This window comes from Streptomyces sp. NPDC005423 (assembly GCF_040606415.1).
Classification (GTDB): Bacteria; Actinomycetota; Actinomycetes; order Streptomycetales; family Streptomycetaceae; genus Streptomyces.
Genome location: NZ_JBEXET010000054.1, coordinates 1 through 45,034, shown reverse-complemented (window position 1 = coordinate 45,034; position 45,034 = coordinate 1). Strand labels below are relative to the sequence as shown.

At 72.1% G+C, this 45,034-nt stretch carries 34 protein-coding genes; 24 read left to right on the top strand and 10 right to left on the bottom strand.

All coding sequences use genetic code 11. From position 1 onward, the window contains the following. Positions 1 to 214 precede the first annotated feature (214 nt). The 3 genes from ABZT12_RS34735 (at position 215) to ABZT12_RS34725 (ending at position 4,303) form a co-directional block, all read left to right on the top strand. A complete protein-coding gene (locus tag ABZT12_RS34735; protein WP_356392318.1) occupies positions 215 to 400 on the top strand; it encodes a hypothetical protein in 186 nt (61 codons plus the stop codon). Between the two features lie 368 nt (positions 401 to 768). After that, complete coding sequence (locus tag ABZT12_RS34730) at positions 769 to 3,861, top strand: AAA family ATPase (protein WP_356392315.1); 3,093 nt, start codon at positions 769 to 771, stop codon at positions 3,859 to 3,861. A gap of 46 nt (positions 3,862 to 3,907) precedes the next feature. After that, positions 3,908 to 4,303, top strand: a complete 396-nt coding sequence (locus ABZT12_RS34725; protein WP_356392323.1) for a DUF6191 domain-containing protein — start codon at positions 3,908 to 3,910, stop codon at positions 4,301 to 4,303. Here the strand turns inward: ABZT12_RS34725 and ABZT12_RS34720 are convergent. Further along, positions 4,260 to 5,468, bottom strand: coding sequence for a PQQ-dependent sugar dehydrogenase (locus tag ABZT12_RS34720; RefSeq protein WP_356392312.1), 1,209 nt, complete (start codon positions 5,466 to 5,468; stop codon positions 4,260 to 4,262). The two genes, ABZT12_RS34725 and ABZT12_RS34720, sit on opposite strands and share 44 nt — an antisense overlap. 57 nt (positions 5,469 to 5,525) lie before the next feature. Then, the gene (locus tag ABZT12_RS34715) at positions 5,526 to 6,524 is read right to left on the bottom strand and encodes an aldo/keto reductase (RefSeq protein ID WP_356392309.1); all 999 of its coding nucleotides are present in this window, start codon (positions 6,522 to 6,524) and stop codon (positions 5,526 to 5,528) included. A gap of 75 nt (positions 6,525 to 6,599) precedes the next feature. Here ABZT12_RS34715 and ABZT12_RS34710 point away from each other — a divergent pair, with 75 nt between their 5' ends. The 6 genes from ABZT12_RS34710 to serA all read left to right on the top strand — a co-directional run bounded on the left by ABZT12_RS34710 (position 6,600) and on the right by serA (position 16,614). Beyond that, positions 6,600 to 7,550: a 2-hydroxyacid dehydrogenase gene (locus tag ABZT12_RS34710; protein ID WP_356392306.1), complete on the top strand. Its 951-nt coding sequence runs from the start codon at positions 6,600 to 6,602 to the stop codon at positions 7,548 to 7,550. A 440-nt stretch (positions 7,551 to 7,990) separates the two neighbouring features. Next, positions 7,991 to 11,029 (top strand): EAL domain-containing protein, encoded by a 3,039-nt coding sequence (locus ABZT12_RS34705; protein ID WP_356392303.1) that lies wholly within the window; start codon positions 7,991 to 7,993, stop codon positions 11,027 to 11,029. Positions 11,030 to 11,272: 243 nt separating this feature from the next. Further along, positions 11,273 to 13,120, top strand: coding sequence for an acetolactate synthase large subunit (locus tag ABZT12_RS34700; RefSeq protein WP_356392300.1), 1,848 nt, complete (start codon positions 11,273 to 11,275; stop codon positions 13,118 to 13,120). A gap of 20 nt (positions 13,121 to 13,140) precedes the next feature. Further along, positions 13,141 to 13,668, top strand: coding sequence for an acetolactate synthase small subunit (gene ilvN / locus ABZT12_RS34695; RefSeq protein ID WP_356392296.1), 528 nt, complete (start codon positions 13,141 to 13,143; stop codon positions 13,666 to 13,668). Positions 13,669 to 13,756: 88 nt separating this feature from the next. Beyond that, positions 13,757 to 14,755: a ketol-acid reductoisomerase gene (gene ilvC / locus ABZT12_RS34690; protein WP_356392293.1), complete on the top strand. Its 999-nt coding sequence runs from the start codon at positions 13,757 to 13,759 to the stop codon at positions 14,753 to 14,755. A gap of 269 nt (positions 14,756 to 15,024) precedes the next feature. Further along, on the top strand, positions 15,025 to 16,614 hold the full coding sequence (serA, locus tag ABZT12_RS34685; RefSeq protein ID WP_356392290.1) for a phosphoglycerate dehydrogenase: 1,590 nt from the start codon (positions 15,025 to 15,027) through the stop codon (positions 16,612 to 16,614). A 122-nt stretch (positions 16,615 to 16,736) separates the two neighbouring features. Here the strand turns inward: serA and ABZT12_RS34680 are convergent, their stop codons facing one another. Beyond that, on the bottom strand, positions 16,737 to 18,302 hold the full coding sequence (locus ABZT12_RS34680; protein WP_356392287.1) for an MFS transporter: 1,566 nt from the start codon (positions 18,300 to 18,302) through the stop codon (positions 16,737 to 16,739). Positions 18,303 to 18,437: 135 nt separating this feature from the next. Here ABZT12_RS34680 and ABZT12_RS34675 point away from each other — a divergent pair, with 135 nt between their 5' ends. Further along, on the top strand, positions 18,438 to 19,055 hold the full coding sequence (locus tag ABZT12_RS34675; protein ID WP_356392284.1) for a TetR/AcrR family transcriptional regulator: 618 nt from the start codon (positions 18,438 to 18,440) through the stop codon (positions 19,053 to 19,055). Positions 19,056 to 19,088: 33 nt separating this feature from the next. On the opposite strand, the gene ABZT12_RS34670 is transcribed toward ABZT12_RS34675, so the two are convergent. Then, a complete protein-coding gene (locus ABZT12_RS34670; protein ID WP_356392280.1) occupies positions 19,089 to 20,285 on the bottom strand; it encodes a helix-turn-helix domain-containing protein in 1,197 nt (398 codons plus the stop codon). A 154-nt stretch (positions 20,286 to 20,439) separates the two neighbouring features. On the opposite strand from ABZT12_RS34670, the gene ABZT12_RS34665 reads away from it, so the two are divergent. The 4 genes from ABZT12_RS34665 (at position 20,440) to ABZT12_RS34650 (ending at position 24,138) form a co-directional block, all read left to right on the top strand. Beyond that, the gene (locus ABZT12_RS34665; protein ID WP_356392277.1) at positions 20,440 to 21,366 is read left to right on the top strand and encodes a proline dehydrogenase family protein; all 927 of its coding nucleotides are present in this window, start codon (positions 20,440 to 20,442) and stop codon (positions 21,364 to 21,366) included. Positions 21,367 to 21,397: 31 nt separating this feature from the next. Next, positions 21,398 to 23,038: an L-glutamate gamma-semialdehyde dehydrogenase gene (gene pruA / locus ABZT12_RS34660; protein WP_356392274.1), complete on the top strand. Its 1,641-nt coding sequence runs from the start codon at positions 21,398 to 21,400 to the stop codon at positions 23,036 to 23,038. 120 nt (positions 23,039 to 23,158) lie between these two features. Continuing rightward, positions 23,159 to 23,698 (top strand): GNAT family N-acetyltransferase, encoded by a 540-nt coding sequence (locus tag ABZT12_RS34655; RefSeq protein ID WP_356392272.1) that lies wholly within the window; start codon positions 23,159 to 23,161, stop codon positions 23,696 to 23,698. A gap of 308 nt (positions 23,699 to 24,006) precedes the next feature. After that, the gene (locus ABZT12_RS34650; RefSeq protein ID WP_356392269.1) at positions 24,007 to 24,138 is read left to right on the top strand and encodes a hypothetical protein; all 132 of its coding nucleotides are present in this window, start codon (positions 24,007 to 24,009) and stop codon (positions 24,136 to 24,138) included. Between the two features lie 52 nt (positions 24,139 to 24,190). Here ABZT12_RS34650 and ABZT12_RS34645 read toward each other — a convergent pair whose 3' ends face one another. Then, a complete protein-coding gene (locus ABZT12_RS34645; RefSeq protein ID WP_356392266.1) occupies positions 24,191 to 25,759 on the bottom strand; it encodes a metallophosphoesterase family protein in 1,569 nt (522 codons plus the stop codon). A 142-nt stretch (positions 25,760 to 25,901) separates the two neighbouring features. On the opposite strand from ABZT12_RS34645, the gene ABZT12_RS34640 reads away from it, so the two are divergent. The 3 genes from ABZT12_RS34640 (at position 25,902) to cimA (ending at position 30,340) form a co-directional block, all read left to right on the top strand. Beyond that, positions 25,902 to 26,945 (top strand): 3-isopropylmalate dehydrogenase, encoded by a 1,044-nt coding sequence (locus tag ABZT12_RS34640; protein ID WP_356392263.1) that lies wholly within the window; start codon positions 25,902 to 25,904, stop codon positions 26,943 to 26,945. 252 nt (positions 26,946 to 27,197) lie between these two features. Beyond that, on the top strand, positions 27,198 to 28,286 hold the full coding sequence (locus ABZT12_RS34635; protein WP_356392260.1) for a branched-chain amino acid aminotransferase: 1,089 nt from the start codon (positions 27,198 to 27,200) through the stop codon (positions 28,284 to 28,286). A gap of 449 nt (positions 28,287 to 28,735) precedes the next feature. Beyond that, on the top strand, positions 28,736 to 30,340 hold the full coding sequence (cimA, locus tag ABZT12_RS34630; protein ID WP_356392257.1) for a citramalate synthase: 1,605 nt from the start codon (positions 28,736 to 28,738) through the stop codon (positions 30,338 to 30,340). A gap of 73 nt (positions 30,341 to 30,413) precedes the next feature. Here the strand turns inward: cimA and ABZT12_RS34625 are convergent, their stop codons facing one another. Next, positions 30,414 to 32,279, bottom strand: a complete 1,866-nt coding sequence (locus ABZT12_RS34625) for a ricin-type beta-trefoil lectin domain protein (RefSeq protein ID WP_356392255.1) — start codon at positions 32,277 to 32,279, stop codon at positions 30,414 to 30,416. 126 nt (positions 32,280 to 32,405) lie between these two features. On the opposite strand from ABZT12_RS34625, the gene ABZT12_RS34620 reads away from it, so the two are divergent. Continuing rightward, positions 32,406 to 35,417: a glycoside hydrolase family 3 N-terminal domain-containing protein gene (locus ABZT12_RS34620; RefSeq protein ID WP_356392252.1), complete on the top strand. Its 3,012-nt coding sequence runs from the start codon at positions 32,406 to 32,408 to the stop codon at positions 35,415 to 35,417. Between the two features lie 49 nt (positions 35,418 to 35,466). On the opposite strand, the gene ABZT12_RS34615 is transcribed toward ABZT12_RS34620, so the two are convergent. Continuing rightward, positions 35,467 to 36,213 (bottom strand): DUF1838 family protein, encoded by a 747-nt coding sequence (locus ABZT12_RS34615; RefSeq protein ID WP_356392250.1) that lies wholly within the window; start codon positions 36,211 to 36,213, stop codon positions 35,467 to 35,469. A 141-nt stretch (positions 36,214 to 36,354) separates the two neighbouring features. Here ABZT12_RS34615 and ABZT12_RS34610 point away from each other — a divergent pair, with 141 nt between their 5' ends. Beyond that, positions 36,355 to 37,749, top strand: a complete 1,395-nt coding sequence (locus ABZT12_RS34610) for a hypothetical protein (RefSeq protein WP_356392248.1) — start codon at positions 36,355 to 36,357, stop codon at positions 37,747 to 37,749. Positions 37,750 to 37,830: 81 nt separating this feature from the next. Continuing rightward, entirely contained in the window at positions 37,831 to 38,331 is a 501-nt protein-coding gene (locus ABZT12_RS34605; protein WP_356392245.1) for an FUSC family protein, read from the top strand. Here the strand turns inward: ABZT12_RS34605 and ABZT12_RS34600 are convergent. Next, positions 38,295 to 38,960: a response regulator transcription factor gene (locus tag ABZT12_RS34600; RefSeq protein ID WP_356392242.1), complete on the bottom strand. Its 666-nt coding sequence runs from the start codon at positions 38,958 to 38,960 to the stop codon at positions 38,295 to 38,297. The two genes, ABZT12_RS34605 and ABZT12_RS34600, sit on opposite strands and share 37 nt — an antisense overlap. Continuing rightward, positions 38,957 to 40,015, bottom strand: a complete 1,059-nt coding sequence (locus ABZT12_RS34595) for a sensor histidine kinase (RefSeq protein ID WP_356392321.1) — start codon at positions 40,013 to 40,015, stop codon at positions 38,957 to 38,959. Before ABZT12_RS34595 ends, ABZT12_RS34600 begins: the two co-directional genes overlap by 4 nt. A gap of 221 nt (positions 40,016 to 40,236) precedes the next feature. Between ABZT12_RS34595 and ABZT12_RS34590 the strand changes: the two genes are divergently transcribed. Genes ABZT12_RS34590 through ABZT12_RS34580 form a run of 3 tightly spaced genes read left to right on the top strand, consistent with a single transcriptional unit; the run spans position 40,237 to position 43,501 of the window. Further along, positions 40,237 to 41,178 carry an ATP-binding cassette domain-containing protein gene (locus ABZT12_RS34590; protein WP_356392239.1) on the top strand — a complete coding sequence of 314 codons (942 nt, stop codon included), beginning with the start codon at positions 40,237 to 40,239 and terminating at the stop codon, positions 41,176 to 41,178. Next, the gene (locus ABZT12_RS34585; protein WP_356392236.1) at positions 41,175 to 42,716 is read left to right on the top strand and encodes an ABC transporter permease subunit; all 1,542 of its coding nucleotides are present in this window, start codon (positions 41,175 to 41,177) and stop codon (positions 42,714 to 42,716) included. The genes ABZT12_RS34590 and ABZT12_RS34585 overlap by 4 nt, the downstream gene beginning before the upstream one ends. Beyond that, a complete protein-coding gene (locus ABZT12_RS34580; protein ID WP_356392233.1) occupies positions 42,713 to 43,501 on the top strand; it encodes an ABC transporter permease in 789 nt (262 codons plus the stop codon). Before ABZT12_RS34585 ends, ABZT12_RS34580 begins: the two co-directional genes overlap by 4 nt. 106 nt (positions 43,502 to 43,607) lie before the next feature. Here ABZT12_RS34580 and ABZT12_RS34575 read toward each other — a convergent pair whose 3' ends face one another. Next, entirely contained in the window at positions 43,608 to 44,228 is a 621-nt protein-coding gene (locus ABZT12_RS34575) for a YceI family protein (RefSeq protein ID WP_356392231.1), read from the bottom strand. A gap of 387 nt (positions 44,229 to 44,615) precedes the next feature. On the opposite strand from ABZT12_RS34575, the gene ABZT12_RS34570 reads away from it, so the two are divergent. Continuing rightward, the coding region (locus tag ABZT12_RS34570) for a carboxyl transferase domain-containing protein (RefSeq protein ID WP_356392228.1) at positions 44,616 to 45,034 on the top strand (419 nt) is incomplete at its 3' end.

Genomic DNA, 45,034 nt, shown 5'->3' with positions numbered 1-45,034 from the left:
GGTCCCCGCGTCCGCCCCCGCGCCCCGCGCAGCACACCCCGCCGCTCCGTAAGCATGCTTACGGAGCGGCCCGGGACCCCTTACGCACGTCTGAGGCCCGTCCGGTCCCGCAAGATGCGGAACTCTCCCGATGTGGCGGACCCCCCTGGGAGACGAAGGTCGTGGCATCGCACCGAGCGAGGCCAGAAACCGCACTCCGCCGAGGGACTCCGTCATGTACGAGTACGAACTCCACCAGATCCGTTCCGCCGAACTGCGCCGTCGGGCCGCCGACGAGCGGCTGGCCCGCGAGGCCGTCCAAGGCCGCCGCGCCGCCCGCCGCGACGAGGCCCTACGAGCCGCCGAGGAGGACCCGCACACCGACCGCCCCCGCCGCCCCAGGTTCGCCCGCGCGTGGTGAACGCCGGGGGGCGACGAGACGCCCGTGACGTGCCCGCCCCGACGACTCCCGCCCTGACGACACCCGGCCCGGCTGCCTCCGGCCCGCGACCGTCGGACCGAGGGGCGCCCGGCCCGCAACCGTCCGGCCGAGGGGCGCCCGGCCCGCGAGCGTCGGACCGGGCGGTGCCCGCCCGCGAGGCCCCCGGCCCGGGATCCGCGGCCTCGGAAGTGCTGCCCCGAGGGCCGGCCGAGCGCCGAACTCCCGGCTGCGCCAAAACAGTTGGAGGTCGGCCGAGGATGATGTCCGTGGCCGGTAAGTCTGCCGGGCGGGGTCGTGCGCAGGGCGGGGCGGCGAAAACCGGTGCCGGATTGTCAGACCCGCGTGCGATGCTCGCACCCGTGGAAACCCGGTCCGTCAGTCCCGTCTTCGTCGGCCGCGCCGACGAACTGGACACACTGAACGACGCGCTCGCCCGCGCTGCCGCGGGCGAGCCGCAGGCGTTGCTGCTCGGCGGTGAGGCCGGCGTCGGCAAGACCCGGCTCGTGGAGGAGTTCGCCACCGCCGCCTGCCGTCAGGGCGCCGTCGTCGCCCTCGGCGGCTGTGTCGAGATCGGCGCCGACGGACTGCCGTTCGCGCCGTTCTCCACCGCCCTGCGCGCCCTGCGCCGCCAACTCCCCGCCGAACTGGCCGCCGCCGCGTCGGGACAGGAGGAGGAGCTGGCCCGGCTGCTGCCCGAGCTCGGCGAGGCGCCCGCCGCCCGGGGCCACGGCCGGCCCGACGAGGAGGGCCTGGCCCGCCTCTTCGAGCTCACCGCCCGTCTCCTGGAGCGCGCCGCCGCCCACCGCACGGTGGTCGTCGCCCTGGAGGACCTGCACTGGGCGGACGCCTCCACCCGCCACCTCCTCACCTACCTCTTCCGTACGCTGCGCACCGGCCGCCTCCTCGTCCTGGCCACCTACCGCGCCGACGACATCCACCGCCGCCACCCCCTGCGGCCGTTGCTCGCCGAGCTGGACCGGCTGCGCACCGTCCGCCGGATCGAGCTGGCCCGTTTCAACCGGGACGAGGTGAGCCGCCAGATCGCCGGCATCCTCGCCGCCGAACCGCCCGCCGCCCAGGTGGACCAGATCTTCGAACGCTCCGACGGCAACGCCTTCTTCGTCGAGGAACTCGCCGTCGCCGCCCACGAGGGCTGCCGCACCGGCCTCACCGACTCGCTGCGCGATCTGCTCCTGGTCCGCGTGGAGTCACTGCCCGAGAGCGCCCAGCGGGTCACCCGGATCGTCGCCGAGGGCGGCTCCACCGTCGAGCACCCGCTGCTCGCCGCCGTGGCCCGGCTCTCCGAGGACGACCTCATCGAGGCGCTGCGGGCCGCCGTGGGCGCCAACATCCTGATGCCCGCGCCCGGGGGCGACGGCTACCGCTTCCGCCACTCCCTGGTCCGCGAGGCCGTCAGCGACGACCTGCTGCCCGGCGAGCGCTCCCGCCTCAACCGCCGTTACGCCGAAGCCCTGGAGGCCGACCCCACGCTCGTCCCCGCCGGCGAACGCGTCATGCGGCTGGCCACCTACTGGTACCACGCCCACGACCCCGCCAAGGCGCTGCCCGCCGTCCTCGACGCCTCCGTCGCGGCCCGCCGCCGGCACGCCCACTCGGAGCAACTCCGGTTCCTGGAGCGGGCGATGGAGCTGTGGGACGCGGCCCCCGAGACCGTACGCGGCCAACTGCGGCCCGCCGACTGCGTCGAGGCCTACCCGCCGCCGCTCTCCGAACGGCGCGGCGGGACCGCCGCCGGCTGCGAGCCCGAGGCCGCGCCGCTGCGCTACCTCGACCTGATGGCCGAGGCCGCCGTCGCGGGCCGGCTCTGCGGGGAGCGCGAGCGCGCCCTGAAGATCATCAAGCGGGCCCTGCGGCTCCTGGAGGACGAGGGCGATCCGCTGCGCGCCGCCTGGTTCTGGGTCCAGCGCTCCCGTCTGGTCCGGGCCCAGGCCCGCGGCGACGGCTGGCCCGAACTGGCCACCGCCCAGGAGCTCGTACGCGGTCTGCCGCCCTCCGAGGTGCACGCCGAGGTGCTGGTCAGCGTCGCCAACTGGTCCATGGTCCATGTGCCGGGACCGGAGGCCTACACGGCCGCCGAGCGCGCGGTCGAGTACGCGCGGATGGTGGGCGCCCACGAGATCGAGATGGACGGCCGCCTCACCCTGGGCGGCCTGATGATCGAGTCCGGTGACGTCGAGGCCGGACTCGCCGAGATGGTCGAGATCAACAAGCGGACGGTCCACGACGGCCTCTCCTCCGTCGCCAGCCGCAGCTACGTCAACCTGCCGTCCGCGCTCGAATCGATCGGCCGCTCCCGCGAGGCGGTACCGGTCCTGGAGGCGGGCATCGCCTTCACCCGCCGGTACGGGCTCCTCGACAAGGAGGCCTGGATCTGGGGCAACCTCGCCGAGTCCCTTTACACGCTGGGCCGTTGGGACGAGGCGGCCGAGGCCGCGACCCAGGCCGAGCGGGTCGGCCTGAGCGCCCAGCCCCGCGGCTTCCACGCCCGCCTCCGCGCCGAACTCGCCCTCGCCCGAGGCAATCTGCCCGAAGCGGCACGCCAACTCGCGGCGGCGCGGAAGCACTTCGGCACCCATGACGACAGCCCCCAGCATCTGCTGCCCCTCGTGGGCATCGCGATCGGCATCGCAGGCGCCGAGGGCCGCCTGGACGATGCCCGCGCCGAACTCGAAGGCGTCCTGCGCGCCGGCCTCCCGCCGGGCGCCCAGCGCGACGCCTGGCCCCTGCTGCGCACCGCCGCCGAGGTGGAGGCCCGTGCCCCCGGAGTGCCCGCCGCCGCGCCGGGCCGGCCGGAGGCGCTCCGACGCCTCCGCGAGGCCGCCGGCCGCCTGGCCGCCAACGTCCCCGTCTGGCGCGCCCACGAACGCTGGGTCCGCGCCGAACTCCGGCACGCCGAGGGGTGCGCCCGCCCGGAGGACTGGTCCGAGGTGGTCACCGCCTTCGAACCCCTCGACCGCCCCTACGACCTCGCCCGCGTCCGGCACCGCCTCGCCGAGGCCCTCCTCGCCGACCCCGACGGCGGCGACGACGAACGCGACCGCGCCACCGACCTGCTCCGGCTGGCCGGTGCCGTCGCCGGCCACCTCGGCGCCCGCCCGCTCACCGCGTCCGTCGCGCGGCTCGCCCAGCGCGCCCGACTGGCCCTCGCCCGGGTTCCCGCGCGGGCACCGGCGGCCACCGACCCGGTGGCGGCCCTCGGCCTCACCAGCAGGGAACGGGACGTGCTGCGCCTGGTCTCGGCCGGCCGCACCAACCGGCAGATCGCGGAGGAACTCTTCATCTCCCCGAAGACGGCCAGCGTCCACGTCTCGAACATCCTGGGCAAGCTCGGCGTCTCGGGACGAGGGGAGGCCGCGGCCGTCGCGCACCGGCTGGGGCTCTTCCCGCCCGACCCGCTCATCGCCCGTCCGGCGGGATGAGACGTACGGTGGAGGGAACGGGCAACGGGGAGGCACCGTGTTCAACATGTTCGAGGAGCTGTTCGCGCCGGGCCGCAAGCACACCCAGGACGAGGCGAACCGGCTCGCGCTGACCCGGGTCGACGTCGGGGACGGTGATTCCGGCCGCGGACCGATAGACCTGGAGTCCGGCCGGGTCGTCGTACGCCTGGAGGACGGGGCCGGCCATCCGAACGACCCGGACCACGCGGACCACGCGGACGACGCAGACGGCTCGGACCAAGCGAACGGCTCGGACCAAGCGGACGAACCGGGTCAAGCGGGCGGCTCAAGCCACCCGGGCGGCCCGGACGGTCGTCCCGGCCGCCCTGACGGTGATCCGGAGGACCCGGCCGCCCACGACGACAACCCCTCCGCCGCTACGACACCTCCAGCTCCAGAATCCGGTCGTCCCCCGGCTTAGGCGTGCCCCGCCCGTCCGTGTTGCTGGTGGTGACCCACAGCCTGTCGTCGCCCGCCGGGACGACCGCGCGCAGCCGGCCGTACGTTCCCTTGAGGAAGGACTGCGGGGCCGCCGCCGCCTCCGTGCCCTTCAGCGGGACACGCCACAGCCGTGTCCCCTTCAGCCCCGCCATCCACAGCGAACCCCGCACGTAGGCGAGACCGCTGGGGGAGGCGTCGTCCGTGTGCCACTGGGCGATCGGGTTCTGGTACTTCGGATCGCCGGACCTGCCCTCGACCACCGGCCAGCCGTAGTCGGCGCCCGGCTTGATCGCGTTCAGTTCGTCCCAGGTGTCCTGTCCGAACTCCGAGGCGTAGAGCCGCTGTTGCGGGTCCCAGGCGAGACCCTGCACATTGCGGTGGCCGTAGCTGTACACCGGTGAGCCCGGGAAGGGATTGCCCGGGGCCGGGTCGCCCTCCGGGGTCAGCCGCAGGATCTTGCCGCCCAGCGACTTCCTGTCCTGCGCGAGCCCTCGCTGTCCGCTCTCACCGGTGCCCGCGTACAGCATCCCGTCCGGGCCGAACGCGATCCGCCCGCCGTTGTGGATGAAGCCCTTGGGGATGCCCTTGAAGACGGTGTCCGGGGCGCCGAGCTGCTCACCGGCGGGCTTCTTCGCGTCGTAGAGCAGTCGCACGATGCGGTTGTCGGAGGCTGAGGTGAAGTACGCGTAGATCATGTGGTCCGAGGCGTACCCCGGGGAGAGCGCGATGCCCAGCAGGCCGCCCTCGCCGGCCGGGGAGACCCCGGAGACCGTGCCGAGCACCGTCTTCCCGCCGGTCTTCCCGGCCACCCGGGTGATCGTCCCGTCGTCGCGGGAGGAGACGAGCAGGTCGCCCCCGGGCAGCGGGGCGAGCGCCCAGGGGGTCTTCAGGCCCTCGGCGAGCGTGCGCACCACCTTCACCGTGCCCTTGGCCGGCGGGGCCTGTTCGGTCGCCCGAGTGGAGGGGGCCGCAGCCGTCGCCGTACCACCGGACGACGGGACGGACGAAGGGGCCGCGCCCGGTCCGCCTCCGCCGCCGGCGGAGCAGGCGGCCGTCAGCAGGAGGGCAGAGGCGGCCAGTACGGCCGGCACGGCTCGATGTCGCACGATCGGGGTCCCTTCGACGCGGCGGCTTCTTCCTGTCATACACCGCCCGCGCCGCCCGGGTTCCCGGTCACCGCACTCCGACGCACGATCGAGCCGTCAGTCCCACGACCCCAGCGCCGCCGGCAGCTCCGCGATCTCCGCGAGATCCTCCGGCGTCAGCCGCAGCGCCGCCGCCCCCGCGTTCTCGGCCACCCACCGCTCGTGCTTGGCGCCCGGCACCGCCACCACCTGCCGCCCCTGCGCCAGCACCCATGCCAGCGCCACCTGGGCGGCCGTCACCCGCTCGCCGTGCCGCTCGGCCACCCGGCGCAGCCCGACCACGATCGGTTGGTTCGCCGCCATCATCTCGGCCGTGAAACGGGGATGCCGGGCCCGTACGTCGTCCGGTTCGAACCCCTCGCCGGGAGTCAGCGTGCCGGTCAGGAAACCGTTGCCGAGCGGCATCGCCGCGAGGAACCCCACCCCGCGCGCCGCACACCACGGCAGCAGCGCCTCCAGCGCCTCCGGTGACCACACCGACAGCTCGGCCTCCACCGCGCTCACCGGGAACACCTGCTGTACGCGCGCCAGTTGGCGGATCGTTCCGTCATGGAGCCGCGCTCCCGGCCGCCGTCCGGAGCGAGCACCCACCGCGCAGAGCCCCAACGCCCTTACCTTTCCCGCCCGTACGAGATCGGCCATGGCGCCCCAGGTCTCCTCGACCGGGACCTCGGGGTCGGCGCGGTGCAACTGGTAGAGGTCGATCACATCCGTCTGGAGCCGGCGCAGCGAGGCGTCGCACGCTCTTCTCACGTACCCGGGGCGGCCGTTGGCCACGATGTGCTGCTCGCCCACGAGCAGGCCGACCTTGGTCGACACGAACGCGTCCCGCCGCCGCTCCCTCAACACCCGCCCCAACAGCAGCTCGTTGGTGAACGGGCCGTACATGTCGGCGGTGTCCAGAAGCGTCGGCCCCTGGTCGAGTGCCCGGTGCACGGCTCTCAGCGACTCGTCGCCCCGCTGCCGGGAGCCGCTGTAGGCCCAGTTCATCGGCATACAGCCGAGTCCGACGGCCCCCATCGCGAGTGCCCCCGCGCCGATCGTCCTGCACTCCACCTGCTCGCGACCCTTCCTCTCCCGGCACCCAACCTAACCTCTGCGCGCGCATCGCCCTGACATAGCCTCCTGACCATGACTTCTGACGTGTGGCTGCCCATCCCGCCGGACCAGATCGAGGGGCTCCCCGAGGGGCCCGCCTACCGGTTCTGGGACGGGGGCGAGGAGTTCCCGGCGGATCCGGCCGAGTGCGCGCTCTACGTCGTGCCGTACATGAAGTCCGGTGAGACCGGCCTGCGGCCCCTGCCCGGGATGCGCGCGGTCCAGGTCGTACAGACGCTGTCGGCCGGCGTCGACCACGTGCAGCCGGGCCTCAAGTACCTGCGTCCCGGGGTGCGGTTGTGCAATGCGCGCGGGGTGCACGAGGCGAGCACCGGCGAACTCGCCCTGACGCTGGTCCTGGCCTCACTGCGCGGTGTCCCCGACTTCGTGCGGGCGCAGGACAGGCAGGAGTGGCTCGGCGGTTTCCGGCCCGCCCTCGCCGACCGTTCCGTCCTGATCGTCGGCTACGGAGCCATCGGCTCCGCCATCGAGGACCGGCTCACCGGGTTCGAGGTCGCGCGGGTGGCGCGCGTCGCGCGCTCCGCGCGCACCACGGAGCGCGGCCCCGTGCACCCGCTCGCCGACCTCCCGGCGCTTCTCCCGGAGGCGGACGTCGTCATCCTCTCCACGCCCCTCACCGAGACCACCCGGCATCTGGTCGACGCCGCGTTCCTGGCCCGCATGAAGGACGGCGCGCTGCTGGTCAACGTGGCCCGCGGGCCGGTCGTCGACACCGAGGCGCTCCTCGCCGAGGTGGGGAGCGGCCGGATCACCGCCGCCCTGGACGTCACCGACCCCGAACCGCTGCCCCCGGGCCACCCGTTGTGGCAGGCGCCGGGCGTGCTCATCTCTCCGCACGTCGGAGGGCCCACTTCGGCTTTCCTGCCGCGCGCCAAACGTCTGATCGTCGACCAGTTGGACCGTTTCGTGAACCGGAGGCCGTTGCGCAACGTGATCCTTACTACGGGCGAGACGGTGAGGTAGTCCGCGAGGGCCGGGCGCTCAGCCTCCACTTCCGAGGCTTTCCGCAACCCCCTGGAAGCGGCGCGTACTTGCGGCACCATCGTCCGTTACGGAGCGTAGAGGAACTATGTCCCTGAGTGACGAGACTGGTGTATCGTCCCGACAGGGGCTGCGCCGCGCACCGTTCGGCGCCGGGGACGGAATCTCAGTGTGTGAGGGGGGCGACGGGCGATGCACGGTCTATGGACGGGCGATCCGACGCGGCGGGGCCGCCGACGGCGACCCTGGCGCACTGCCGCGCACCGGCGCGGCCACCACGCGAGTCACGGCTGTCACGGCGCACACGGCTCGCACAACAGTCACCACCATCACCACCACGGGCACAGCGGCCGCCACCAGCACGCGCATCCGGCGCCCCGGGACCCGAGGGACCCCGGAGCGGTAAGCGCCAGGAGGGTCCGGTGACCGCGCCGCCGTCGCCCACGACCACCCTTGACGGAGCGCTGCGACCGCAGCCCGCGCCCGGAGCGCGGCTGCCCCGCACGCCGGCTCCCGGCAGTGCGGGAAGCACGGTGCAGCAACTGGCCCTGGCCCTGGTCTGCGCGGGATACGCCGTCGGTTCCGCGCTCGACTGGGGCTCGGCCCAACTCGCCCGGATCATGGGCGACTTCGGCCTGAGCGCCGCGGCCGGCAGCGCCGCCGTCTCGTGCTTCCTCTACGCGCGCAGCCGCCGTATCCGCTTCCGGCCGGCCTGGCTGCTCTTCTCGCTCTCGTCCGCGATGGCCGCCCTGGGCAACGCGGTGTGGGGCTGGTACGAGGTGGTGCTGCACCGCGCCGTGCCCAGCCCCAGCTGCGCCGACCTGTTCTTCCTCTGCTTCGCCCCGCCCGCCATCGTGGGCCTCCTCGTCCTCGCCAAACGGCCGGTCACCAAGGCCGGTTGGGTCTGTCTCGCCCTCGACGCCTGGCTGATCGGCGGCTCCCTGCTCACCATCTCGTGGAGCCTCGCGCTCGCCCAGGCGGCCAGGTTCGACGGGCCCAGCGTCGCGCACACCGCCCTGTCGCTGGCGTACCCGCTGCTGGACATCGCCCTCGTGAGCATGGTGCTGGCGCTGCACTTCCGCCGCTCGCCGGTGAACCGCGCCGCGGTGAACACCGCGATCGGCGCGCTCGCCCTGACCGTGATGTGCGACGCCCTGTTCACCTCGCCGCTGCTGCACAACCGGTACCACTCGGGGCAGTTGCTCGACGCGGGCTGGTTCGCCGGCTCGCTGCTCCTGGCGTACGCCCCCTGGGCGGCCCCCCGGTACCCGCAGGGGGAGGAGACCGGGCACACCCGCGTGGTCCACGAGCACGTGCCCGGCGGACGGTCCGGCGGCCCGCACCCCGCACCCGTGCCGGGCGCCGACCACATCCGGTACCCGGTCACCCGGCCGATCGCCGGCTCGCTGGCCGCGCTCACCCCGTACCTCGCCGCGGCCGTCTGCACGCTGGGCGTCCTGTACAACGTGCTCAACGGCCACAGCGTCGACCGCGTGGTACTGATCACCGCCGGCTGCGTGGTGCTCGCCCTCGTCGTGCGCCAGGGCATCATGCTGCTCGACAACATCACCCTCACCCAGGAACTGGCCCAGAAGGAGAACCACTTCCGCTCCCTGGTCCAGGGCTCCAGCGACGTCATCATGATCGCCGCGCCGAACGGCATCCTGCGCTACGTCTCCCCGGCCGCCGCCGGCGTCTACGGCCGCCCGGCGGACGAACTCGTCGGGACCGAACTCGCCTCGCTCATCCACCCGGAGGACCTGGGCTGCGTGGTGCACGAAGTGCGCCGCTTCCTCGCCGCCAGCCCCGCGGAGGAACCCACCACCCGCATCGAGTGCCGCTTCCGCTCCGGCGACGGGGGCACCTCCCGCTCCGGCGAGGCCGAGAGCGGCGGAAGCTGGCTCAACGTCGAGTCCACCGTCAACCGCCACCACGGCGGCCTGATCTTCAACAGCCGGGACGTGACCGAACGGGTGCGCCTCCAGGCCCAGTTGCAGCACAACGCGGAACACGACCCGCTCACCGACCTGCCCAACCGCGCCCTGTTCACCAGACGCGTCCAGCAGGCGCTCTCCGGCCGCCGCTCCACCGACCGGGGCACCGCCGTCCTCTTCATCGACCTCGACGGCTTCAAGGGGGTCAACGACACGATCGGCCACCAGGCCGGCGACGAACTCCTCATCCAGGCCGCCCGCCGGCTCCACGACGCGGTCCGCTACGGCGACACCGCCTCCCGGCTCGGCGGCGACGAGTTCGCGGCCCTGATCGTCGGCGACGGCACCCGGGACCGCGCCGCCCGCGAGCGGCACATCATGGACCTCGCCGACCGCCTGAGAGTCACCCTGTCCCAGCCCTACCTCATCGACGGCAACGATGTCCGCGTCGCCGCCTCCATCGGCGTCGCCTTCGCCGAACCCGGCCTCGGCGCCGGCGAACTGCTGCGCAACGCGGACCTCGCGATGTACCGCGCCAAGGGCGCCGGCAAGGGCCGGGTCGAGCTGTACGCCCCGCAGATGCAGCAGGACGTCGTACGGAAGGCGGAGCTGGCCACGCGGCTGCGGGCGGCGCTGCACGACGGCGAGTTCGCGCTGCTGCACCAGCCCGTGGTCTCCCTGGCGGACGGCCGGATCGCGTCGGTCTCCGCGCAGGCACGCTGGCGCTCCTCGCAGGGCGTCCTCTTCACACCCGCCGAGTTCCTGCGGGTGGCCGAGGACAGCGACCGGACGGCCGAACTCGGCCGCTGGATGCTGGAGGAGGCCGTGCGGCAGGCGGCGGAGCGGGCCGCGACCGGACTCGCCGTGCCGGTGGCCGTACGGATGAGCGCCCGGCGGCTGCTGGACCGCTCGATGCCGCTGGGCTCCGTCGAGGCGCTGCTCACCCGGCACGGCCTGCCCTCCGGGTCGCTGGTGATCGAGCTCTCCGACACCGATCCCCGGGTCTCCCTGGACGAGTTGGAGCGGCGGCTCAACGCGCTGCGGCGGCTCGGCGTCCGGATCGCGCTGGACGGCTTCGGCAGCGGCTACGCGGCGATCACCGCGCTGCGCCGGCTCCCGGTGGACGTACTGAAACTCGACCGCGGCCTGGTCGAGGGCGTCGTCGAGTCCGCGCGGCTGCACAAGATCACCAGCGGGCTGCTGCGGATCGCCGGAGACCTCGGGCTGCACTCCGTGGCCGACGGGGTGGACCTGCCGGAACAGGTGGTCGCCCTGCGCGCGATGGGCTGTACCCACGGACAGGGCATGGCCTTCTCCGGACCGCTGGAGGAGCACCGGCTGCGCCGGGCGCTGGCGCGGGCCCACTATCCGGTGCCGCGCGGCCCGGCCGAGCCCGTCTTCGCGGGCGGGGGAGGGGAACGGGTGATGGAACGGAGCGCGGGGGTGTACACCAGTGGGGTGGCCGCCGTTCTGGGCGGTGGAACGGCCCTTCGCTCACATAATGAGACTCCCGTCCCACCCACTTGACAGTCGAGGCGTGCCGGGGGGAGGGTCAATGCCATGCGCACCCGAATTCTCGTACTTGGACAGCGCGTCGGCTGAAGCTGGTGACATCCGGACGGACCCGGAACTCCCAGCGACCGCACCCGGCGCGCTCCCCTCGCTTGCCTCACGGCACGAGGGGTTTTTTGTTGCACAGACACCTGCCGGTCAACGGCAGAACACCGTACGAACCTCGCAAAAACCCTCAGCATCGAGAAGAGACTGACGATGACCGAGCAGGCCACCGGGGCCCATCCGCAGCCGCGGCCCCGATCCGGAGGACAGCAGTCCGCCCCCGAGCACGTCACGGGCGCGCAGTCCCTCATCCGCTCTCTCGAAGAAGTCGGGGCCGACACGGTATTCGGCATTCCCGGCGGCGCGATCCTCCCCGCCTATGACCCGCTGATGGACTCCCAACGGGTGCGCCACGTCCTGGTCCGGCACGAGCAGGGAGCCGGCCACGCGGCCACCGGCTACGCGCAGGCCACCGGCAAGGTCGGTGTCTGCATGGCCACTTCGGGCCCCGGCGCCACCAACCTGGTCACGCCGATCGCCGACGCCCACATGGACTCCGTGGCGATGGTCGCGATCACCGGCCAGGTCGCCGCGAAGGCGATCGGCACGGACGCCTTCCAGGAGGCGGACATCGTCGGCATCACGATGCCCGTCACCAAGCACAACTTCCTCGTCACCAAGGCCGAGGACATCCCGCGCACCATCGCGCAGGCGTTCCACATCGCCTCCACCGGACGTCCGGGCCCGGTCCTGGTCGACATCGCCAAGGACGCCCTCCAGGCGAAGACGACCTTCTCCTGGCCGCCGGTCATGGACCTGCCCGGCTACCGGCCGGTGACCAAGCCGCACGCCAAGCAGATCCGCGAGGCCGCCAAGCTGATCACCTCCGCCAAGCGGCCCGTCCTCTACGTCGGCGGTGGCGTCCTCAAGGCGCATGCCACCGCGGAGCTGAAGGTCCTCGCGGAGCTGACCGGGGCGCCCGTCACCACCACCCTGATGGCGCTCGGCGCGTTCCCCGACACCCACGACCTCCACCTGGGCATGCCGGGCATGCACGGCTCCGTGGCCGCCGTCACCGCGCTGCAGAAGGCCGACCTGATCGTCGCCCTCGGCGCCCGCTTCGACGACCGCGTCACCGGCAAGCTCGACAGCTTCGCGCCGTACGCCAAGATCGTCCACGCGGACATCGACCCGGCCGAGATCGGCAAGAACCGCGAGGCCGACGTGCCGATCGTCGGTGACGCCCGCGAGGTCATCGCCGACCTGGTCCAGGCCGTGCAGAAGGAGCACAGCGAGGGCCACCGGGGCGACTGCACCGCCTGGTGGAAGGAGCTGAGCCGGTGGCGCGAGACGTACCCGCTCGGCTACGACCAGCCGGCCGACGGCTCGCTCTCCCCGCAGCAGGTCATCGAGCGCATCGGCCAACTCGCCCCGGAGGGAACGATCTTCACGGCCGGCGTCGGCCAGCACCAGATGTGGGCCGCCCACTTCATCCAGTACGAGCAGCCCGCGACCTGGCTGAACTCCGGCGGCGCCGGAACCATGGGGTACGCGGTCCCGGCCGCGATGGGCGCCAAGGCCGGCGTCCCGGACCGTACGGTCTGGGCGATCGACGGCGACGGCTGCTTCCAGATGACCAACCAGGAACTCACCACCTGCGCCCTCAACAACATCCCGATCAAGGTCGCCATCATCAACAACGGCGCCCTCGGCATGGTCCGCCAGTGGCAGACCCTCTTCTACAACCAGCGGTACTCCAACACCGTGCTGCACAGCGGCCCCGGCGCGGACGGCAAGCAGCCCAGCGCCGGCACCCGCGTCCCCGACTTCGTCAAACTGTCGGAGGCGATGGGCTGTTACGCGATCCGCTGCGAGTCCGCCGACGACCTCGACAAGGTCATCGAGGAGGCGAACTCGATCAACGACCGCCCCGTCGTGATCGACTTCATCGTCCACGAGGACGCGATGGTGTGGCCCATGGTCGCCGCCGGCACCTCCAACGACGAGGTCATGTTCGCCCGGGACGTCCGCCCCGACTTCGGCGACAACGAAGACGACTGAGCGAGAGAGACGAAAGAGAAATGTCCAAGCACACGCTCTCCGTCCTGGTGGAGAACAAGCCCGGCGTCCTCGCCCGGATCACCGCCCTGTTCTCCCGGCGCGGCTTCAACATCGACTCGCTCGCCGTCGGCGTCACCGAGCACCCCGACATCTCCCGCATCACCATCGTCGTCAACGTGATCGAGGCGCTCCCCCTCGAACAGGTCACCAAGCAGCTCAACAAGCTCGTCAACGTGCTGAAGATCGTGGAGCTGGAGGCCGGAGCGGCCGTTCAGCGCGAACTCGTTCTGGTGAAGGTGCGCGCCGACAACGAGACGCGCTCCCAGATCGTCGAGATCGTCCAGCTGTTCCGCGCCAAGACGGTCGACGTCTCCCCGGAGGCCGTCACCGTCGAGGCCACGGGCAGCAGCGACAAGCTGACCGCCATGCTCAAGATGCTGGAGCCGTACGGCATCAAGGAGCTGGTCCAGTCCGGCACGATCGCCATCGGCCGCGGCGCGCGCTCGATCACCGACCGGTCGCTGCGCGCCCTCGACCGCTCCGCGTGACGCCCGCATTCCGAGACCCCGAAACCTCCCTTCCCTCCACCGTCATACGGTGGGACGCGACACCTGCACACCAAGGAGAGAACCCATAGTGGCCGAGCTGTTCTACGACGCCGACGCAGACCTGTCCATCATCCAGGGCCGCAAGGTCGCGGTCATCGGCTACGGCAGCCAGGGCCACGCCCACGCGCTGTCGCTGCGTGACTCGGGCGTCGACGTCCGGGTCGGTCTCCACGAGGGCTCCAAGTCCAAGGCGAAGGCCGAGGAGCAGGGCCTGCGCGTGGTGACGCCCGCCGAGGCCGCCACCGAGGCCGACGTCATCATGATCCTGGTGCCGGACCCGATCCAGGCGCAGGTCTACGAGGAGTCCATCAAGGACAACCTGAAGGACGGCGACGCGCTCTTCTTCGGGCACGGCCTGAACATCCGCTACGGCTTCATCAAGCCGCCGGCCGGCATCGACGTCTGCATGGTCGCCCCCAAGGGCCCGGGCCACCTGGTGCGCCGCCAGTACGAGGAGGGCCGCGGCGTTCCGTGTATCGCGGCCGTCGAGCAGGACGCGACCGGCAACGGCTTCGAGCTCGCCCTGTCGTACGCGAAGGGCATCGGCGGCACCCGTGCCGGCGTCATCAAGACGACCTTCACCGAGGAGACCGAGACCGACCTCTTCGGCGAGCAGGCCGTCCTGTGCGGTGGCACCGCGGCGCTGGTCAAGGCGGGCTTCGAGACGCTGACCGAGGCCGGCTACCAGCCGGAGATCGCCTACTTCGAGTGCCTCCACGAGCTGAAGCTGATCGTCGACCTCATGTACGAGGGCGGCCTGGAGAAGATGCGCTGGTCCGTCTCCGAGACCGCCGAGTGGGGCGACTACATCACCGGCCCGCGGATCATCACCGACGCCACCAAGGCCGAGATGAAGCAGGTCCTCGCGGAGATCCAGGACGGCACGTTCGCCAAGAACTGGATGGCCGAGTACCACGGCGGCCTGAAGAAGTACAACGAGTACAAGAGCCAGGACGAGAAGAGCCTCCTGGAGACCACCGGCAAGGAGCTGCGCAAGCTCATGTCGTGGGTGGACGACGAGGCGTAGGCCTTGTGCCCGAAGGGGCCGGAGCGAGCCGCTCCGGCCCCTTCGGCGAACCCGGGCGACACCCGCCAACCGAGGGTCGTCCAGCCCGTCCGGCCACGGACGGGTGATCCTTCCGCGGAGGCGGAGGACGACCGACGGGGCGCCACTACACTGCCGTACTACATACGCGTCAGGCCCACAGCGTCGTGCGTCTTCCACGCGGCTAGCACCCTCCACGCCTGCGGCCGTCGGGACGGCCGTCCGCACGCATTGGAACTGTGAGGACTCACGTGAGCTCGAAACCTGTCGTACTCATCGCTGAAGAGCTGTCGCCCGCGACTGTGGACGCCCTCGGCCCGGACTTCGAGATCAGGCACTGCAACGGCGCCGACCGGGCCGAGCTGCTGCCCGCCATCGCCGACGTGGACGCGATCCTGATCCGTTCGGCGACCAAGGTCGACGCCGAGGCCATCGCCGCGGCGCGGAAGCTGAAGGTCGTCGCACGAGCCGGCGTCGGCCTCGACAACGTCGACGTCTCCGCCGCCACCAAGGCCGGCGTGATGGTCGTCAACGCGCCCACCTCCAACATCGTCACCGCCGCCGAACTGGCCTGCGGTCTCCTCCTCGCCACCGCCCGGCACATCCCGCAGGCCAATGCCGCGCTGAAGAACGGCGAGTGGAAGCGGAGCAAGTACACCGGCGTCGAACTCGCCGAGAAGACCCTCGGCGTCGTCGGCCTCGGCCGCATCGGCGCGCTGGTCGCCCAGCGCATGTCCGGCTTCGGCATGAAGGTCGTCGCCTACGACCCCTACGTGCAGCCCGCGCGCGCCGCCCAGATGGGCGTCAGGGTGCTCTCCCTCGACGAACTCCTCGAAGTCTCCGACTTCATCACCGTGCACCTGCCGAAGACGCCCGAGACGCTCGGTCTCATCGGCGACGAGGCGCTGCGCAAGGTCAAGCCGACCGTGCGGATCGTCAACGCCGCGCGCGGCGGGATCGTCGACGAGGAGGCGCTGTACTCGGCGCTCAAGGAGGGCCGCGTGGCCGGCGCCGGCCTCGACGTGTACGCGAAGGAGCCCTGCACGGACTCCCCGCTCTTCGAGTTCGACCAGGTCGTCTCCACCCCGCACCTCGGCGCGTCGACCGACGAGGCGCAGGAGAAGGCGGGCATCGCCGTCGCCAGGTCGGTGCGGCTCGCGCTCGCCGGCGAACTCGTGCCCGACGCGGTCAACGTGCAGGGCGGGGTCATCGCCGAGGACGTCAAGCCGGGCCTGCCGCTCGCCGAGAAGCTCGGCCGCATCTTCACCGCGCTCGCGGGCGAGGTCGCGGTCCGCCTCGACGTCGAGGTGTACGGCGAGATCACCCAGCACGATGTGAAGGTGCTCGAACTCTCCGCGCTCAAGGGCGTGTTCGAGGACGTCGTCGACGAGACCGTGTCCTACGTCAACGCGCCGCTCTTCGCGCAGGAGCGCGGGGTCGAGGTGCGTCTGACGACCAGCTCGGAGTCGGCGGACCACCGCAACGTCGTCACCGTGCGCGGCACCCTCTCCGACGGCGAGGAGGTCGCGGTCTCCGGCACGCTGGCCGGCCCGAAGAACGTGCAGAAGATCGTCGCGGTCGGCGACTACGACGTGGACCTCGCGCTCGCCGACCACATGGTCGTCCTGCGCTACGAGGACCGTCCGGGCGTCGTCGGCACCGTGGGCCGGGTCTTCGGCGAGGCGGGCATCAACATCGCCGGCATGCAGGTGTCGCGTGCGGTCGCCGGCGGCGAGGCGCTGGCGGTCCTGACGGTCGACGACACGGTGACCGCGGGCGTGCTGGCGGAGGTGGCCGAGGAGATCGGCGCGACCTCCTCGCGCTCGGTCAACCTGGTCTGACGCGGGCCCCATTGGGGCGAACGCCGGACGGGCCGAGGAAATCCTCGGCCCGTCCGGCGTTCGCGTTCTCCCGTGTTCTGGGGCGTATCACCGCGTTCTCCCCGCGTTCTCCACGGGGCGGCTCAGGCGGCGACCCGCTCCGGCTGCCGCTCCCGGCCGGACTCCTCCGCCGGGCTCTCCTGGGTGGGTACGTGGATCCCGCGCAGGGTCCTGGCCGCCGCGAACGCCGCCCCCAGGAGCAGGACCGCGCCGGCGACCGCCGCTCCGTGCATGCCGTTGGTGAAGGCCTCCCGGGCCGCGGTCGCCAGGGCGTCGCCGGTGTGGCCGGGCAGCTTCGCGGCGACGGCGAGGGCGCCGCCGAGGGTCTCGTGCGCCGCGGCCGGGGCCGAGGCGGGCATGTCGTGGCGGTAGACGGCCGTACCGATGGAGCCGAGGACGGCCATGCCCAGCGCGCCGCCGAACTCCGCGCCGGTCTCCATCAGTGAGGACGCGACGCCCGCCTTCTCGACCGGGGCGGTGCTCATCGCGAGGTCCATGATCTGCGACATCACCATGACGATCCCGGAGGCCAGGACCCCGCTCGCGGCCAGGATCAGCCAGAGCGCGTCGGGACCGACCAGGGCGAGCATGCCGTAGCCGGCGGCGGCGAGGGCGAAGCCGGCGGTGACGACGTAGGCGCGGTTGACGCCCCTCTGGACGAGGGAGGTCGCCAGCGGGGCCGCCATGCCGATCGGCACCGAGGGGAGCAGCGACCACAGGGCCGCGTCCATCGCGCTCTTGTCGAGCACCGACTGAAGGTACTGCGTGGTGAAGAAGGCCGAGCCCATCATGCCGAAGGCGGAGACGAGGTTGAGCGCCACGGAGGGGGCGAAGCCACGGCCGCGGAACAGCTCCGGGGAGATCATCGGCGACTCGGCGGTGCGCTGGCGGCGGACGAAGAGGACGGCGAAGACCAGACCGACGGCGATCGAGACGACGTACTGGACGTGCCAGCCGTCGGAGGGGATCTCCTTGAGGCCGTAGATCACCGGCAGGACGGCGGCCAGGGAGAGCGGGACGCTCAGCCAGTCGAAGCGGCCGGGCGCGGGGTTCCTGGACTCGGGGAGCAGGAACGGGCCGAGGACCAGCAGCAGGGCCATCGCGGGCAGGTTGACCAGGAAGACCGAGCCCCACCAGAAGTACTGGACGAGCACACCGCTGAGCACGGAGCCGAGGGCGATGCCGGCGGTCATCACGCCGGACCAGAGACCGATCGCCTTCGCGCGCTGGCCGGGGTCGGTGAACATCGTGCGCAGCAGCGCCATCGTCGAGGGCATCAGGGTCGCGCCGCCGATGCCGAGGACCGCTCGGGCCGCGATGAGGGTCTCGGCGCTGTTGGCGTAGGCCGCGACGAGGGAGGCGGTGCCGAAGGCGGCGGCGCCGATCAGCAGCAGCTTGCGGCGGCCGATGCGGTCGCCGAGCGAGCCCATCGTCATCAGCAGGCCGGCCAGGACGAAGGCGTAGATGTCGAAGATCCAGAGCTGCTGGGTGCCGCTGGGCCGCAGGTCGGCGCTGATCGAGGGGATCGCGAAGTACAGGACCGAGACGTCCATGGAGACCAGCAGCAGCGGCAGCATCAGGACACCGAGCGCGGTCCATTCCCGGCGCCCTGCCCGGGAGGTCGGGGTGGTGCTCGTCGAGTTCGTCATGAGAGTGAATGTACACACGTATTAAACGCTTGTCTAGAACAAACGTGTAGGACGTTCGTGTAGGACAGCTGTGTAGTACGTCCGTGTAAATCATCCGTCTAGGACGCATGTATGGATCGGCGGTAGGGTGGGGGTATGGGACACCGTGAGGATCTGCTCGAAGGCGCCAAGCGCTGCCTGCTGGAGAAGGGGTTCGCGCGCACGACCGCGCGCGACATCGTGAAGGAGTCGGGGACCAACCTGGCCTCGATCGGCTACCACTACGGCTCGAAGGACGCGCTGCTGGCACAGGCGTATCTCGCGCTCGTGGAGCAGACCTCCGACGCGTTCGAGGGCGGGGAGGACGCGCGGATCGGGGGTGCCCCCGGTTCCCTGGAGCGGTTCAGGGCGGTCTTCGCCAACATCGTCGCCACCATGAGCCTGCCCGGCTCGATGTGGCGGCTCGGCATGGAGGTCATGTCGATGGGCGACCAGATGCCCGAGGTCCGCGACCACCTGGTGCGGGCCCAGCGCGAGGGCGGGCGCGGGATGGTCGCGATCATCATGGACGTGCCCGAGAACGAGGTCTCCGACGAGACCGCTGACACGCTGGGCGGCATCTACATGACGCTCATCACCGGACTCATCGCGCAGTGGACGTTCGACCAGAAGAGCGCGCCCGACGCGGACCAACTCACCGAAGGACTGCGGCAGATCGTCGAGGCGGCCGGCCGGCCGGAGCTCGCCGCCACGGCCGGCGACGACACCCCGTAGGGCACCCGGCTCGGCAGCGGAGGCCGAACTCCCCTACAGTCGGGCCGACTTGAGTGCCATGTGCAGCAGCAGGCGGTCCTCACCGTCGTCCAGGTCCAGGCCCGTCAACTGCTCGACGCGGGAGAGCCGGTAGTAGAGGGTCTGGCGGTGGATGCCCAACTCCGCGGCCGTGCGGCCCGCTTGGCCGGCGCGGTCGAGGTACAGCTCGCAGGTGCGGGCGAGTTCGTGGTGGGCGGGCGAGAGCAGCGGGCCGACCGCCGGATCGTGGGCGGCCTCCGGGGGCAGCGCGGTCAGCAGCCGGTACGGGCCGATGTGCGCCCACTCCGCGACCGGACCGAAGCTGGGCTCGGCGAGGGCGGCGCGCGCGGCGGCGGTCGCCTCCTGCCAGGCGGTGCCCAGGCCGGTGAGCCCGGTCCGTGGTTCGCCGACGCCCGCCGTACGCGGTTCCCCGGACGGCTGGTGCGGGCCCTCCTTCAGCAGGCGGGCCGCGGTCGCCGTCGCCGGGGTCCGTACATCCGTCGACCGCAGCCGGACCAGGACGGCGAGGCACTGTCCCGTCGTGCCCCAGGGCACCGTGCACAGCGCCGTCGCGTGCGGGACGGTGCGGGCCGACGGGGCGTCGTCGGGGTCGGGCGACGGCCAGGGGGCCACGCAGAGCAGGGAGTGCGGGCCGTCGCCGCGCGGGCCGAGGGCCGTGCGCAGGGCGGCCACCGCCATGTCGCGCCGCCAGCCCCGCTCGGCGGTGAGGACCGCCCTCAGCTCACGCGTCAGGTCGGCGCCCGCCTGCGCCTCGTCGGCCAGCAGCGCCCCGATCCGCGCGGCGACCGCCATCGCCGCCGTGAGCCGCGGCTCGGCGGGCCCCGGATCGTCGGCCAGCAGCCAGACGTAGCCGAGGACGACACCGCGGTGGCGGGCCGGCAGGCAGACGCGTCCCCGGTGGACCCCGGCCTCCGGGGTCGGCGGGATGCGGACCGGGCCGGTGGCGCGGGTGATGCCGAAGCCCTCGAACCAGGTGCGGATCGCCGCCGTGGAGCGGCGGGTCAGGATCGAGCGGGTGCGGACCGGGTCCAGGGCGGCCGGGTCCAGGTCGCCCTCACCGTCGTAGGCACCGAAGGCGATCAGTTCGAAGTCGCGGTTCTCCAGGGTCGCGGGGGCGCCGAGGAGCTCCGAGATCTCGTCGACCAGTTCCTGGTAGTCGGCCCGGTGGTCGAAGGGTGCGGCGTCGGACATCACCCGGGCATTCTCCCGCACTCCGCGCGGCTTTCATCCATCTGTATGAGATCCGCGGCCCGGATGCGTGACAGCTGTCGATGGCCGACGGTCGGAGGAGTCCCTAGGTTTCACGGAGGTTCCCCGTCCGTCCGGTCCGTTGTGGAGGTGCCCTGTGCTGGGACCCGTGATTCTCGCCGCCTCGCGCAGCGGTCGGCTGCGCCGGCTGATCTGCGCCGCCCCGGTGACCAGGCAGGTCGTCGACCGGTTCATCCCCGGCGAGACCGTCGAGGAGATCGTGCCGATCATCCAGGACCTCACCGGCAAGGGCCTGGAACTGACGCTGGACGTCGTCGGCGAGGACATCACCACCCCCGGGCAGGCCGCCGCCGCCCGTGACGCCTACCTGGCGCTGGTGGACCGCCTCCGCGAACTGGAGCTGGGCACCCGGGCTGAGATGTCCGTCAAGCTGTCGATGTTCGGGCAGGCGCTGGAGGGCGGCCACGAGCTGGCCCTCGCCAACGTGCGGCCCGTCGTCGAGGCCGCCGCCGCGATCGGCACCACCGTCACCCTGGACGCCGAGGACCACACCACCCTCGACTCGATGTTCGCGATCCACGAGGAGCTGCGGAAGGACTTCCCGCAGACCGGCTGTGTCATCCAGGCCTACCTCTTCCGCACCGAGGCCGACGCCCGCCGCCTCGCCGGGGCCGGCAGCCGGGTACGGCTCGTCAAGGGCGCCTACAAGGAGCCCGCCGAGGTCGCCTACCAGCAGAAGCACGAGATCGACAAGGCGTACGTACGGATCCTGAAGACCCTGATGGAGGGCGCGGGGTACCCGATGATCGGGTCCCACGACCCGCGCCTCATCTCCATCGGCCAGGAACTCGCCCGGCGGGCCGGCCGCAAGCCCGACGAGTACGAGTTCCAGATGCTCTACGGCATCCGCGGCGAGGAGCATCTGCGCCTCGCCGCCGAGGGCCACCGGATGCGCGTCTACACCGCCTACGGCACCGACTGGTACGGCTACTTCATGCGGCGCCTCGCCGAGAAGCCCGCCAACCTGCTCTTCTTCGGGCGCTCGATCCTCACCAAGGGCTGACCCACCCGCTCAGTAAGGAGTTACGGAACCCATGGACGCTGTGACCCAGGTCCCCACCCCCGTCAACGAGCCGGTGCGCGGCTACGCCCCCGGCTCGCCCGAGCGCGTCCGTCTGGAGGCCAGGCTCAAGGAGCTGGCCGACAACCCGGTCGACCTGCCGATGACCATCGGCGGCGAGCGGCGGATGGGCGGCGGCGAGCGTGTCGACGTCGTCCAGCCGCACCGCCACCAGGCCCGCCTCGGCACCTACGCCAACGCGACGAAGCAGGACGCCCAGGACGCGATCGACGCGGCCCTCGCCGCCGCGCCCGCCTGGCGCGCGATGTCCTTCGACGACCGCGCGGCGATCATCCTGCGCGCCGCCGAACTGCTGGCCGGCCCCTGGCGCGAGACCCTCGCCGCGTCGACGATGCTCGGGCAGTCCAAGACCGCCCAGCAGGCCGAGATCGACTGTCCCTGCGAGCTGGTCGACTTCTGGCGCTTCAACGTCAAGTACGCCCGCGACCTGCTCGCCGAGCAGCCCCCGGCCAACTCCCCGGGCGTCTGGAACCGGCTCGACCACCGCCCGCTGGAGGGCTTCGTCTACGCGATCACGCCGTTCAACTTCACGGCGATCGCCGGCAACCTGCCGACCGCGCCCGCGCTCATGGGCAACGTGGTGGTCTGGAAGCCGTCGCCGACCCAGACCCACGCGGCCGTCCTGCTGATGCGGCTGCTGGAGGAGGCGGGGCTGCCCAAGGGCGTCATCAACCTCGTCACCGGCGACGGCATCGAGGTCTCCGAGGTCGCCCTCCACCACCGCGACCTCGCGGGCATCCACTTCACCGGCTCCACCAAGACCTTCCAGTACCTGTGGAAGACGGTCGGCGCCAACATCGAGAAGTACCGCTCCTACCCGCGGCTGGTCGGCGAGACCGGCGGCAAGGACTTCGTCGTCGCCCACCCGAGCGCCGACCGCGCGGTGCTGAAGACCGCCCTGACCCGGGGCGCCTTCGAGTACCAGGGCCAGAAGTGCAGCGCGACCTCGCGGGCGTACATCCCGGCGTCGATCTGGAACTCCGGCTTCAAGGAGGAGTTCGCGGCCGAGGTCGACCAGCTGACCATGGGCGACGTCACCGACCTGTCGAACTTCCTCGGCGCGGTCATCGACGAGCGCTCCTTCGCCAAGAACAAGGCCGCCATCGACCGCGCCAAGGCCGCCCCCGCCTGCACGATCGTCGCCGGCGGCTCCTACGACGACTCGGTCGGCTACTTCGTCCGCCCGACCGTCGTCGAGTGCTCCGACCCCTTCGACGAGGTCTTCACGACCGAGTACTTCGGCCCGTTCCTCGCCGTGCACGTCTACGACGACAGCACGGACGACGCCTACGACACGATGCTCGACCAGATGGAGTCGGTCTCCGACTACGCGCTGACCGGCTCGGTCGTCGCCGGTGACCGGGCGGTGGCGGCGTACACGATGGAGAAGCTGCGGTACGCGGCCGGCAACTTCTACATCAACGACAAGTCGACCGGCGCCGTCGTCGGCCAGCAGCCCTTCGGCGGCGGCCGGGCCTCCGGCACCAACGACAAGGCGGGCGCCCCGCAGAACCTGATGCGCTGGACGCTGACCCGCGCCATCAAGGAGACGCTGGTCGCGCCGACCGAGTACGGCTACCCGCACATGGGCTGACCCCGCACGCGCCCACCGGGCCGGGAAGCCGTCCTGCGGGGCGGCGGCCCGGCCCGGCCGCGTACCGCCCGGAGCCCGGCCTCCGGCTTCCCGGAGAGGGCCGGAGGTGATACTGGCCCCATGGTGACCCGCCTCCGTACCGCCCACACCGCCGACCTCGCGCCGGCCGAGCTGCGCGCCGCCCGGGCCCTGCTGTACGCCGCCTTCGGCGGCGACTTCACCGACCAGGACTGGGACCACGGCCTCGGCGGCATGCACGTCCTCATCGACGACGACAGCGGCCTCGCCGCCCACGGTTCGGTGGTCATGCGCCGCGTCCGCCACGGCGGGCGCTGGCTGCGCGTCGGCTACGTCGAGAGCGTGGGCGTACGGCCCGACGCGCGCCGCCGGGGCCTGGGCGGCCGGGTCATGGCCGAGCTGGAGCGGATCGTCGAGCGCGGCTACGACGTGGGTCTGCTCGGGGCGAGCGACGCCGGCGCCCGGCTGTACGCGGCGCGCGGCTGGCTCCAGTGGCGGGGCCGGATCTGCGCCCTGGGCCCGGACGGCGCCGTCCACCTGCCCGAGGAGGAGGACAGCACCTACGCGCGCCCCGCCCTCGCCGGTCCGCTGGACCTCACCGCCGAACTCCTCTTCGACTGGCGGGACGGGGACGTGCTCTGACGGCCGATCGGCCGGACGGCGTCACCGCAGGTCAGCGCGGGATGGCCGGATGCGCCGTCTCAGATAGTAGGAAGTCCGAGTAATTGTGGAGACAGAACCGTGCTCCTCGCCTAACTTTGTAGGAGCCGAACGTCTCGCTCGACCGAGCGCAGGGCGGTCGTGAGCCGGGCACCGCGCAGGCAATCCCTGCGGCCCACCGTTCCCCGCCCCTCGGGCCCTTGACGGCCCCCCACGCCCCGCAGGCGGTGGGAGAGGCGCGGCACCCCCCATTTCTCCGCACTCCAGGATGTCGAAGGAGCCGATCCCCCATGGCCGAGACGACCGTCCGCCGCCGTATCCGCCACGTCCCCCGGACGAGCGAATCCGACCGCAAGAACGCCGCCGCCGCCCTCCAGCGTGCCCTCGACCGCAGGGACAACGGCGGCGAGACCGGCCACTGAGCCGGCCGCCACCCCGTATCGGGAGCCGCACCCGATGAGGTGCGGCGCGGTCTCACCGGCCGCGCCGCACCTCGAAGTGGTCGATGCGCTCGCCGCTCTGCGCCAGCGCCGACACCGTCAGTTTCGGTGCCGTACCGCTCTCCGCCTCCACCGAGAGGAAGGAGAAGCCCCGGTACCGCACCCGTGACCACTCCGCCGTCTCCGCCTTGGCGTGCCGGCCCTTCGTCCACTCCAGGGTCTCCACCGCGCCGTGCCGGGTGACGTGTCCCTCGTAGCTCTCCTTGACGCCCGACGGGAACCCGTAGAGGTCGCGCCCGCCGCCGCCCGCCGTGACGTAGACGATGCCGTCCCGGGTCGGGTCGGTGGACGCGCCGATCGGGACCGCCCGGCCGACCCCGCCGTCCCTGATCGCGTCGGTCCGCTCGTAGACGTGGTTGTGGCCGTTGATCACCAGGTCCACCTGGTGCTTCGCGAAGAGCGGCAGCCACTGCTCGCGCACTCCGCCGTCGGAGGCGTGCTGCGAGGTCGAGTAGGCGCAGTGGTGGAAGAAGACGACGACGAAGTCCACCGCGTCGGCGGCCCGCAGTGAACTCAGCGTGCGGGCAAGCCACTTGGTCTGCCTGCCGCCCGTGTGGCCGAGGTTGGCGGTGATCTCGTACGACACGTCGTTGGCGTCGAGGGCGACAAAGCCGACGTTGCCGTAGACGAAGGAGTAGGCGCCCGGACTCCCCGCCGGGTCGAAGCCGTTGTCCGGGAGGGACCAGCGGGCGAGCTGGCCGCCGTAGCCGTCGGGGGAGTACCAGGCCTCCATGTCGTGGTTGCCGGTGGTCGCCATCCAGGGAACGGACCTCGCGACCGGCTCGGTCTGTTTGAGGAACAGGTCCCAGTACGTGGGGTCGTAGCCGTCGGACTTCTTGCCCTGGCCGACGGTGTCGGCGTAGCAGAGGTCACCGGCGTGCAGATGGAAGGCGGGGTTCCGGCGCAGCAGGACATGGTCGTTGGCGACGGCGGCGTTGCTGACGCCCTGGTCGCCGAAGGCCGTGAACACGAACCTCTCCGGGCGGGCCGGCGCCGTACGGAACGAGCCGATCGTCGAGCGGTGCGGGGCCGAGGCCGGGTCGAAGCCGTCGTGGCCGACGCCGTAGTAGTACGTCGTGCCGGGGGTGAGGCCGTCCAGGGCCGCGTGCGGGTAGTACTGCTCGACCGCCGGGCGCACCCCCGTCACCCCGGGGGTGTGCAGGTCGCGCAGCTCCGCGGTGATCTTCCGGCTGAGGTCGTCGGGCCTCAACCCCACGCGGACGTAAGGGTGTCGGACGGCGAACGGCACCTGCCAGGAGATCCGCATCCCGGTCTTCGGGTCGGGCCCGAAGGCGAGGTGGCGGCCGAAGGGCGTGACCGCGGAGCCCCGCACCCGGGCCGTCGCGGAGGCCGGGGCCGCGGTCGCCCCGGCGGACCCGTGCCTCCCGTGGGCGGCGCAGCCGGTCAGCAGCCCGCCGGCCACCGCGCCCGCGGAGACCAGGGCGCGGCGCCTGGACAGCTTGGTGCGCAGGTACTCGTACTGCTCGGCCATGCTCATCCGGCGGGCGAGGTGCTCGGGGATGCCGACGTCAGGTGTCTCCATATCGACGAAGTTCCCAGCGAAGCCCAACGCGCGCCCTGCGCACGGGTGAACGCGGGTCGACATCCTGGTGCCGCCCACCCGTCGGCGTCCGTATCGCGGACAAGTCGTGTCATCACCTGGGACGAGGAGTAGGGTGCCCGACATGTCTCGCAGCCTCGATCTCGCAGTGATCCCCGGTGACGGCATCGGCCAGGAAGTCGTGGCCGAGGGTCTGAAGGTCCTCTCCGCCGTCCTTCCGCAGGACGTGAAGCTGGAGACCAAGGCCTACGACTTCGGCGCCCGGCGTTACCACGCCACCGGTGAGACCCTCACCGACGCCGACCTCGACGCCCTGAAGCGGCACGACGCCATCCTGCTCGGCGCGATCGGCGACCCCTCGGTCCCGTCCGGTGTCCTGGAGCGCGGCTTCCTGCTCAGGCTCCGCTTCGCCTTCGACCACCACGTCAACCTGCGCCCCTCGAAGCTGCTGCCGGGTGTCGCCACCCCGCTGGCCGGCGAGCCGCGGATCGACTTCGTCGTGGTCCGCGAGGGCACCGAGGGCCCCTACACCGGCAACGGCGGCACCATCCGCAAGGGCACCCCGCACGAGGTCGCCACCGAGGTCTCCGTCAACACGGCGTTCGGTGTCGAGCGGGTCGTCCGGGACGCCTTCGCCCGCGCCCAGGCCCGCCCGCGGAAGAAGCTGACGCTGGTCCACAAGAACAACGTGCTGACCTTCGCGGGTCACCTGTGGACGAACGTCTTCAACCGGGTCGCCGCGGAGTTCCCCGACGTCACCACGGACTACGTCCATGTGGACGCGGCGACGATCTACCTCGTCACCGACCCGGCCCGGTTCGACGTCATCGTCACCGACAACCTCTTCGGCGACATCATCACCGACCTCGCCGCAGCCGTCTCCGGCGGCATCGGCGTCGCCGCCAGCGGGAACATCAACCCGACCGGCGAGTTCCCCTCGATGTTCGAGCCCGTGCACGGCTCGGCGCCCGACATCGCGGGCCAGGGCAAGGCCGACCCCACCGCCACGGTCCTGTCCGTCGCCCTCCTCCTGCGCCACCTCGGCTACGACGCCGAGGCCGCCCGCATCGAGGAGGCCGTCTCCGCCGACCTCGCGGAGCGCACCGGCAAGCCCGCCCGCAGCACCACGGAGATCGGCGACGCCCTCTCCGTACGAGTAGCCGGCTGACCCGCGCCGCTCGACCACACCTCGAAGCCGCCGGGTCACCTCGTGCCCGGCGGCTTCCCCCTGCCCGCCGCCGGGTGACACCATCATTCACCGGGTCGCATTCACGCCGTTCTCGTCCACGGCGACCGCGCGCGATAATCGAACGCGGAGCCGCGGTACGCGGGAATGCTCGGACGTCCTCACACCGGCCACCGGCCGGCGGGGAGCCGTGAGCGCGGCCCGTCACACACAACCGGTGAAGGACACCCACAGATGACGACGCCCACGATCGAGCTCAAGCCCTCCGCCGGCCCGCTCTCCGCCGCCGAGCGCGACGCGATACTGGCGAACCCCGGCTTCGGCCGCCACTTCACCGACCACATGGTGACGATCAAGTGGACGGAGGGCCGTGGCTGGCACGACGGACAGCTGGTGCCGTACGGCCCGCTCTCCATGGACCCGGCGAACATGACCCTGCACTACGCGCAGGAGATCTTCGAGGGGCTCAAGGCCTACCGCCAGGCCGACGGTTCCGTCGCCACCTTCCGCCCCGACAAGAACGCCCGCCGCTTCCAGGCGTCCGCCCGCCGGCTCGGCATGCCCGAGCTGCCGGTCGAGACGTTCATCGAGGCGTGCGACGTGCTGGTCGCCCAGGACCGCGACTGGGTCCCGGCGCACGGCGGCGAAGAGTCCCTCTACCTGCGCCCGTTCATGATCGCGACCGAGGTCGGCCTGGGCGTGAAGCCCGCCAACGAGTACCTCTTCCTGGTCATCGCCTCCCCGGCGGGCGCCTACTTCCCCGGCGGCGTCAAGCCGGTCTCCATCTGGGTGTCCGAGGACCACGTCCGCGCCGTGCCGGGCGGCATGGGCGACGCCAAGACCGGCGGCAACTACGCGGCGTCCCTCCTCGCCCAGGCCGAGGCCGCCCAGCGGGGCTGCGCCCAGGTCTGCTACCTCGACGCGGTCGAGCGCCGGTGGGTCGAGGAACTCGGCGGCATGAACCTGTACTTCGTGTACGGCGACCGGATCGTCACCCCGACCCTGACCGGCTCCATCCTGGAGGGCGTCACCCGCGACTCCCTGCTGACCCTCGCCCGCGACCTCGGCTACGGGGCCGAGGAGGGCCGGGTCTCCATCGACCAGTGGCAGCGCGACGCGGAGAACGGCTCACTGACCGAGGTCTTCGCCTGCGGCACCGCGGCCGTGATCACCCCGGTCGGCACGGTCAAGCGGACCGGCGCCGAGTGGCGGCAGTCCGCGGGCGAGCCCGGCGAGGTCACCCTGCGTCTGCGCGGTGCCCTGCTCGACATCCAGCGCGGCTCCGCCGTCGACAAGCACGGCTGGATGCACCCCCTGGGCTGAGCGGGCCCGCCGCGTGGTGGCCCGGGTGCGCCCGCCTCCGACCCGGGGCGGGCGCCCCCGCCCCGGGTCGGAGCGCCGTAGATCGCCCTTGACGCCCCCTTGACGCCCCCCTGCTCCGAGGTCGATCCGCGGTTGATCAGCGGACCGTTCGCATCATGAGACGGACGGTGAACACCGCGGCGGAATGTGCCAGACTGCCCGCGTGTTCTCGTTCGCCACGATTATTGGCAGCAGGCGCGCCGGTCCGCAGTGACCGCCACGTACGACCAGGTACGGGCGGCACCGTCGTCCTCGACCCGCGCGCAGACCTCTCGCACCCGCGAGGGGTTTTTCGCTTTTCTGGCCCACCCACAGCCGGGGAAGCGGTGCGAGGGATCATTGGGGGACGGTGGAGCCGGTCATTCCGGTACAGACCGAGATTCAAGATCCTCATCAGGAGCGTTCAGACCATGACGGAAACCAGCGAACTCGACGACTCGTTCCACGTCTTCGACACCACCCTGCGCGACGGCGCGCAGCGTGAGGGCATCAACCTCACCGTCGCGGACAAGCTGGCCATCGCACGGCACCTGGACGACTTCGGCGTGGGCTTCATCGAGGGCGGCTGGCCCGGCGCCAACCCGCGGGACACCGAGTTCTTCGCCCGCGCCCAGCGGGAGATCGACTTCAGGCACGCCCAGCTCGTCGCCTTCGGCGCCACCCGCCGGGCCGGCGCCAAGGCCGCCGAGGACCCCCAGGTCAAGGCGTTGCTGGAGTCCGGCGCCCAGGTGATCACCCTGGTCGCGAAGTCCCACGACCGGCATGTCGAACTCGCGTTGCGCACCACGCTGGAAGAGAACCTGGAGATGGTCCGCGACACCGTCTCCCACCTCGTCGCACAGGGCCGCCGCGTCTTCGTCGACTGCGAGCACTTCTTCGACGGCTACCGCGCCAACCCCGAGTACGCCAAGGCGGTCGTCCGTACGGCGTCGGAGGCCGGCGCGTCCGTGGTGATCCTCTGCGACACCAACGGCGGGATGCTCCCGGCGCAGGTCCAGGCGGTCGTCTCCACCGTCCTCGCCGACACCGGGGCCCGGCTCGGCATCCACACCCAGGACGACACGGGCTGCGCGGTCGCCAACACCCTCGCCGCCGTCGACGCGGGCGCGACCCACGTCCAGTGCACGGCCAACGGCTACGGCGAGCGGGTCGGCAACGCCAACCTCTTCCCGGTCGTCGCCGCCCTGGAGCTGAAGTACGGCAAGAAGGTGCTGCCCGAGGGCAAGCTGCGCGAGATGACCCGGATCTCGCACGCCATCGCCGAGGTCGTCAACCTCACCCCCTCCACCCACCAGCCCTACGTGGGCGTCTCCGCCTTCGCCCACAAGGCCGGCCTGCACGCCTCCGCGATCAAGGTCGACCCCGACCTGTACCAGCACATCGACCCCGAGCAGGTCGGCAACACGATGCGGATGCTCGTCTCCGACATGGCGGGCCGCGCCTCCATCGAGCTCAAGGGCAAGGAACTGGGCATCGACATCAGCGACGACCGGGAGCTGGTCGGCCGGGTCGTGGAGCGGGTGAAGGAGCGCGAACTCCAGGGCTACACCTACGAGGCGGCCGACGCGAGCTTCGAACTCCTGCTGCGCGCCGAGGCGGAGGGCCGGCCCCGCACGTACTTCCAGGTCGAGTCCTGGCGCGCGATCGTCGAGGACCGCCCCGACGGCACCCACGCCAACGAGGCGACCGTCAAGCTCTACGCGAAGGGCGAGCGCATCGTCGCCACCGCGGAGGGCAACGGCCCGGTCAACGCCCTCGACCGCGCCCTGCGCGTCGCCCTGGAGAAGATCTACCCCCAGCTCGCCAAGCTCGGCCTGGTCGACTACAAGGTGCGCATCCTGGAGGGCAAGCACGGCACGTCCTCCACCACCCGCGTCCTCATCGCCACCTCTGACGGCACCGGCGAGTGGTCCACGGTGGGTGTGGCGGAGAACGTCATCGCCGCCTCCTGGCAGGCGCTGGAGGACGCGTACACGTACGGCCTGCTGCGCGCGGGTGTGACGCCGGCCGAGTAGACCGGCGGCGGTGAGAGCCTCGGCGAGGCGGGCCGCCCGCACCCGCCGAGGCGCCCCGCCCACGCCTACGCGCCTACGTCAGCCGCCACTTCTGGTTGGCGGCCCCCGTGCACGACCAGATCTGCGCCCGGGTCCCGTTGGCCGACGCGTTGCCGGTCACGTCCAGGCACTTGTTCGCGGCCGTGTTCACCACGTCACCGGTCGACGCGTCGTACGACCACTGCTGCGCACCGGAGCCGTTGCAGTCGTAGAGCTGCACCTTCGCCCCGTCCGCCGTCGACGCCGAGGTCACGTCCAGGCACTTGCCGAGCGCCCGCACCGACCCGTCGTCCCGCATGGTCCACTGCTGGGCGGTCGAGCCGTTGCAGTCGTAGAGCTGTACCGCGGTGCCGTTGGCGGCCGAACCCCCGGCGATGTCGAGGCACTTGCCCGCCAGGCCGACGAAGGTGCCGGTCCGGCCGGTGGAGCCGGACGGGGTGCCCGTCCAGGTGAAGGTGGCGGAGGTCTTGCCGGGCAGCGAGTAAGTGGCGTGCTGGCCGCCCCAGTCGATGGTCACGGTCTTCGCGGTCGACGCGTCGTTGTAGGCGATCAGCGCTTTGGAGCCGTCCGGGTTGCGCCAGGCCACGTTCGGTACGGCGGTGGACGCCGTCGACGCGATCCGCTGGGCTCCCGGCCGGACGAACTTGGTCAGCTGGCCCATCGTGTAGTACTCGACGGTGTAGTCGACCGATCCGCTCGCCCCGTCCCCGTTGTGCACGGTGACCAGCCCCGTGCAGGTGCCGCAACCCCCGTTGTGCGGGCCCATGTTCTGGTCCACGGCGAGGGACCACTTGGTCACCGACTTCGCCCAGTTGCGGGTGTAGTCGATGATGTTGTTCATGTCCTCGCGCTGCTGGTTGGCGATCCAGGTGCCGCCGGAGTGCTCGGTGGCGAAGGCGTCCAGCGTGGGGTACTTGTCGTGGACGGTGGTCTGTTCGCCCACGTCACCGCCGTAGCCGTGCCAGGCGACGCCGCCGAAGTTCGGGTTGGCGCGGACCGCCGCGTCGTCCACGGTCGGCGCCGCGTAACCGTCGTAGGTGTCCCAGTTCCAGTCGTGCGCCAGCACCTTCGTCGCCAGACCGGACGCGTTGAGCTTCGGCAGCAGCTCGCTCTTGGTGAAGTAGGCGAGCCCGGAGGCGTTCCAGCTCATCGAGGGGTAGCCGGAGCAGCACGTCGGCTCGTTCTGGGCGGTCACGTAGGAGACCGGCACGCCCTGACTCGCGTACGCCTGGAGGTACTTGACGAAGTAGGAGGCGTAGGCGCCGTAGTCCTCGGCCTTCAGCCAGCCGCCGTTGAGCGTCCCGCTGTCCTTCATCCAGGCCGGCGCGGTCCACGGGGTGGCCATCACGGTCAGGGACGGGTTGAGCTGGAGGGCCTGCCTGGTCAGCGGCACCACGTCCGCGAGGTCGTGCGCGATCGAGAAGGAGGTCAGGTTCGGGTCGGTCTGCCCGGCCGGCACGTCGTCGTACGTGTACCCGTACCGCGCCAGGTCCGAGGCGCCCATCGGATTGCGCAGGAACGACAGCCCGATCCCGTCCGTCGGCGAGAACAGCTTGCGCAGGGCCGCGTCCCGGGTCGCCGCCGACAGCGCCCCGCTGCTGTTCATCAGCCAGGCCGCGGTGTCCGTGAAGGACGCGCCGCCGCCGGTGAACGTCTGGTAGCGGGTGTTCTCGTCGACGGTGATGTTCTCGCCGCCGCCGCCGGTGCCCGACTGGAAGGCGAACGGTGCCTGGGCCTGGAGCCCGCGGACGACATGCCGTCCGCCGGTGTCGTCGGTCGTGGTGAGCCAGGCGGTCACCTGTTCACCGGCCGCGTGCGCGGGGGGTACGGCCGCGGTGAAGCCGGCCACGGAGACCAGTCCGGCCAGCAGCAGCCGGGCCGTGCGGGGGATTCTCCTCATGAATGCTCGCCCTTTCTGACGGGATGTCTTGACGGGGCTGCGGTGTGTCAGTTAACTCACGGCGTGATCTAAGTAGTGAGCGAACTGAGTGACCCCAGAGTGAACCAGAGAGCCGAGGGAAGGTCCATGCCAAGAACCGCCCTGCTCGTGTCCACCGCCCTGCTGGCCGCAGTGCTGTCGCCGGCCGTCTCGCAGGCGGCCGACGCCCCCGCACCGGTCCCCGTCGACCGCTTCGAGGGCGAGGTGCCCTTCGCGAGCCAGCCCGCCGACGGCATCTTCACCTGGGGCGGCGACAGCGACGACCCGCCGCACCTCCGGTTCGCCGACCGCGCCGACGCCCCCGAGGGCGCCAAGGTCCTCGCCGGGACGTACGACATCAGCGGCTACGGCGGCTTCAGCCACGACTTCGCCGCGAACGAGCCCGCCCACGACTGGTCAGCGCACCAGGGCATCCGCTTCTGGTGGGACGGCCGGAACACCGGCAAGAAGACCAACCTGGAGATCAAGGACGGCGGCGCGAACGGCGAGGCCTCCGAACTGTGGACGACGTCCTTCACGGACGACTTCACCGGCTGGAAGCGGATCGAGATCCCCTTCGCCGACTTCGTCTACCGCACGGACTACCAGCCCGTCGGCGGTATCGACCACGTCCTCGGCCTCACCCAGATGTGGGGGTACGCGGTCACGCTCCCGGTCGGCGTCCAGGGCGAGTTCGCCATGGACGACGTCGAGTTGTACGGCCGGGCCGACCAGACCCTGCGCGCGGCCGTCACCACCGGCTCCGCGGTCTACCCGGTCAAGGAGGGCGGCACGGCGACCGTCGGGGTCACCGTCGCCACCACCGGCGCCGCCCCGCTCGACGACCCGGTGACCGTCGCCTACGAGTCCGCCGGCGGCACCGCGTCGCCCGGCACGGACTACACCCCGGTCTCCGGCACCCTCACCTTCCCCGCGGGCACCGCCTCCGGCACGACGAAGACCGTCAAGGTCCCCACCCGCAAGGACCGGTCCGCCGAGTCCGCCGAGACGATCCCGCTGAAGCTCACGGTCACCGGCGCCAAGGCGCCCGCCGAGAACCCGCAGGTCGTCATCGACGCGCACGGACTGCCGTACCTGGACAGCAAGTTGCCCGTCAAGAAGCGGGTCGCCGACCTCGTCTCGCGGATGTCCCTGGCGGAGAAGGCTGGCCAGATGACCCAGGCCGAACGCGGCGCGATCACCGCACCGGGCGACATCGCCTCCTACGGCCTCGGCTCGCTGCTCTCCGGCGGCGGCTCCACCCCGACGCCCAACACCCCGGCGGCCTGGGCGCAGATGATCGACGGGTTCCAACTCCGGGCGCAGGCGACCCGGTTCCAGATCCCGCTGATCTACGGTGTGGACGCGGTGCACGGCCACAACAACCTGGCCGGTGCGACGATCATGCCCCACAACATCGGCATCGGCGCCACCCGCGACCCCCAACTCGCGCAGGACACGGGGGCGGTGACGGCCAGTGAGGTGCGGGCGACCGGCGTCCCCTGGGACTTCGCCCCCTGCCTCTGCGTCACCCGCGACGAGCGCTGGGGCCGCTCCTACGAGTCCTTCGGCGAGGACCCGGCGCTCGTCGAGTCCATGGAGACCGTCATCCAGGGCCTCCAAGGTGCCGCGAACGGCAAGGAGTTGAAGGACGACGACAAGGTCCTCGCCACCGCCAAGCACTTCGTGGGCGACGGCGGCACCGCGTACGGCTCCTCCACCACCGGCACGTACACCGTCGACCAGGGCGTCACCAAGGTCACCCGGCAGCAGCTGGAGGCCGTGCACCTGGCCCCGTTCCGGACGGCCGTGGACCGGGGCGTCGGCACGGTCATGCCCTCCTACTCGTCGCTCGACATCCTCGGTGACGGCCTGGGCCCGGTGAAGATGCACGCCCGCGCCGACATGATCAACGGCGTCCTCAAGGGCCGGATGGGCTTCGACGGCTTCGTCATCAGCGACTGGAACGCCATCGACCAACTCCCCGGCGACTACGCCGCCCACGTCCGCACGGCGGTCGACGCCGGCGTCGACATGATGATGGTGCCGTACACCTACAAGGAGTTCAGCGGCACGCTCGCCGACGAGGTCGACGCCGGCCGGATCAGCCGGCAGCGGATCGACGACGCCGTCTCCCGCGTCCTCACGCAGAAGTTCAGGCTCGGCCTCTTCGAGAAGCCGTACGCCGACACCCGCAACGCCGCCCAGATCGGCTCGGCCGCACACCGGGCCGTGGCGCGCCGGGCGGCGGCCGAGTCGCAGGTGCTGCTGAAGAACGCGGGCGGGGTGCTGCCGCTGAAGACATCGCAGAAGGTGTACGTCGCCGGTTCCAACGCCGACGACCTCGGCAACCAGACCGGCGGCTGGACCATCACCTGGCAGGGCTCCTCCGGCACCGCCACCACGGGCACGACGATCCTCCAGGGGATGCGGAACGCCGGCGGTGACGTCACCTACTCCAAGGACGCCTCCGCTCCGACCGGCGGCTACGACGTCGGTGTGGTCGTGGTCGGCGAGACCCCGTACGCCGAGGGCGTCGGCGACGTCGGCAACGGCAACGACCTGACGCTGACCCCCGCCGACCAGGCGGCCGTCGACAAGGTGTGCGCGGCGATGAAATGCGCGGTGCTGGTCGTCTCCGGCCGGCCGCAGCTGATCGGCGACCGGCTGGGCCGTATCGACTCCCTCGTCGCCTCCTGGCTGCCGGGCACGGAGGGCGACGGCGTGGCCGACGTCCTCTACGGCAAGCGGCCCTTCACCGGTCAACTCCCGGTCACCTGGCCCAAGTCGGAGGCCCAGCTGCCGATCAACGTCGGTGACACGGCGTACGACCCGCAGTTCCCGTACGGCTGGGGCCTGACCACCCTGACGAAGGCACCGGAGGGCGGCGCGGCCACCCTGAAGACGCTCGGGGCGGCGGCGGCCGTCGCCGAGAAGAAGCACGAGGCGCGGACCGGCCGGGCCCTCGTCACCAGGGCGCGGCTGATCGTCCAGCGGAAGGCCGGCCAGAACATCACGGCGGCGGTGGCGAAGCCGTTCGCCGACGCCGACCACCTGCTGCTGACCGGACGGTACGCGGCGGCCGTGGCGAAACTGGCGGACGCCTACCGGGCCGCCTAGGCGGCCGGACCCTGTCGGGCGGGCCGTCACCCGGTGGCGGCCCGCCCCGCTACGCCGGCGGGTTCAGCCGGCGGAAGTAGGTCCAGCTGGTCTCGTTCGGCTCGCTCCACCGCTCCGGGGCGCGGGCGAACTCCGGGTGCCGGGCGGCGACATACGCACGGGTGCGTTCGGGGACCTCGTCGTACGAGCCGAGCTTGCGGCCTCGGCAGTGGAAGGCGAGGCCGCCAGGGCGTTGGCCGCGGGCCATCCACGGGAGCCAGGGGGACATCCGGGTCCACGACATGGTGGCGGGGACGCCGGGCGCGGAGCCGGCCAGGTCGGCGCGGTCGGCGTAGAACTGGAACAGCTCCAGCGCCCGGTAGGTGTCGCCGGCCGAGTGCAGCGGGTACTGGTCCACCGGCAGCGGCGAGGGGTAGGCCAGCGGGATCTCCAGGCTGAAGCAGACCTGCCCGCCGAGTTCGGTCGTCGGTACCGGGAAGGGGCGCCACCTCTGGTTGGCCGGGTCGTTCCAGACGTGCGTCACCGGCAGCTCCTGCCAGGTCTCCAGGATCTCCCGGGTGACCGGGTCCAGGTAGAAGGCGGCCTCGCGGCTCAGCAGCCGGTAGGCGTCCGGGCCGTCCTCGGCGTCCTGCGCGAGGCGGGCCACGTTGAGCCCCTCGAACCCGAAGACGCGCTGGTAGGGCTCGTCGGGGGCCCACGAGTACACGTCCCCGGACCACCAGTACGTGACCTCGGCGCCGTCGAGCGAGGCCCGGGTGCGGGCGAGGGAACGGAGCGACTGTGCGGGTGTCGTCATACGGAGTACTCTGCGCGACCGCCGCCCCGTCCGCGTACCGCACGCAGGACGGCAGGAACCCGGGTCCGCCGGAAGCGGAAGCGGAGCCCGGCCGTCCGCCGCCGCCGACCGCTCCGGTGCCGCTTCGGGTAGCGTCGAATCATGAAGGCCGTCGTACGGAACCGAAGCCTGCCAGGGGTGCTGCTCGCCCTGCTGCTCACCGCGCTGACCCTGCTGACCACGTGGACGACGGCGACCCCGGCCGCCGCCGACACCCGTGTCTCGACGATCGCCAGGGCGCTGCGCGAGAGCCCCGTCTACGTCGACCCGGCCGCGCGCGGCCAGCTGTCGGCCGCCGACGCCGACGCCCTCGCCGGGCAGATCAAGAAGGCCGACAAGCCGGTCTTCGTCGCGGTCCTCCCGGCCGGTTACCCGACGCGGAACCTCTTCAGCGACCTGCGCACCGCGACCGGCGTCACCGGGCTCTACGCGATCCGCCTCGGCGACCGCTTCGACGCCCGCGCCGACTCCTCGGTCCTGTCGAACACGGCCGTGCGCAACCTGGCGAGCAGCGTGCAGGGCGAGAGCGCGCGGACCCAGCTGAGCGACTTCACCGACAGCGCCGTCGCCCACATGGGCGGCTCGGCACCGGCGTCCTGGGGCTCGTCGGGGAGCGGAGGCGTCTCGTCCACGGCGCTGATCGTGGCGGGCGGGGTCCTGGTGGCGGGCGGAGTGGGCGCGTACACCCTGGCCCGGCGCGGCCGTCGCCGCCGCGAGGAGGAGCAGCGGGCCGCGCTGGAGCGGCTGCGGGTCGTCGTCGACGAGGACATCACCGCGTTCGGCGAGGAGCTGGACCGGCTCGACTTCCACCCGGCTGAGGCCGGCGCCGACGACGCCATGCGCGCGGACTACGAGCGTGCACTGGACGCCTATGAGCAGGCGAAGTCCTCGATGGCCCAGGCCACGAGGGCCGAGGACGTGCGGGCCGTCACCCAGGCACTGGAGGACGGCCGCTTCTCGCTCGCCCAACTCGCCGCCCGCCGCGAGGGCCGTCCGCTGCCCGAGCGCAGGGCCCCCTGTTTCTTCGACCCGCGGCACGGCCCCTCGGTCGCCGACGCCACCTGGACGCCCCCGGGCGGCGCGTCCCGCGAGGTCCCGGTCTGCGCCGCCGACCGGACGCGCCTCGCGGACGGCCGTGACCCGATGATCCGCGAGGTCGACACCGACCAGGGGCGCCGCCCGTACTGGGACGCGGGCCCCGCCTACGGCCCCTGGGCGGGCGGCTACTTCGGCGGCGGCCTGCTCCCCGGCCTCCTCGTCGGCACCCTGCTCGGCAGCATGATGTCCACCCCGTCCTACGCCGCCGACTACGGCACCGGCTACGGCGACTTCGGCGGGGGAGGCTACGACGGCGGCGACGTGTCCGGCTCCGACTTCGACCCGGGCGACTTCGGGGGCGGCTTCGGCGACGGCGGCGGGGGAGGCGACTTCGGTGGTGGCGGCGGGGACTTCGGCGGCGGTGGCGGCGGCGGGGACTTCGGCGGCGGCGGATTCTGAGCGACCGGGCCCGGTTCCGGGTCCGGTCCGTCCGCCAGCCGCTCCATCAGCGCCCCCGCCAGCTTCAGCACCCCCCGCTCGGTGTCGCCGAGTGACGCCAGAACGCCCGAGATGGCGGCCGGGATCGCCGCCGCCTTCGCCCTCGGCCGCCTCCTCTTCGACGACCACTGGCCGTGGGTGGTCCTCACCGCGTACGTCGCCGCGAGCGGCAACCGAGGCCGAACCGACGTACTGCGCAAGGGAGTCGAGCGGCTCGCCGGAGCCACGGCCGGCACGCTGCTGGCCGCGGGCGTGGCAGCGGCCGACGTCACCGGCCACACCCGCGTGGCGCTGATGTTCGCCGTCCTCACGGTCGCGCTGTGGCTGCGTCCCCTCTCCTACGCGTACTGGGCGGCGGGCATCACCTGCGCCCTCTCCCTCCTCCTCGGCTACTTCGGCCAGGACGCGCTCGGCCTGCTGCCCACCCGGCTCGAAGGGATCGCGGTCGGCGCGCTGTCGGCGGTGGCGGCGGCGTGGTGGCTGCTGCCGGTGCCACGCGCCCGCCGTCAGCCCGTCCGCGGCACGACGAGCCCGGTCTCGTAGGCCATCACCACGGCCTGTGTACGGTCGCGCAGCCCCAGCTTGGACAGGATGCGGCTGACGTGGGTCTTCACGGTCTCCTCGCCGACGTGCAACCGCCCGGCGAGCTCCGGATTGGACAGCCCCTCCGCGAGCAGCCGCAGCACGTCGGTCTCGCGCGGGGTCAGGACACCGAGCCCCGACCGTGCCGCCGGGGCGGGCGCCGGGGGCCGCAGCCGCGCGAACTCAGCGATCAGCCGCCGGGTGATGCCGGGGGCGAGCAGCGCCTCACCGGCGGCGACGACCCGTACCGCCTCGAAGAGCCGTTCGGCGGTCACGTCCTTGAGCAGGAACCCGCTGGCACCGGCGGCGAGCGCGTCGTAGACATGCTCGTCGAGGTCGAAGGTGGTCAGCACGAGCACGCGGGGCGCGTGGGGTCCCTGGAGCCGCGCGGTGGCCTCGATCCCGTCCATCACCGGCATACGTACGTCCATCAGCACGACGTCCGGCGACTGCGCCCGGCAGACACGCACCGCCTCGGCCCCGTCGCGGGCCGTACCGACGACCGCGAAGTCGGCCTGGGTGGCGAGGAGTCCGGCGTATCCGGCCCGGACGACCTCGTGGTCGTCGGCGACGACGACCCGGATGGTCATGCCGGCGTCTCCGAGGTGAGGGGCAGCCGCGCTTCGACCACGAAGCCGCCGCCGGCCGCGGGCCCGGTGCGCAGGGTGCCGCCGACGGTGGCGGCGCGCTCGCGCATCCCGAGCAGACCGTGGCCGGAGACGTCGCCCGCGGGACCGGGACCGTTGTCGCGTACGCGCACCGCCAACTCCCCCTTCCGGTAATGGAGTTCCACATCCACGGCGGCCCCCGGCGCGTGCCGGCGGGCGTTGGTGAGGGCCTCCTGGACGATCCGGTACGCGGTGACCCCGGTGCCGGGATCGAGGGGGGCGACGGTTCCGCTGACGATGAGCCGGGCACGGGAACCGGCCGCGTCCCGGGCCGCGTCGACGAGTTCCATGAGCTGGCCGAGACCGGGCTGGGGCCGCCGCTGCACCCCCGTCTCGGCGTCCTCCCGGAGCACGCCCAGCAGCCGCCGCATCTCGGTCAGGGCGGTGCGCGCGGTGTCGCCGATGGCGAGCAGCCGGGTGGCGCCCTCGGCCGGCAGCCCGGGAGTGGTGAGCCGGGCGGTCTCCGCCTGGACGGCGATCATCGAGATGTGATGCGCGACGACATCGTGCAACTCCCGTGCGATGCGCGCCCGTTCACCCCGGGCGGCGTGTTCGAGGAGGGTGTCCGCGAAGGCCCGCTCGGTCGCGCTGTGGGCCAGTGCCGTGCTGCGCGCCTGGTGGGCGATGCCGGTGGCCGCGGCGGCGGAGGCGAGCGTCGCCACGAGCACGGCGACGATCCTGGTGGGCTCCTCGTGGCTGCCGAGCGCGATCCCGACGTAGGGCAGCACCGAGAGGCCGCCGAGCCGGGCGCCCCCGGCCCGGCCCAGCACGTACACGCACACCAACTGGGCCACGACCCCGCCGACGGTGAGCCCTCCGAAGGGCACGAGTGACAGCACGCAGGCGGTACCGACCGCGACGGCGGCACCGCGGCGCGCGAGGCGCCCGGCCCCGAGGACGAGGGCCAGGGGCAGGGTGGACGCCAGGGCGAGCAGCAGCAGGACGGCGAGGTGGCCGGCCAGGTCAGCGCCGCGCAGGAGGACTTCGGAGACGGCGAGGACGGTGAGGGCGACCCCCGCGAGCACGGCGCGGGTACCGGCTTCGGCGGTCCGCCACCGGGACACCACCGCCCGTACGCCCGCGCTCTCGTCACTCACTCCGTCATTGTGCCGACACCCCTGCCCCGCGGCGTCCCCCTCGTGAGGGACCTCGCGGGCGGGACGACGCACCGCGCCCGCCGCCCCTAGCCTCCCTCCCCATGAGCGACGCAGCGATCGAAGTGCGCGACCTGCGCAAGCGGTTCGGCCGGACCCTCGCGGTCGACGGCCTCTCCTTCACGGTCCAGCCCGGCACGGTGACCGGGTTCGTGGGTCCCAATGGCGCGGGCAAGTCCACCACCATGCGCTCCCTCCTCGGCCTTGACACCCCCGACGAGGGCCGGGCGCTGATCGGCGGCCACCCCTACCAGGCCCTGCGCACCCCGCTGTTGGAGGTCGGCGCCCTGCTGGACGCCGCCGCCCTGCATCCCGGCCGCCGGGGCCGCGACCACCTGCGCTGGCTGGCCCACTCCCACGGCTTGCGGATGAGCCGCGTGGACGAGGTCCTCGAACAGGTCGGCATGGAGCAGGCGGCGCGCCGAAGAGCGGGCGGCTACTCCCTGGGCATGCGCCAACGCCTGGGCATGGCGGTCGCGTTGCTCGGTGACCCTCCGGTCCTTCTCCTCGACGAACCGGTCAACGGCCTGGACCCCGAGGGCATCCGGTGGATGCGCACCCTCCTGCGCCACCTGGCGGCCGAAGGGCGCGCGGTGCTGGTCTCCAGCCACCTGATGAGCGAACTCGAAGACACGGCCGACCACTTGGTGGTCATCGGCAAGGGCCGTCTGATCGCCGACACGGCGGTGGCGGACCTCCTCGCGGCGGCCTCCGGCGACCGGGTACGGCTGCGCACGAGCAGTCGCGGGGAAGCCATGGAGGTGCTGGCCCGGGAGGGCGGCACGGTCGCCGTCATCGACCGGGACACCCTCACCGTCACCGGCCTGCCCGCCGAACGGATCGTACAACTGCTCTCCGCGTCGAGGGTCCCCTTCGCCGAAGTGGGCGCGCACAGAGCGACGTTGGAGGAGGCGTACATGGAACTCACCCGGGACGCGGTCGAGTTCGGCTCGGCCACCGTCGGAACGGACGAGGTGACCCGGTGACGACGACACCCACGAGGACGGTCCCGCCGTACCGTTCGGCCCTCCATCCGGCGCAGGCCGGCTTCGGCCGCCTGCTGCGCGCGGAGTGGGCCAAGTTCTGGACGGTCAGGGGCTGGCTGCTGGTGCTGGTACTGGCGGCCGTGGTCACCGCCGCGATCTGCCAGTTGGGCGCGAGCGGCTCCAGCGTCAGCGGCGGCCCCGCGGTCGTCCTCGGCCCGGGCGGCGAGCACGTCAACGACTCCTTCCGCTTCGCCCACCGCACGCTGACCGGCGACGGCACCGTCACCGCCCGGGTCACCGGGCTGAAGGGCACCGGCGGCAGGGCCCCGGGGCCCTGGGCGAAGGCCGGGATCATCGTCAAGTCGAGCCTGAGGCCGGGCGCGCCGTACGCGGCGGTGCTGGCCACCTCCGCCCACGGCGTCCGCATGCAGTGGAACTTCACCCACGACACCGCGGCCGGCGGCAGCGCCCCGACCAGGACACCGACGTGGCTCCGCCTGAAGAGGCGGGGCGACGACCTGACCGGCTACGCGTCCGAGGACGGCCGGCACTGGACCCGGGTCGCCGAGGTACGCGTCGCCGGCCTGCCCGAGACGGTCCAGGCGGGGCCGTTCCTGGCGGCCCCGGCCCGCGAGGTCGTCCACCGCTCCTTCGGCGGCACGAGCGAGGTGGCGGGCAGCGGACAGGCCACCGGCACCTTCGACCACCTCAACCTCCGGGGCAGGTCGGGCGGGGCCGGCTGGAAGGCCACGGACGTCGGCGCCCCCGCCCCCGACGGCCCGGCCCCGGGGAACAGGCGGCCCGGCACGACGGCGGTGTCCGCGACCGGCACCTACACCCTCACCGGCCAGGGAGACATCGCCCCCGAGGAGAACAGCCCCGACATGGTCCAGATGAGCTTCCAGGGAGTCTTCGTGGGCCTTCTCTTCATGGCCGCCCTGGGCACCCTCTTCGTGACGAGCGAGTACAAACGGGGCCTGATCCGTACGACGTTCACGGCGACGCCGTCCCGGCTGAAGGTGCTGGCGGCGAAGACGACGGTGACAGCGGCGGTCACCTTCGCGACCGGCCTGCCCGCCACGGCCGTCGGGTTCGTCCTGGCTCAGAGAACGCTGCGCGCCAACGGCTTCCGGCCGCCCGCCTTCCCCGACCTCTCCCTGCTGGAGAACCCGGCCCTGCGCGCGGTCGTGGGGAGCGCGGCACTGCTCTCGCTGGTGGCGGTCCTGGCCCTGGCCCTGGGCACGGTGCTGCGCAACAGCGCCGGTGCGATCGCGACCGTGGTCGTCCTCGTGGTCCTGCCGCAGATCCTGTCCTTCGCCTTCCCGCTGACCGCCGCGCAGTGGCTGCTGAGGGTGACACCGGCCGCGGCCTTCGCGGTCCAGCAGGGGCTGACGTACTACCCGCAGGTGCAGCACAACTGCCTGCCGGAGAGCGGCTGTTACCCCCTCGCCCCCTACGACGGCCTCGCGGTGCTGGCGGCCTACGCGGCGGCGGCCCTGCTGGTGGCGGCCTGGACGGTCCGCAGGAGGGACGCGTGAGGCGGCCCCTGCACGCGGAGTGGACCAAACTCCGTACGCTGCCGAGCACTTGGTGGCTCCTGGCGGCGACCGCCGCCCTGACCCCGGCGGTGGGCGCGGCGGCCGTGTCGTCGGTCACGGCCGAGGTGTGCCCGTCGCCGACGGCGTGCCACGAGGACACGGTGAGACTGAGCCTGACGGGCGTCCAGTTGAGCCAGGCGGTGTGCCTGGTGCTGGGCGTGCTGACGATGGGGGCGGAGTACGGCACGGGCACGATAGGTACGACGCTGACGGCGATGCCGGGGAGGTGGCGGGTGCTGACGGCGAAGGCGGTGGCCCTCTCGCTGCTGACCGGGGCGCCGGGCGCGCTGGGGGTGCTGTCCTCCCTGGGCCTGGCCCGCCTGATCCTCCCGGTCAACGGCTTCAAGGCGTCGACGGGCTACCCGCTGCCGACCCTGGGGGACGGCGCGACGCTTCGGGCGGCCGGCGGCTCGGTCCTCGTCCTCGTCCTGGTGGCGCTGCTGGGTCTCGCCCTGGCGACCCTGCTCCGCGACACGGGAGCCGCGCTCACCCTCGGCCTGGGCGTCCTCTACGTCGTCCCGGTCCTGTCCCGCCTCCTCGGCTCCCCTGCCTGGCAACACCGTCTGCAACGCTGGGCCCCGATGCCGGCGGCCCTGTCGATCCAGGCGACGAGGAACCTCGGCACCCTCGTGATCGGTCCATGGCCGGGACTGGGGGTGCTGGCGGCTTACGCGGTGGGGCTGTTGGGCGTCGGGGGAGTGTGGTTCAGGACGCGGGACGCGTGACGCCGGGCCCGAGCTGCGACGCCCCTGCCGCCCGGCCGCGCGCTCCGCCCTGACGGGCGGTCACGTGGGCGGCCGAGCGGAGCGGGAGCGGCCTCGGGACGCGGCGTCACGCGTTCTTGATCGCCGAGATGTCGAAGTTCAGCTTGATCTTGTCGGAGACGAGGACGCCGCCGGTCTCCAGCGCCGCGTTCCAGGTGAGGCCCCACGCCGAGCGGAGGATCTCGGCCTTGCCCTCGAAGCCGACGCGCTCGTTGCCGAACGGGTCCTTGGCCGCGCCGTTGAACTCCAGGTCGATGGTGAGCGGCTTGGTGGTGCCGAGGATCTCCAGGTCGCCGGTGACGCGGTAGTCGTCGCCGCCCAGGGACTCCACCGCGGTGGAGCGGAACGTCATCGCCGGGAACTCGTCCGTCTTGAAGAAGTCGGCGCTCTTGAGGTGCCCGTCGCGGTCCGCCGAACCGGTGTCGATGCTGTCCATCCGGATGTCGAGGGACGCCGTCGACTTGGCCGGGTCGGAGCCGTCCAGGTGCAGCGCGCCGGTGAAGTCGAGGAACTTGCCCTTGACGTTGGTGATCATCGCGTGGCGGGCGACGAAGCCGATCGTGGTGTGCGCCGGGTCGATCGTGTACTCACCGGTCAGCGCGGCGGCGGCCTCCGGGCTCACGGCGGCGGGCGCCGGGGCGGTGGCGGTGGCGGTCGTGTCGTCGTTCTTGCGGCCGAAGATGCTCATGAGGTGCTCCTTCAAGGGGACGGGAGGGTGGTGCCAGGCTCTGGAGACATTCTGTTGAATGTTCAATCAGTGCAACGAGATGGACCGTAGACCTATTCCATTCAATTTTCAACATCGTTCGCAGCGTCTTGCGCCTATTGCTCGGGGCGAGCTCCCGCGGCGGGTCCCGCGGTGCCGGCATCACCCGGGCGACGGCATCGGCGGCCGGTGAATGTGAGGCGGCTTACAGCCGTCGGGTTTGTATGACCCCTACAACCGGCGGACCCCCTGAGCAGTGGGAACGGCTGCATCGCGCGCGGGTTCTGTGCAGGGGTACCAGGAAAACGGGCCGGAGACTGTTCGGAGTCGACGGACCCCTTTCCTCGGTGTCCTTCGTAAGGTCACTACATGACCGTTTTGGATGAGGCGCCGGGTGAGCCGACGGACGCGCGCGGGCGAGTGGCCGAGCTGCACGACATTCGTGCGCGGGCACTGGCCGGGCCGAGCGAGAAGGCGACCGAGGCGCAGCACGCCAAGGGCAAGCTGACGGCCCGGGAGCGGATCGGGCTGTTGCTGGACGCGGGGTCGTTCCGGGAGGTCGAGCAGTTGCGGCGGCACCGGGCGAGCGGGTTCGGGCTGGAGACGAAGAGGCCGTACACGGATGGTGTGATCACCGGGTGGGGGACGGTGGAGGGCCGGACGGTCTTCGTGTACGCGCATGATTTCCGGATCTTCGGCGGTGCGCTGGGTGAGGCGCATGCCACGAAGATCCACAAGATCATGGACATGGCGATCTCGGCGGGGGCGCCGCTGGTGTCGCTGAACGA

What these genes read in the sequence shown, in the direction of transcription:
- ABZT12_RS34735 (WP_356392318.1), top strand. Translation starts at nt 215, where the DNA reads ATGTACGAGTACGAACTCCACCAGATCCGTTCCGCCGAACTGCGCCGT.
- ABZT12_RS34730 (WP_356392315.1), top strand. Translation starts at nt 769, where the DNA reads ATGCTCGCACCCGTGGAAACCCGGTCCGTCAGTCCCGTCTTCGTCGGC.
- ABZT12_RS34725 (WP_356392323.1), top strand. Translation starts at nt 3,908, where the DNA reads ATGTTCGAGGAGCTGTTCGCGCCGGGCCGCAAGCACACCCAGGACGAG.
- ABZT12_RS34720 (WP_356392312.1), bottom strand. Translation starts at nt 5,468, where the DNA reads ATGACAGGAAGAAGCCGCCGCGTCGAAGGGACCCCGATCGTGCGACAT.
- ABZT12_RS34710 (WP_356392306.1), top strand. Translation starts at nt 6,600, where the DNA reads ATGACTTCTGACGTGTGGCTGCCCATCCCGCCGGACCAGATCGAGGGG.
- ABZT12_RS34700 (WP_356392300.1), top strand. Translation starts at nt 11,273, where the DNA reads ATGACCGAGCAGGCCACCGGGGCCCATCCGCAGCCGCGGCCCCGATCC.
- ilvN (WP_356392296.1), top strand. Translation starts at nt 13,141, where the DNA reads ATGTCCAAGCACACGCTCTCCGTCCTGGTGGAGAACAAGCCCGGCGTC.
- ABZT12_RS34680 (WP_356392287.1), bottom strand. Translation starts at nt 18,302, where the DNA reads ATGACGAACTCGACGAGCACCACCCCGACCTCCCGGGCAGGGCGCCGG.
- ABZT12_RS34675 (WP_356392284.1), top strand. Translation starts at nt 18,438, where the DNA reads ATGGGACACCGTGAGGATCTGCTCGAAGGCGCCAAGCGCTGCCTGCTG.
- ABZT12_RS34670 (WP_356392280.1), bottom strand. Translation starts at nt 20,285, where the DNA reads ATGTCCGACGCCGCACCCTTCGACCACCGGGCCGACTACCAGGAACTG.
- pruA (WP_356392274.1), top strand. Translation starts at nt 21,398, where the DNA reads ATGGACGCTGTGACCCAGGTCCCCACCCCCGTCAACGAGCCGGTGCGC.
- ABZT12_RS34655 (WP_356392272.1), top strand. Translation starts at nt 23,159, where the DNA reads ATGGTGACCCGCCTCCGTACCGCCCACACCGCCGACCTCGCGCCGGCC.
- ABZT12_RS34650 (WP_356392269.1), top strand. Translation starts at nt 24,007, where the DNA reads ATGGCCGAGACGACCGTCCGCCGCCGTATCCGCCACGTCCCCCGGACG.
- ABZT12_RS34645 (WP_356392266.1), bottom strand. Translation starts at nt 25,759, where the DNA reads ATGGAGACACCTGACGTCGGCATCCCCGAGCACCTCGCCCGCCGGATG.
- ABZT12_RS34640 (WP_356392263.1), top strand. Translation starts at nt 25,902, where the DNA reads ATGTCTCGCAGCCTCGATCTCGCAGTGATCCCCGGTGACGGCATCGGC.
- ABZT12_RS34635 (WP_356392260.1), top strand. Translation starts at nt 27,198, where the DNA reads ATGACGACGCCCACGATCGAGCTCAAGCCCTCCGCCGGCCCGCTCTCC.
- cimA (WP_356392257.1), top strand. Translation starts at nt 28,736, where the DNA reads ATGACGGAAACCAGCGAACTCGACGACTCGTTCCACGTCTTCGACACC.
- ABZT12_RS34625 (WP_356392255.1), bottom strand. Translation starts at nt 32,279, where the DNA reads ATGAGGAGAATCCCCCGCACGGCCCGGCTGCTGCTGGCCGGACTGGTC.
- ABZT12_RS34620 (WP_356392252.1), top strand. Translation starts at nt 32,406, where the DNA reads ATGCCAAGAACCGCCCTGCTCGTGTCCACCGCCCTGCTGGCCGCAGTG.
- ABZT12_RS34615 (WP_356392250.1), bottom strand. Translation starts at nt 36,213, where the DNA reads ATGACGACACCCGCACAGTCGCTCCGTTCCCTCGCCCGCACCCGGGCC.
- ABZT12_RS34610 (WP_356392248.1), top strand. Translation starts at nt 36,355, where the DNA reads ATGAAGGCCGTCGTACGGAACCGAAGCCTGCCAGGGGTGCTGCTCGCC.
- ABZT12_RS34600 (WP_356392242.1), bottom strand. Translation starts at nt 38,960, where the DNA reads ATGACCATCCGGGTCGTCGTCGCCGACGACCACGAGGTCGTCCGGGCC.
- ABZT12_RS34590 (WP_356392239.1), top strand. Translation starts at nt 40,237, where the DNA reads ATGAGCGACGCAGCGATCGAAGTGCGCGACCTGCGCAAGCGGTTCGGC.
- ABZT12_RS34575 (WP_356392231.1), bottom strand. Translation starts at nt 44,228, where the DNA reads ATGAGCATCTTCGGCCGCAAGAACGACGACACGACCGCCACCGCCACC.